We start from the raw sequence: 55,369 nt of genomic DNA, 5'->3' as shown, positions 1-55,369 counted from the left end.
GATGAGGTCGTTGCGCAGTTCGATCAATACGTGAAGCCGCCCCCGGCTGACCGCATGGCGATCAAGCGCATCCCCCGGCAGGTTGCCCGAGTAGGGCTGATTTACACCCACGCACAGATCCGGATCCCCCTGAAGGCTGGCGATCAGCGGGTCTGATAGACGGCGGTCGGACGCGAACAGAACGCCGACCTGCCACGGGCGCGGCGGGCGGTTCCTGAACTGTCGCGTGAAGGAGTGGACCGAACAGATCGCCCCGTCGGGACGCGAGGCCAGCAGGTCGCCGAGTGCCCGATGGTACGGTCTGTGGAACGCGTCGAGGCGGCGCGCGCGCTCGTCCACATCGACGGTCCGGTTGGCGGGGATGATCGTCCCATCATAGAGCCGCATGATCAGCGTCGGGTCGTCCTCGCCCCGGTTCGGGTCGATCACCAGACGGCTGAAGTCAGACAGGATCGCCGGGCTGTCCAACAATCTCGCCAGGTGCCGGGTCACGCCGGCGGCACCCACGTCCCACGCGATGTGCCGCGCCATCTCGGAGGCGGGCAGGCCCAGATCGCCGCCGTTCACCGAAGGAGGCACGCGATTGGTCGCGTGGTCGCAGGTCAAGATCCAGCCGCCCGGGGCGTCGGGTTCGATCAAATGAAATGAGGGTCCGTCCATCGACCCACCGGTTAGCGCGGTCCGCAGTCAGTGGAAAGCACGCGCGACCATCATCGTCCCGCACGAACCACCGACTGCGTCTTTGCCGACGGGGCGGCTTGCCTCGCATCCCCTATGAGGGCACAAGCGCGCGGACCGATAGCGCAAACGGGAACGCCTCATGAGACGCCACCGCAACGTGAAGATCGTCGCCACTCTTGGCCCGGCCTCAGACGATTACGACGTCGTCCGCAAGTTGTTCGAGGCGGGCGCCGATGTCTTTCGGCTCAACATGTCCCACGGGGGGCACGACGAAATCCGCGCGCGTCACAACATCATCCGCGACATCGAACGCGATACCGGCCGGCCGATCGCGATCCTGGCCGACTTGCAGGGGCCCAAGCTGCGCTGCGGAACCTTCGAGGACGATTTCGCCGAGATCGAGGACGGGCAGAAGTTCCGGTTCGACCTGGACGACGCGCCGGGCGACGAGACACGGGTCCAACTTCCCCACAAGGAGATCTTCGAGGCGCTCGAGGCGGGCGCGACGCTACTGGTGAACGACGGCAAGCTGCGGCTGCGGGTCGATGCCTGCGGGCCGGACTTCGCGGATTGCACGGTGATCACCGGCGGCACGATCTCGAACCGCAAGGGCGTGAATGTGCCGGACGTGGTGCTGCCCGTCGCGGCGCTCTCCGAAAAGGACCGCAAGGACCTGGAGTTCGTGTGCGAGCTGGGCGTCGACTGGCTGGCGCTCAGCTTCGTGCAGCGCCCCTCGGATGTCGAAGAGGCGCGAGAGCTGGCGCGTGGACGGGCCGCGATCCTCTCGAAGATCGAGAAGCCTGCGGCGGTGGATGCCTTCGACGCGATCCTCGCCGTCTCCGACGGGATCATGGTGGCGCGCGGCGATCTGGGTGTGGAATGCCCTGTGCAGGCCGTCCCACCGATCCAGAAGCGCCTGACCCGCAAGTGCCGCGCCGCCGCCAAGCCGGTCATCGTCGCGACGCAGATGCTGGAGTCGATGATCGAGAGCCCGATGCCCACCCGGGCCGAAGTCTCGGACGTCGCGACCGCCATCTACGAGGGCGCGGATGCGGTCATGCTGTCGGCCGAGTCGGCGGCGGGTCAATATCCGATCGAGGCGGTTCAGACGATGAACGCCGTGGCCGAACAGGTCGAGGGCGACACCACCTACCGCGAGATCATCGAAGCGAGCCGTCATGCCGAGCGCTCCACCACGGCGGACGGCATCGTCGCCGCCGCCCGCGAGATCGCCGAGACGGCAGACATCAAGGCGATCTGTGTTTTCTCGCATTCTGGCTCGACCGCGTTGAAAGTCAGCCGCGAACGCCCGCGCGTTCCGATCATAACCCTGACCCCGGTCACCGAGACCGCCCGTCGCATCGTCTTGTCCTGGGGCGTCCATTCGGTGCTGACCCAGCCGGTCGAGCGGTTCAAGTTCGCCGTCGTGTCCGCCGTCCGCGCCGCCAAGGCGTCGGGCTTTGCCGGGTCGGAGGATCAGGTCGTCGTCACGGCGGGGATCCCGTTCAACGTGGCGGGTTCCACCAACATCCTGCGGGTCGCGCCCTGCGACGAACGGTTGATCTTCGGCGCCGAGGGCGACTGACTTGGAGACGGCCGCTGCCGTCTGGGCCCGGATCGGGGCCTGGTGGGCGGCGCTGCCGGAGCTCCCCGATTTCGCCCTGCCGCCGGTTCCCGATCTTGCCTTGATCGTCGTGCTGGCGACGGTGGTGGGCGGGCTCGGCTTCGCGGCGCTGGCATCCGGTTGGGCGGAGGGACGGGTCTCGAAGTCGGGCCTTTTCGCCACGTTCGTCGGCGCCGGAATGGCCTTTTGGGTCTGGGAGGCGGAACGCAGCCTGACCTGGCGGATCGTGCCGGTCGCCTTCATCGAGATGATTGCGCGCGCGACGCGCTGATGGGCTGACGCCCCTCCCGTCGTCATCCGCTTGCCAAGGCGTGCGCGGGCCGCTATTGGGCGCGCTCGAACAGCCGCGACCTGGGCGATTGGGATGCCTGAGGTCGCGTGAAAGGAGACATGAAATGCCCAAGATGAAGACGAAGTCGTCTGCCAAGAAGCGGTTCAAGGTGACCGCCTCCGGGAAGGTCCTCGCCGGTCAGGCCGGCAAGCGCCACGGCATGATCAAGCGCACGAACAAGTTCATCCGCGATGCCCGCGGCATGACCACCCTGTCCAAGCCCGACGCCAAGATCGTCAAGGGCTTCATGCCCTACGACCGCTGATCAGGAGGATATGACATGAGCCGCGTTACCTCCGGGAAGGTCACCCATCGCCGTCACAAGAAGGTTCTGGATCAGGCCAAGGGCTATTACGGCCGCCGGTCCCGCGCCTTCCGTACCGCCACGCAGGCGGTGGACAAGGCCAACCAGTACGCCACCCGCGACCGCAAGAACCGCAAGCGCCAGTTCCGCTCGCTCTGGATCCAGCGCATCAACGCCGCCGTGCGCGCCCACGACGCCGAGATGACCTATTCGCGCTTCATCAACCTGCTCGCGAAGGCCGGTATCGAGGTGGACCGTAAGGTCCTCGCCGACCTCGCCGTGCACGAGCCGGAAGCGTTCGGCGCCATCGTCGAGCAGGCCAAGGCTGCCGCCTGAGCGTCTTTCGTTGCCAAGTCAGGGGCCGTCCCGACTGGGGCGGCCCTTTTTTCGTCTCGCGGGATTACGTCGGAGCGTTCGGCTATCCGGACGGGTGCTGGCCGGTAGACGGCTCTGCGGGACGAAGCGGACCTTTGTGACGATGTTGCCAATGGTCGCTATGCCGAATGTGGAGGATGCCTCCATGCCAAATACAATCCGAAGACTAATACGAATACATGAGGTAAGGCGACGTTGGGCATGTACAACATTGCGACCCAGTCAAGCCAATGATGAGCAAGGTTCCAATCGGATACGATTCCTAGGCTATGCTCCAACATTTCCGAACAATTTTTGATGCCCTCAAGGATTTTTAGGCGGCCCAAAAATGCTGTTTGGTAGCTTTTCCACAATGCGTCTATAACCCAAAATGGTATTGCGGACAGTGCTGCGGCGACGATTGCAACTCGACCAAATCGGCCAGCTTTTTCAATATACGCAGCTATGATCGCTGCAAGACCGACCGTCACCGACCAGCTCTTGAGAGTGAGAGACTGTTGATTGAAGCTCTCGTATGTCAAATAGAGGAGTTCGTACTCGTTCCAAACAAAGTCACAGATCATATGCAGGCTCCCGCCACCGTGGACATCAGCCAGAACATTAGGCGCTAATCCTACTAAAGAAAACGTCAATCTTCTATGCGCGAACAGCTACTTAAAAAAACCGCCCACGTACCATTGAGTATCTTCGGGAAGATCTGAAATGGACATTAGCTCAAGACGCGGCATCACTCAAAATGGGCTCGAAGCTGCCGCCCTCTCCCGTCCCTCTCCTGCCGCTCTCGTCCCCCGTGCGTCCCAGATGCAACGCACCTCGAATGCGTTTCCGTGGCGCCTTCGCGGCTCCCGCATTCCAAGGCACTCTCGCGCCGCTAGAGACGACGGAGCGACGTCATGTCCTTCTTGCGCGCCCTGATGACCCAGCTTGAGACCCCGCGCGAGGCGCGGCCCTTCGGAAGTGGGTGGCTTTCGGGCAGCCTGGCCCTCCTTGCCGCCCTCGCTGGCTTGCTCCTGGTGGTGATCCGGTGGTTACCGGAGACCTTCAGCTAGGCCGAGATCGCCGTTCTGCACGATGGCGGGCTGACCCTTCTGGCGCTGCGTGTCGTGCTGCTCTCGGCCTACGCACTGTCGCTTGTTTCGCTGATCCTGAGCCGCCAGCGGACGCTGGCCTGGACGGCGCTGGGCGTCTCGGTCGTCGCATCGCTGATGGCAACCGACGAGCCGCAAGGTGGCACGGCGGTGCCGTTCTATTTCGGCCTCGATTACTTCGTCCTGAACGTCCTCGTGGTCGGCTTCCTCTTCGTGCCGCTCGAACGTGTGTTCCCGGCCCGTGGCGACCAGACGGTCTTCCGGGCCGAATGGCAGGAGGACAGGTTCTACTACCTCGTCAGTTCAATGATGGTGCAGGTCTTCAACTTCGTCACGCTTGCCCCGTCGAACTGGGTGAACGCCAACGTGACCCTGGACAGCATCCGAGACACTATGGGGGGCTGCCGTTCTGGGTGCAGGTCGTCCTGATCATGCTGGCGACCGACTTCGTGCAATACTGGGTCCACCGCGCGTTCCACACCTTTCCTTTCCTGTGGAACTTCCACGCGATCCACCATTGGCATCACGGATCCGAGCGGGAGGCCATCGACATCAACTATGCCTCGCATTTCCCGATCTACGACTGGTTCTTCGGGACGCATCACCTCGCGGATAAGAGATGGCCCGAAACCTACGGCGTCGTCGGTGACACGGTTCCGCGCGGCTACTGGCGGCAATTCCTCTATCCCTTCTCCGCCCGCTGGCGGAAGACCCGCGCCCCACAAGCTCATTTGACCGAGCCGGCGGAATAGACTGCGTCGCGAAACCTCCTAGATCAGGCTTTCCGACCGTGCACTCTCGGGCGGCGGACCGTTCGTATCCACAGAGGGGATCTTCATGCGCCTGCTCGTCATCCTTCTGGCGCTTGCCGCCTGCTCGGCCTCCGGTCCGGCGCGGGAAGACGGAATGCTCGCCATCGGCGACAGTATCCTCGCCTGGAACGGGGATAACGGGATCCCGGACGTAGCTGCGGCCCGACTGGGATTGCCGCTTCGGGACGCAACGGTTTCCGGCGCGCGGCTGATCGAGGATCGGCCGTCCCGAACGGCGATCGGCCTCGACATCCAGCGCCAATGGGAGGCGAATGCCGGGCGATGGGCATGGGTCATCCTCGACGGCGGCGGGAACGACCTGCGGCCGGTCTGCCGCGAGGATGCGGCGATCCCGGCACGCGACCAGTTGATCGGACCCGATCTGACGGGCGTGATCCCGGACCTCATCGCACGGATCCGGGACACCGGCAGCCGGGCCGTCTTCGTCGGCTATTACGATGGCGCAGAGGCGAGCCCGACCGGGTTCACCCCGTGCCAGCCGCATTTCACGGTCATGAACGAGCGTCTCTCGCGCCTCGCCGCGCGTGATCCGGGGCTGATCTTTCTCGATGCGGGCAACGTGATCGATCCAGCCCGGACAGATCTTTACGACCGGGATCTGACGCATCCGTCTCCCGAGGGCAGCCGATTGATCGGAGAGGCGCTCGCCGCGCGCATCGCCGGGCAGTAGGGGTCCCGTCCCGTATGCCCGTCTAGGCTGCGGCAGCCTCTCTGTCGGCGTAGAGTGCGCGCTCGACCGCGTCGTACAAGTCCATGTAGCGTGGCTCCACGAAGGGCAGTGTCTGCGTCATGATCACCGCCGCCAGATCCGCCGTCCGGTCGCAGAACCAATGGGTGTTCAGGACCCCCGCCCAGGATAGCGTCCCAGCCCGCCGTTTGCCGTCGATATCCGACCGATTCAGCAGGCCCGCGAACCCATGACCTGCCGCACCCGGAAACGGGTCGAAGCTGTCGGTGATCGGGGGGGCGACCGTCTCCATGCGTTCGAAGGCGTGCCCTTCCATCTGGTCCGCAAAGAGCTGATCCACCGCCTCTTCGGACAGGATACGCGCGCCATCCAACTCGCCTCCGCGCAGCATCATACGCAACAGGCGCATGTAGTCGGGCGCCGTCGAGTACAGGCAATGCCCCATGCCATAGACCTCAGGCCCCGGAGGCGGGGCCAGATCGAAGGGACCGAAAGCGCCGTCCTCGCCTCGAATGCGGACGTCGGCGAGCCGGTCCTCCATGCCATCGGGCTCGAAGGCGGTGTCCGACATGCCAAGCGGCGCAAAGATCTCCTCTCGGCAAAAGGCGTCGATGCGGCGGCCGTCCACCGCTTCGACCAACAGGCCCAGCCAGTCGATCGACGGTCCATAGCCCCAGCGCTCGCCCGGATCGAACATGAGCGGATAGTTCATTGCCGCGCGCGTGCCTGCCAGGATCGACGGCGTCTCCGTGGCCTCGAGGTAGCGGGCCATTTCGCCATTCCAGAACTCGTATTCGAGACCCGACCGGTGCGTTGCCAGGTGCCTCACCGTCGCGGCCGTCCGGGGCGCACGCAGGCGCGGCGTATCCCCGTCCCAGCCATCCAGCACCTGTAATGTGTCCCAGTCCGGCAGGATCGAGGCGACCTCTGTGTCCATTGACAGTTTGCCACGGTCGATCAGCATCATCGCGGCCAGCGATCCGACCAGCTTTGTCATCGAAAAGATGCGGAACGCCGTATCCTCGTCGGCGGGTCGCCCTTCGGCCGCATCGCCGGCATGGGCCGACGCGAGGATCCCATCGCCGTTTGCCGCCACGATGACGGTGAAGGGCACGGCCGCGTCGGCCACGGCACGATCCGCGATCTCCTGAAGTCCGGTCATGTTCATTCCTCCCTGCCTGGAGCGTCGGGGCCGCGCCCTGCATGTGTCAAGCGTTCCTGTTGCGCGCCTCGTCGTGCCGCGATACCCCGCCCCGGCAACAGCCGGAGGGCCGGATGGACGATCTGCGCGAAAAGTACCTTGGCCGTATCAAGGAGGCTGGTGACGAGGCGGGCCTCGAGGCTGTCCGACTGGAGGCGGTGGGCAAGAAAGGCGAGGTCGCGCTCCTGATGCGGGGGTTGGGGAAGATGACGCCCGAGGAGCGTCAGGTCGAAGGCCCCCGGCTGAACGCGCTGAAGGACGAGATCAACGCAGCGATCGCTGCCCGCAAGGCCAGCCTGGAAGACGCCGCACTCGAAGCGCGTCTGGCCGAGGAATGGTTGGACGTCACGCTGCCCACACGGCCGCGGCGTCAAGGCACGATCCATCCGGTGAGCCAGGTGACGGAAGAGGTGACGGCGATCTTTGCCGATATGGGTTTCAGCGTCGCCGAAGGCCCGCAGATCGAGACCGACTGGTACAATTTCGACGCGCTCAACATTCCGGGCCACCATCCCGCGCGCGCGGAGATGGACACCTTCTACATGGCGCGTGCCGAGGGCGACGACCGGCCGCCCCATGTCCTGCGGACCCATACCTCGCCGGTGCAGATCCGCGCGATGGAAGAGCGGGGCGCTCCGCTCCGCGTCATCTGTCCGGGTCGCGTCTACCGTGCCGACTACGATCAGACGCACACCCCCATGTTCCACCAGGTCGAAGGCATGGCCATCGACCGCGTCATCTCGATGGCCAACCTGAAATGGTGTCTGGAAGAGTTCTGCCGCGCCTTCTTCGAGGTCGACGGGATCGAGCTGCGCTTTCGCGCTTCGCATTTCCCCTTCACCGAGCCGTCCGCCGAGGTGGACATCCGCTGCTCCTGGGAGGGGGGGACCCTAAGGCTGGGCGAGGGTGACGACTGGCTGGAGATCCTCGGTTCGGGCATGATGCATCCCAAGGTCCTTAAAGCTGGCGGGATCGACCCCTCGCAATGGCAGGGTTTCGCGTTCGGCATGGGCATCGACCGGATCGCGATGCTGAAATACGGCATTCCGGACCTGCGCGCCTTCTTCGATAGCGACCTGCGCTGGCTCAGGCACTACGGTTTCGGCGCGCTACAGGCCCCGACACGTCACGCCGGTTGACGGCTTAACGGCTTGGAAACGCGATTTGGGTAGTCGGGCGAGGTGATCTCCGTCCGGGTGACTGCCGATGTACAGAAAATTCATTCAGGACCTCGCAACGCCGCGTGACCTCAGCGCGTCGCTCGATCCGGTCTCGATGATGGGGCGGTGCCGCGGCGACTCGGTCACGATCGGCGCGATGGCATTGATCGTCGCGACCCAGCCGGACGGGGACGCCGCCGAAGAGGCGCTAAAGGAAATCGAACGCTGTGTCGCCTCGTTCGAGGTGTTGGCACAGAAGACCCTGATCGGCGCTCTCAAGACAAGGCTGTCCACATGTGAGCCCGATGCGTTCCGGACCGTGATCGCCTTCGCCGACGATCTGTCGAACGGGTCGGCGGACCGGGCATCGAAGTCTGCGCCAAGTGCCATCGCTTTGATCCGTAAGACCCGGTTCGCGGTCCTGCCTGCGATCTACAAGCTCATGAACCAGGTCCTGATCGACGAAGCGGCGGGCCGCGCCGAGAAGGTGGCCGAGTTGCGGGGCAGGGCGGAAATGCTCGACCGCACCTTCACTGAGATGGAGCGGATCGGTCGCATGATCAAACTGATCTCGCTGAATGCCTCCGTCGAAGCCGCGCGGGCCGGTGGCGATACCGGCCGGGCCTTCATGGTGATCGCCGACGAGGTCCGGCGTCTCGCCATGCGGTCGGCAGAGCTTATAGGCTCGACGAAGAAAGCGCTTGAGACCGAGGAGGACGCGCAATCCCCCGAGGACATCAGGCAAGCCGGATAGGCGCGCGTTGACCCGGCCGACTGCGGGATTTCAGAGCAGACGTTCTGGTAACTCCAAAGACCTGGGCCGTCCTCGTCGCCATGCCCTCACCGTGAACCGACCCTTGCGCGAACGCGGGTGATCCAGCGCCTTTCCCCTGCCAGTCATCCACGCTATCCCCCGCCCGCACCGACCAAGCGGCGCGGAGACCGTTCGATGAAGTTCACCCTGTCCTGGCTGAAGCGCCATCTCGAAACCGAGGCATCGGTCGATGAGATCGTCGAGACGCTGACCGACCTGGGTCTCGAAGTCGAAGACGTGGAGGATCGCGCCGCCCGTCTCGCCGACTTCACGATCGGCAAGGTGCTGGAAGCGGAAAAGCACCCGGATGCCGACCGACTGAAGGTCTGCAAGGTCGAGACGGACGACGGGGTCACCCAGATCATCTGCGGCGCGCCCAACGCCCGAGCCGGAATCACCGTCGTCGTCGCCAAGCCGGGCACCTACGTCCCCGGCATCGACACCACGATCCAGGTCGGCAAGATCCGCGGCATCGAAAGCCATGGCATGATGGCCTCCGAGCGCGAGATGGAGCTGTCGGACGAGCACGACGGCATCATTGAACTGCAATCCGGGGAAGTGGGCCAGCGCTTCGTCGACTGGCTGGCACAGAACGATCCCGCAAAGGTCGACCCGGTCATCGAGATCGCCATCACCCCGAACCGGGGCGACGCGTTGGGTGTTCGCGGGATTGCCCGCGACCTTGCAGCCCGTGGTCTCGGCAGGCTTCGTCCGCTCGATACGCCCAAAATCGAAGGCCGTTTTGACAGCCCCGTCGCGGTCACCATCGACGACGACACTCGGGACGGCTGCCCCGTCTTCTGTCTGCGCATGATCCGCGGTGTGAAGAATGGCCCGTCGCCGGACTGGCTTCAGGCCCAGCTTCGCGCGATCGGCCTGCGCCCGATCAGCTTTCTCGTCGACGTGACCAACTGGTTCACGCACGACCTGAACCGGCCGCTCCATGTCTTCGATGCAGATGTCGTGGCGGGGCATCTGCGCGTTCACCGCGCGGCAGGCGGCGAGACGATCACCGCGCTGGACGAGAAGGCCTACAGCCTGCCCGGCGGCGCGATCGCCATCTCGGATGCGAACGGCGTCGAAAGCATTGCCGGCATCATGGGGGGCGCCCATTCGGGAGTCACGGAGCAGACGGTCAACGTCCTGGTGGAAAGCGCCTACTGGGACCCGGTCCAGATCGCGACGACGGGCCGCGCGCTCAAGATCAATTCCGATGCCCGGTATCGGTTCGAACGCGGCGTCGATCCGGCCTTCACGCCGAACGGGCTGGACCACGCGGTGCGCATGATCCTCGACCATGCGGGTGGCGAACCGTCGCACATGGTGGTCGCTGGCGCAGTACCGGAGACCGCTCGCAGCTACGAATTGAACACCGATCGCGTCGAAAGCCTCGTCGGAATGTCCATTCCGGCTGACGAGCAACGCGCGACCCTGACCGCGCTGGGCTTCGAGGTCAGCGGAGAGGCCCCTTCGCTGAGCGCGGCCGTCCCGTCATGGCGCGGCGACGTGCAGGGCGAGGCCGATCTCGTCGAGGAGGTCGCGCGCATCGCGTCCCTGACGAAGTTGCAGGGCAAGCCGATGACGCGTCCGGCACAGGTGCTCCGCCCGGTGCTGACACCGATGCAGATGCGCGAGAGAACGGCACGGCGGACACTCGCCGCGCTCGGCTACGACGAATGTGTGACATACAGCTTCATCGATGCGGCTTCGGCAGCCTTGTTCGCGGACGAGATCGAACCGCTGCGGCTGGAGAACCCCATTTCCAGCGAGATGAGCCATATGCGCCCCGCGCTGTTGCCCGGTCTGTTGCAGGCCGCCGCACGCAATCAGGCTCGGGGTGTCGAGCAGATCGCGCTCTTCGAAGTCGGCGCGGCCTTCCATGGCGGAGAGCCGGGGGAACAGCACCTTCTTGCAACGGGCCTGCTGGTCGGTCCGGGGCCGCGGGATCTGCACGGCACACGGCGGGCGCCGGACGTGTTCGATGCGAAGGCGGATGCCGAAGCGGTGTTGGCCGCGCTCGGCGCCCCGGCAGGGGCGCAGGTCATGCGCGGCGCGGCGGATTGCTGGCATCCTGGCCGGTCCGGACGTATCGGGCTGGGGCCGAAGAAGACGCTCGCCGTCTTCGGAGAGGTGCATCCCCGCATCCTCAGGGCGCTGGATGTCAGGGGGCCAGCTGTGGGATTCACGATCTGGCCAGCGGAAATCCCCTTCCCAAAGGCGGCCGGCACCAATCGTGGTGCGCTGCAAATGTCCGACTTGCAGGCGGTGGAACGAGACTTCGCCTTCGTCCTCGACGCAGGGGTCGAAGCCCAAAAGGTCGTGATGGCGGCCCGGGGGGCGGACAAGACGCTGATCGACGACGTGCGCGTTTTCGACGAGTTCGTGGGCGGCAATCTGGGCGAGGGCCGCAAGAGCATCGCCATCAGCGTGCGCCTTCAGCCGCGCGAAGCGACGCTCACCGACAAGGAGATCGAGGCTGTTGCCGCCAAGGTCGTCGAGAAGGTCACGAAAGCCACAGGTGGAGAGCTTAGGGGCTGATCCCCTTGGGAGATGCAGGCGGCACCCCATATCCTAGGGTCCTGCCAAAAGCATCTCAGGTTTCATGATCCGTCCCCTCCTCCTGTCGCTCTTCGTCGCCGCAACACCTGTTCTTGCCGCTGAGACGCCAGCCACGGCGTCCAAGCTCGTCAGGCAATTGCTCGAAGACCAAGGTGAGATGCGCGATGCGATCCGGGGCATGTCGGATCCGCAGGGCGGCTTCCTGTTCGGAGACGATGAGGAGGATCATCGCGAGGATCTGGAGGCTGCGCTCGACCGGGCCTTGGACCTGATCGCGCCCGACACCCACGATCGCTACGCCGAACGGGTCCGCGAAATAGAGGACGGCCTGCTCGCCGCCGAGAAGACACGCGCGGATCTGCTGTTTCAGCGCCGGATTGCGACGGACGCGGAACTGGGCGTGCTCGACCGGCTGCTGATGCGCGAGACGGCGCGCGGCTCGGCGCAGGACGTAGCGACGCGGCTCAAGCAGGCCGAAGCCGATATCGCGGCGCTCAAATCCGCCCGGAGCCGCACCCTGTCCGCTTTCCGAGAGGATCTGGCCACACTGCACGGCATCGAACTCAGCGAGGCGGAGGCGAGGGCGTTGCTCTACCCCGTGAACGGTGGGGCGACGGTCGAGGCCATGGTGGTCGTCGGCACGCTGATCGAGGTCGAGCGGCAACTGCGCGCGCTTCTGGAGGAGGACCTCTCGCCGGAGGTGATGCAGGACTATTATGGCGTCGTCGCCGTCACCCGCCTGCTCTATTCCCGTATGCTCGTGCGCCATGAAGCGGCCTATGACGAGGTCTGGTTGCCGCGTCTTTCAGCCATCCGGGAGGATGCCCAGGCGCTCCTGTCCGAGACCGAGGGCCGCATCGCCGACGCTCAGGACGAGGGGAACCGGGAGGTCTACGAGGGCAATGCCCAAGTGCAGCGCCGCATTCTGGACGTGGTCGATGCCTACGAGGTGATGCTTCGGGACCGGCGCGACCGCATTGCCGACGCGCTGGCCGCATCTGCCGAGACCAGCGATGCGGCGATCAACACGCTGCGGACCATCGACAGCGCCGCCGGGGTCGCGAGCCTCGTGCGCGAGTCCATGGACAGCTTCGAAGCGATCACGGAGATCGAGGTGCCCGACTTCCTGCGTCTGGACGACGAGGCGATCTTCGAGCAGTTCCTCGACATCTCGCGCCAGCTTTCCGGCTGACGCGCGGCCCCGCGTTCAGCCGTAGTCGCGCCGATCCTCGATCACCAGACCGTCATTGGGGAGGCTGCTGACCCGCTCGATCTTGCCGCGCAGCTTGAGCACCGCGCTCACGCTTTCAGCCCAGGATCCTTCGTGGCCGCCATCGGCCTCGACCTGGACGATCATGACGTCCTGTTCTCCTTCGCGGTCGGCGACGACGCGGGCGCGGCGGATTTCCGGGTGCCGGGCGACCAGGTCGGCCACCTGTTCCGGGCGGACGAACATGCCCTTGATCTTGGTCGTCTGGTCCGCGCGGCCCATCCAGCCCTTGATCCGGGAGTTGGTGCGCCCGCAGGGGGATCGGCCGGACAGGATGGCCGACAGATCGCCGGTGGCGAAGCGGATCAGCGGATAGTCGGGGTTGAGCGACGTGACGACCACCTCGCCCACTTCGCCTTCCGGCACGGGATCGCCAGTGCCCGGACGAACGATTTCCACGATGACGCCCTCGTCGATGATCATCCCTTCCGGCGGGGCCGTGGGATCGCCAGGATTTGGCGCCTCGTAGGCGATGTTTCCAAGATCGGCCGTGGCGTAGGATTGCAGGCAGGTGATACCGCGATCCGCGTATTCCTGACGCAGCGAAGGAAAGAGCGCACCGCCGCCGACAGCGGCCCTGGTGAAGGACAGGCTCTCTCCCATCTCCTCGGCCCGGTCGAGGATCACCTTCAGGTAGTCGGGCGTCCCTGCATAGGCCGTCGAGCCCAGATCGGCGGCGGCGCGGACCTGCAGGTCGGTCTGGCCTGTTCCGGCGGGGATCACGACCGCACCGACGGCGCGCGCGCCGTTCTCGAAGATGTGGCCTGCCGGGGTCAGGTGGTAGCCGAAACAGTTCTGCACGATGTCGCTGGTGCCGATGCCGCAAGCATGCAGGAAGCGGCCCATGCGCCACCAGTCGCGCGACACGCCGCCCGGCTCGTAGATCGGGCCAGGCGACTGGAAGATCTGCGCGACGTTCGAGACCCGGATGCCGCCGAAGGGGCGCTGCGCCGCTTGCCATTCCCCCAGTTGCGACTTGCGCAGGACCGGCAGAGTCGAGAGCTCGGCCAGAGAGCCAAGCGATCCGGGGGCAAGGCAGCTTCCGGGCGCGGCCTCGACCTGGGCCAGTTGCTTCTTGAGCTCTGCAAGCTGCGCGGCCTCACGTTCGTCCTGCGACCGCGTTTCAAGATCGTCGTAATGGCTCATCCGTCCCCCAATGCTCTGCGGCGCCGTCGAAGAATTGTCCGTGCCAGACCGGGATGCCCAAGGCTTCCAGCGCGGCGATCTGATCCGCGTCGTCGCCAGAGACGCCCTCGGCCGGCTCGCGCAGGCCTACGCCGGCGATGCGTCCCGGATGACGGCGCGCGGCTTCCAGGTAGACTGCGCTGTCTTTCTGGCCGGTATCGCCCAGAAGGTAGACAGGCAGTTCAGGAACGGCTGCCAGTATCGTGTCGATGGCCGCGCCCTTGTGGCCCAGATGGCTCTGCCCGACGCCGTCTTCGGTCAGGCCGAGGTCGCGCAGGAACATCGGACCGCGCGGCAGGCCCGACCGCGCGAAAAGCAGGGTCTCCAGGAAGGCGTGCAGGTTCCACGGACTGGACGAGACATAGAAGACCGGTCCGCCTGGGGCGAGACGCTCCATCAGGCGGACGGCGTCGGGATAGACCTTTCGGGTCAGGGCCGACCCGGTGAAGGTCGTCCAGAGGTTCGTCGCGAGGTTGTGCGCGCCCGTCACGATCATCGTGTCGTCCACGTCCGATATCACGATGTGCCGGGCTTCGGCGCCGTAGAGCCGGACCGGGCAATCGGCTTCCGCGGCGGCGTCTCCGGTGCCCGCGATCTTCATCGTCACGTCAGCCCAGGCTCCGTCGGCGGGCTGGGCGGGAACCGTCATCGTGACGTAGCCCTCGGCATCGCTGGTCCCAACGACACCGGCCGCCTCGACCGTCACGCCGGAGACCTCGTCGGTAATGAAGAGGTTGGTCATCTGCCGCAGGTTCGTCCAACGCGACTGCTCGGGAACCGGTTCGGCCCTGCGCAGATGTGACAGGACGCGCGCGCGCAGCACCCAACCGTCCGGCGTCGCATAGCCGATATAGGGGTCGAGGACAGGCGCGCTGTCGTCGCGGTCGCCGATCTTTTCAAGCAGGCCTTCGACGCGCGCGCCGGCGCGCAGGGCAAGGGTCTTCAGCATGGGACCTCCGGAGCTTTCCGGCCCAACGGCCCATCGGGGGTTCCGGTTGCGATCATGGCTTGTGGCGTGCGGCCGCCGTCACGAGAGCCACCGCTTCCGGCGGCGATAGCTGCGGACGTCGCGGAACGACTTCCGGCCTTCTTCGGACATGCCGAGATAGAATTCCTTCACATCCGGGTTCTCGCGCAGGTCTGCCGCGGCCCCGTCCATCACGACGCGTCCGGATTCGAGGATGTAGCCGTAATGGGCGAAGCGCAGCGCGACGTTGGTGTTCTGTTCGGCCAGGAGGAAGGTCACGCCCTGTTCCTCGTTCAGGCGCTTCACGATGTCGAAGATCTGCTCGACCAATTGCGGGGCAAGTCCCATCGACGGCTCGTCCAGCAGGATCGTTTCGGGGCGGGACATCAACGCGCGGCCGATGGCGCACATCTGTTGTTCGCCGCCCGAGGTGTAGCCCGCCTGCGAGCTGCGACGCTCTTTCAGGCGAGGGAAATAGGAATAGACCATCTCCAGGTCGTCCTTGACGGATTTGCCGCCGTCGCGGCGGGTATAGGCGCCGGTCAGCAGGTTTTCCTCGACGGTCAGGTGCTCGAAGCAGTGGCGACCTTCCATGACCTGTATGACGCCGCGGCTGACCAGATCGGCGGGCGTCAGATCCTGGATCCGCTCTCCGTGGTAGAGGATCGACCCCTTGGTGACCTCGCCCCTCTCGCTTCGCAACAGGTTCGAGATCGCCTTCAGCGTCGTGGTCTTGCCCGCCCCGTTCCCGCCCAGCAACGCGGTGATGCCGCCCTTGGGTACGTTCAGGCTGACGCCCTTCAGCACGAGAATGACGTGGTTGTAGATGACCTCGATATTGTTGACGGCCAGCAGAGCCTCTTCGGTCGACGGCTCTTCGGTCGGGTCCGGTTGGGTCGCGGTATCGAGCATCTTGGTCCTCTCGTGCGGTCGGGGCGCGGGGGGTGGGTGCCCGAGGCGGCAGTGCCGCCCCGGCCGGGTCTTGTCGGCCTCAGCTGTCGGCGCAGCCGGGCGTGATGCCGTTCTCTTCGGCGTAAGCCATCGAATCTTCCTGGATCAGCGGATCGATGACTTCGCGGTCAGGCTCGATGAAGCCGGTCAGCGGCTCGAAGCGCTGCTCAGACGCGTTCCACTGCTGCACGAGCCCTTGGCCCGAGCCGCCGTGGTTCTGGCACGAAACGCTGAAGACGGGGCCGATATTCGGGTAACCCAGCTCTTCCATCCGCGCCTCGGTCATCTCCAGAGCGGCCATGCCGTCGCGCATCATCGCGGGCGTGATGTTCGCGGTGCCGTGGATCTCCTGCGCCTTGCGGATGGCCTCGGCCGCGAGCATCGCCGCGTACATGCCGCGGGTATAGAGCACGTTGCCCACGTTCGAGCCGTCGCCCGCCGCGAGACCGGCATCGACCACATGCTCCCGGATCTCGTCGAAGACCGGCGCATCGGGGTTGATGGTGTTCATGTTCAGCGACTTGTAGCCGTTCGCCGCATCGCCCGCGGGCGTCACGTCATGCTCGGCTCCGGCCCACCAGTTGCCGATGAAGTTCTCCATCGGAAAGCGGACGTTCGCGGCTTCCTGGACAGCGACCTGGTTCATCACGCCCCAGCCCCACATCAGCACGTAGTCGGGACGCTCGCGCCGGATCTGCAGCCACTGCGACTTCTGCTCCTGTCCGGGATGGTCCACCGCCAATTGCGTCAGGTCGAAGCCGTGCTTCTCGGCCAGGGCCTCCAGCGTGCGGATCGGCTCCTTGCCGTAGGCGGAGTTGTGGTAGACCAGCGCGATCGTCTTGCCCGACAGATCGCCGCCATTCTCGTCCAGCAGGTAGTTCACCGCCACCGAGGCCGCATCCCAGTAGTTGGCCGGGTAGTTGAAGACGTTGTTGAACACTTCGCCATTGCGCGCCGAGGTCCGGCCATAGCCCATCGTGTGAAGCGGGATGCCGTCGGCGGCCGCCTTCGGGATCAGCTGATAGGTGATGCCGGTGGAAAGCGGCTGGTAGACCAGCGCGCCTTCGCCCTTGGTGCTCTCGTAGCACTCGACGCCCTTTTCTGTGTTGTAGCCCGTCTCGCATTCGACGACGCGGACCATCTCTCCGCCGATGCCGCCGTCACGCTGATTCAGAAGCTCGAAGTAGTCCTGATAGCCGTCTGAGAACGGGATGCCGCCCGCGGCATAGGGGCCGGTGCGGTAGCTCAGGTCCGGGATGACGAGGTCCGCCGCGGCCGGACCCGCGAGCAGGGCCGTCACGGCGAGGGTGGTCAGGGTCTTCTTCATCGGTGGTTCCTCCCTTTGGTTGTCCGATGTGGGGGCCTCCCGCCCCCTGTGATGGCCGTCCGTCAGTGCGGGAAGGGCCACAATCTCAGCTTCTCCTTCGTCAGCCGCCAGAGCTGCGCCAATCCGTGCGGCTCGACCACGAGGAAGAAGACGATCAGCGCGCCCACGATCACGAGGTTCAGATGCGCCACGATGTCGGTGGGCCAGCCCAGGAGGTCCACGCCCAAAACCTTCAGCACGACGGGCAGCAGCACCAGGAATGCCGCGCCAGCGAAGCTGCCGAAGATGCTGCCCAGGCCCCCGATGATGATCATGAAGAGCACGAGGAACGATTTCTGGATGCCGAACGCCTCGCCCACCTCGACGGCGCCGAGATAGATCGTGAAGAACAGCGATCCGCTGACGCCGACGAAGAACGAACTGACAGCAAATGCGCTGAGCTTGGCGCGAAGCGGGTTCACCCCGATGATCTCGGCCGCGATGTCCATGTCGCGGATCGCCATCCATTGGCGCCCCAGAGAGCCGCGTGTCAGGTTGCGCGCGACCCAGGCCAGGATCACCACGAAGAACAGGCAGAACGTGTATTGCGCCCAGGCCTGCGTGTTCGGACCTGTGACGATGACGCCGAACAGCGTCCGCTCCGGCGCGTTGATCTGGCCCGAGGCCGAGTAGTTGTAGAACCACGAGACCTTGTTGAACATCCATACGAGGAAGAACTGCGCGGCCAGCGTGGCGACCGCCAGATAGAACCCCTTGATCCGCAAGCTGGGCAGTCCGAACAGGACGCCGACGGCCGCGGTGATGAAGCCCGACAGGATCGTGATCGTGATCATGTCCATCCAGGGGAAGGCGGTCATCAGCTTGTAGGCCGAATAGGCGCCCACCGCCATGAAACCGCCCGTGCCCAGGCTGACCTGACCGCAATAGCCCGTCAGGATGTTCAGCCCCAGCGCGGCGATGGCGTAGATCAGAAACGGCACCAGCAGCGCGTTGGCCCAATAGTCGGTGACGATGAAGGGCAACAGCAGCGCCGCGAGGGCCAACACGACGTAGTAGCCGCGCCGGTCGAACTTGATCGGGAAGGTCTGATTGTCTGCGCCGTAGGAGGTTTTGAAGTCTCCGGCTTCACGGTAGATCATTGGGCGGCCTCCCGAAGATGAGCGCCGATCCGGCGCAGGCAGAACAGGATCGCTCCGAGTGCGGTCAGGTAGATTGCGGATCCCAATCCGGCGAGCACGTCGCCCAAACCCGGTGACCAATCGCCTGGTTCGGCGACAGGGGTGGCAACCGTGCCGTCGGGATAGGTGTAGGTATACCCGCCCTCAGGGGAAAACGGCGGAAACCAGATCGTCAGCAGCATCAGCAGGGCGCCGAGGAAGCTCAAAATCTGAACGGCGAGCAGGAAACGATCCGCCATACTCTCAAACCCGCTCAATGATCTTCTCCCCGAACAGGCCCTGTGGTCGGAACACCAGGAAGAGCAGCGCCAGCACGTAGGCGAACCAGTTCTCGGTCGCGCCGCCCAGGAAGGGTTGCCCGATGGCGAACTCGAACAGCTTCTCGCCCACCCCGATGATCAGCCCGCCCACGATGGCGCCCGGAATCGAGGTGAAGCCGCCCAGCATCAGCACCGGCAGCGCCTTGAGCGCGATCAGCGAGAGCGAGAACTGCACCCCCGACTTGGCGCCCCACATGATGCCTGCGACCAGCGCCACGAAGCCCGCGATGGACCAGACCAGCACCCAGATGAAATTGAGCGATATGCCCACCGACAGTGCCGCCTGGTGGTCATCGGCCACGGCGCGCAAGGCACGGCCCTGCTTGGTATACTGGCTGAAGGCCACCAGCCCCAGCACCAGGAGCGCCGCGATCACGGTCGCCACGATGTCCAGGTTGTCGATGAAGAACCCGTAGCCGAATATCTCGAACGTCACCGAGTCGATGGTCTCGTTGATGCCTTGCGGCAGGCCCACGTCCAGCGTCTTGATCTCGGATCCCCACATCAGGTCGGCCACGCCTTCCAGGAAATAGGCCAGCCCGATCGTCGCCATGAACAGGATGATCGGCTCCTGGTTGACGAGATGGCGGAAGATGAAACGGTTCACCGCCCAGGCCAGCGCGATCATCACAACGACCGTCAGCGCGATGGCCAGGATCGCGGGCGCCTCCCACCCGAAATAGTGAATGTCCGTGCCGAAGATCGCGTTGATCAGATGGCTGAACGGCACCTGTCCGTTCTGGATACCCACCAGCGTCATCGCGGCAAAAAGCGCCATGACGCCCTGTGCGTAGTTGAAGATGCCCGAAGCTTTGAAGATCAGGACGAAGCCGAGGGCGACGAGTGAATACATCACGCCCGCCATCAGCCCGTTCAGGGCGACTTCTGTGGCGAAGAGAAGTTGGTCGGGCATCCTAGTCCTCCCGCGGGTTGCAGATTTGCATGTCGGCCGGCAACGCTGTCGTGGTGAAACCGTCGGCCCATCGGACGTCCACGAAGACTCCGGGATGGTCGTCAGCGGAACAGGACACCGCGAAGACCGCTTCATCGAAGGTCTCGACGATCCGTTGGCCAAGATTTGGCGGCAAGCCGGGCGCTCGCGCATCGACGGGGCGGAAAACTTCCGTGTCGAGACGCATCTGGATTTCGTCGAACAGCGCAGCGACATCCTCGGTCCAGGTTTCGGACTCGCTCTGGCCGGAGCTTGCGATGCAGTAGCCAAGCGGCTGGCCTTCGTATCGAAGCGTTCCGAGGCCCACGAGGACCGTCGCGTCGCTCGACACGTATCGACCACGCGCGTAGCTGCCCCAGCCGGCGAACGGATCGAGACTGCGGGTCGCGATCGCGGCAATACAACGATCCAACGCCTCGAAGAGCGCGGGCTTAGGCGTGGGCGTGGGGGTCTGCCCGGCGGCGGTCGTCGCCCAGAGAGCTGCGCCGAAGAGGAGATCAACTCTCAAGGTCGGTCTCCCGCGCGGTCAGAGAAATCTCGTCGGCGCCCGACAGGGTCATCTCGACCTCCATCCGAGGCTCTCGCCAAGTGGTGGACCGGAGGGTCAGCGACGTGCCTTCGGCCGACACGGTCTCGTACCGGGAGATGGTCTCGGGCCGGGAGGTCCAGAAAAGAAAGGCGTTTGCCGTCAGTGCGCTATTCGTTCGCGACTCGACGATACACCGGGTTGGTGCGCCGCTCACATGGCCGGTTTCGGCGGAACTGCCCGAAACCGAGAGCGTCCAGTCGAGGGTCGCGTCGGCATAGGGCGTGACGCCGAAGACGTTCTGATTGGACAGGGCGACCAGATCCGTGGGGTGGGTCAGGGCCACGGCCTCCATCGGACCCAGGCAATAGGTCCGGAAGGCCGTCCAGGTGGCATCCTCGGCCGAAGCCGACGATGCCGTCGCAATCAATAGGGCAAGGGTTTTTCCGGCGATCCGACGTCTCTGTCGAGGGCCGGCTGAGGGTCCCGATAGGCCGTGCTCCCGCCGTCGATGCCGGGGTTCGGACCTGTCGCCGCGGGGCAGGTACAGGCTGCCAGAAGCTCGTTCGCTTTCTCCGAGCGCTCCCCGGAAGGTATTGCTTCCAGGGCACTTTTCGCCGCGCGCAGGCCCCAGTCTATATCGCCGTCCACGAGCGGTGGACGGGTCGAGCCGGTCTCGGCCGTCTCGGCCCCCCTGGCATCGCGCGACTGGTGCGCCACCCGCTTGAAGGCGTCGAAGACCGCCTGCTTCTCGTTGATCCGAAGTTCGTCCAGATCCTCGGGGCGGAAGCCCTTCAGCCGCTGGATCGTGTAGTCGGGCAGGCCCCGATCCTCGCCCAGAATTTCGGCAAGGGTCTTCTTCAGCCAGGTCTCGTGATCGGACATATGCAGGTCTCCTTCCATTCGAAAGGACAACCGGGCGGGCGTTAACGGAGTTCCGGAAAGGGCCGTTTTGGCTGTGCACCCCCTGTGCACCCCCTGTGCACCCCCCGTCTGCACAATCGGCACCGGGGCGGCCGTTAACCTTTGCCGGGATCCCCGGGGCGTCAGTCATGCGACACCCCCAGATAGGCGTCGATGACGTCCTGGTTGGAGCGGACCTCGGCGGGCGTCCCGTCGCCGATCTTGCGGCCGTAATCCATCACGACGACGCGGTCCGACAGATCCATGACGACGCCCATGTCGTGCTCGATGAGCGCGATGGTCGTGCCGAACTCGTCGTTCACGTCGAGGATGAAGCGGGACATGTCCTCCTTCTCCTCGACGTTCATGCCGGCCATGGGTTCGTCCAGCAGCAGGAGGCTGGGCTCGGCGGCGAGCGCCCGGGCCAGTTCGACCCGCTTCTTGAGGCCGTAGGGCAGGCGGCCCACGGGCGTCTTGCGGATGTGCTGGATCTCGAGGAAGTCAATGACGCGCTCGACGGATTCCCGGTTGGCCTCTTCTTCCTTGGAGGCCTTCCCCCACCAGAAGGCCTGCTGGAAGATGTTGGCCTTCATCGCGTTGAGCCGTCCGGTCATCACGTTGTCGAGCACCGACATGCCCTCGAAGAGTGCGATGTTCTGGAAGGTGCGAGCGATGCCTTGGCGGGCGACCTGATAGGGCTTCATCTGCGGACGTGGGGCGCCGCGAAACCAGACCTCGCCCTCCTGCGGGACGTAGAAGCCGGAGATGACGTTGAGCATCGAGGACTTGCCCGCGCCGTTCGGCCCGATGATCGCGCGGATCTCGCCCTCGCGGATATCGAACGAGATATCCTTGATCGCCTCCACGCCCCCGAAGCGAAGCGTGATGTTGCGCAGGTCGAGGACGGTATCGCCGATGGTGCGACCGTCGGGGGTGGTGGTGGTGTCTAGCATGGCAGGGCTCCCAAAGGGACATGGGACGCCCTTCTATCGAATGAGCGCGCTCCAATCCTGACGACCATGGCCGATACGCAGGATTTCGATCCCGCCACGATCGGGATCCGTCGCCCGGTAGAAGATGACGTGGGACGCATGGGGAAAGGCGCGGAGTCCCGGCAGCAGGTGGTCCCGTCTGGGAGCGATGCCTGGATGCCGCCCCAGCATATCGAGAACATCGAGGATAGCGTCCTGGTAGCGGTCAGCCTGTTCGATGGACCATTTGCGCACGCCAAAGCGCCATATGTCCGCGAGGTCACCTTCGGCACGCTGGGTAAGCGTCCAGCGCTCACCCACGTTCGACATGCTCCGCGTGCAGACGCGCGCGGAAAGTCTCCCTGTCGAATGGCTTCGCCGGTCCGCTGTCGATCCCTTCCTGAACAAAAGCGCGGATTTCCGCGATCGCCTGACGGCGGGCGCGATCGCGCCTGATCAGGTCGCGGATATAGTCGCTCGCACCGGCATAGTCCGGGCCTTCCGCTTGCTCGTCGACAAAGGCCTTCATCTCGTCGGGCAGGGATACGTTCATCGTTGCCATTTGCGGCCTCCTTCCAAGTCAGGATGGCTTTGTTGGCAATCTTTGGCAAGCCGGTTGTCACTCCGCTGCCTCCACGACCTGCTCCAGGGTCTTCGCTTCCACCGGCACGACCTTCGCGTCGCGCAGGTCCAGCGTGGCGCGGATCTTGCCCTTGCGGCCGTCCTCGTAGGTGACCTCGGTCTCTGTGTAGATTTCGTCCTTGCCGGCATAGAGCGCGTCGATCAGGTCGGCGTACTTCTCCTCGATGGTGCGGCGCTTGACCTTCTGGGTGCGGGTCATCTCTTCGTCGTCCGCATCCAGCTGCTTGTGGAGCACGAGGAAGCGGTGGATCTGGCAGCCCGACAGCATCTCGTCGGCGGCCACGCTCTCGTTCACGGCCTCGACATGGGACTGGATCGTGTCGAGCACGCGGGGGTGCTGCGACAATTCCTGATAGGAGGCGTAGGCGATGTTGTTGCGCTCGGCCCAGTTGCCGACCGCCGTCAGGTCGATGTTGACGAAGGCCACGCAGCGGTCGCGGCCATTGCCGAAGACGACGGCCTCGTAGATCTCGGGGAAGAACTTCAGCTTGTTCTCGACATATTTGGGCGCGAACATCGCGCCCGAGGCCAGCTTGCCCACGTCCTTGGCGCGGTCGATGATGCGCAGGTGGCCGGTATCGGGCTCGATGAAGCCCGCATCGCCGGTCGCGACCCAGCCCTCGGGGTCCTTGGTCGATGCCGTGCTTTCGGGGTTCTGGTAGTATTCCTGGAAGGTGCCGGGCGAGCGGTAGAAGACCTCTCCGTTGTCGTCGATGCGGATCTCGACGCCCGGCGTGGGGGTGCCCACCGTGTCCGAGCGGACTTCGTGGTCTTTCTGCTGGGTGATGAAGACCGATGCCTCGGTCTGGCCGTAGAGCTGTTTGAGGTTGATCCCAATGGAGCGGTAGAAGTCGAAGAGCTCCGGCCCGATGGCCTCGCCGGCGGTGTAGCCCACACGGATGCGGCTGAGGCCCAGCGTGTTCTTGAGCGGCCCGTAGACCAGGAATTCCCCCAGGCGGTACTTGAGCCGGTCCATCGTGCCGACAGGCTCGCCATCCAGCAGGCGGGGGCCGACGCGCTTGGCGTGGCTCATGAAGTAGTCGAACATCCGTTTCTTTAGGGCGCTCGCATCCTCCATCCGGATCATGACGTTGGTGAGCTGGCCCTCGAAAACGCGGGGCGGGGCGAAGTAGTAGGTCGGCCCGATCTCGCGCAGGTCGTGCATGATCGTGTCGGCGGATTCCGGGCAGTTGACCGTGAAGCCGGTGACCATGGCCTGACCGATGGAGAAGATGAAATCGCCGACCCAGGCCATCGGCAGGTAGGCCAACACCTCGTCGGTCTGGCGCAGGCCGTCGAATTCGGACGATGCCTTGGAGGTGGCGACGATGTTGTCGTGGCTCAGCACCACGCCCTTGGGCTTGCCCGTGGTCCCGGACGTATAGAGCATCACGCAGGTCGTGGCGCCGGTCTGCTGGGCGCGGCGACGGTCCATTTCGGCGCGGTCGGCGCCGCGGCCACGCTCGCGCAGCGTCTCCATCGACGAGAGGTGGCCGTGGTCGTATTTCCGCAGGCCGCGTCCGTCGAGATAGATCATGTGGCGCAGGCCGGTGATGCGGTCCTGAACCTCCAGCACCTTGTCCACCTGCTCCTGGTCGCCGGCGATGACGAACTTGGCGTGGCAATGGCCCAGCACGTAGGCGATCTCTTCGCCGACGGCGTCCTGGTAGAGCGGCACGGGGATGCCACCGGCGCATTGCGCGGCGACCATGGCCATGTAGAGCTGCGGGCGGTTGCGGCCGATGACGGCGACGTGCTCTCCGATCTCCAGGCCGAGGTCGATCAGGCCCATTGCCATTTCTTCGATCTCGGCCTTGGCGTCGGACCAGCTCCATTCCTGCCAGATGCCGAATTCCTTCTCGCGATAGGCGGCGGACGCGCCGAAGTCGCGGGCGTTCCGGTCCAGGAACTGCGGAATCGTGGCGAGATCGCTCATGGCTCTCCTCCCAAAGGCCGTGGGCTATGGGGGTGTGTAGGCGGCGATCGTTGCAGGGGTTTTGCCGGATCCTAACGAATTGTTACCGAGAGGAGGGGCGCGGGGCCGCTTCCGGCGGGGGCGCGGCTGGTCTAACGTCGCCCGCATCGGGCGCGGGGAGGGCGGCGATGAAGACGGCCGAGCTGACGCGGGCGGGGCTGAACCTGATCGGGCAGGGGCTGTCGATCTACGATGCCGACCTGCGGCTGGCCGTCTCGAACCGCATGTTCGCCGCCATGTTCGACCTGCCGCCCCGGCTGGTGCGTCCCGGCGCGGCCTTCGCCGACACGATCCGGTTTCTCGCCGAGCGGGGCGAGTACGGCGAGGTGGACGATATCGACGCCGCCGTGGCCGAGCGCGTGGCCCAAGCGCGCACCTTCGAGCCGCATTACCTGGAACGGACGCGACCAAGCGGGCAGGTCGTCTCGGTCGAGGGATCTCCGCTGCCCGAAGGGGGCTGGGTGGCGGTCTATACCGACATCACCGCGATCAAGGCGCAGGAGCGGCTTTTGCGCGCGCGCTCGGAGGTGCTGTCGGATCAGGTGCTGGCCCATGCGGAGGAACTGGCCGCCGCCAACCGTCGTCTGGAGGCGGCGCGCGCCATCGCCGACATCGCCCGGACCGAGGCGACCGAGATGGCCGCGCGCATCCGGCTGACCACCGAGATGCTGCCCGCCCATATCGCGCGGGTCGGGCGAGACAGGCGCTACACCTTCTCGAACCGCAGGCTGGGCGATGTGCTGCCCGGTGCGGGGCCCGATATCGTGGGCCGTGCGATGGAGGACGTGCTGGCGCCGATCTGGCCCGCCGTTCGGCCCCACCTGGAACGCGCGCTGGGCGGGGACGAGGATGCCTTCGAGGTCACGCACGAGGCGTCCGGGCGGCGCCTGCGCGTCAGCTTCACCCCGGACCGGGACGGTGACGAGGTGGTGGGCGTCTACGCCCTGTCGATGGACGTCACCCAGGAGGCGCAGGCCCGTGCGGCGCTGGCGCAGGCGGCAGGCCGTCAGGTCGCGGCGCAACTGACCAGCGGCATGGCCCACGATTTCGGCAACCTGCTGACGGCGATCCTCGGCCTGTCGGACAAGCTGGGCCGGATGGAACTGCCCGGCGAGGCCGGAGAGGCGGTGGATGCCATCCGTCTGGCCGCGACGCGCGGCGCGGGTCTGCTGGACCGGATCGCGGGCCTGTCGGGGCCGCGCGACCTGACGCCCCGCGCCGTGGATCTGAGGGCGCTCCTGGCAGAGGTCGAGGCGCTGGCCGGGCCGTCGCTGACCCGGTCGGTCACGCTGTCGAGCCGGGTCAACGGGTTGGACGATCCGGTTCTGCTGGACCCGGACGCGTTGCGCGACGCTTTGCTCAACCTCGTGCTGAACGCCCGGGACGCGATGCCCGAGGGCGGTGCGATCACGCTGTCGGCGCGGCCGATCCGGGACACCTGGGTCGAGATCGAGGTCGCCGATACCGGGCCGGGGTTCTCCGAAGCGGCCTTGGCGCGGGGCGTGGAGCCGTTCTTCACCGAGAAGGGAGAAGACGGGACCGGGCTGGGCCTGTCCATGGTCTACGACGTGGTCAAGCTGGCGGGCGGGCGCATGGCCCTGTCGAACGGCAAGCGCGGGGGCGCCCGGATCGCGTTGCGGCTGCCGTTGCGCCAGCCGCCGCCCGGCCTGCCGCCAACGCTGGTCCTGCTGGTGGAGGACGCGGTCCACATCCGCGAGGCGGCGCGCGACCGGCTGGTCGCCTCGGGCCATTCGGTGCTGGAGGCTTCGGGCGTGGAGGAGGCGCGGGGGTTGCTGGATATCGACGGGCTTGGGCTGGTCCTGTCGGACATCATGCTGCGGACCGCCGAATCCGGGTTGGACCTGGCTCGGGAGGCGGCGGCACGGGGTCTGCCCGTCGCATTGATGACATCGCTGCCGCCGGACGCCCCGCTCTGGCGGGAAGCGGCGGCGGACTGGCCTGTGATCCGCAAGCCGTTCTCGGTCGAGAAGCTGTCGGCGGTGCTGCCATGACCGCGCGGGTCGCCATCCTCGACGATGACCCCGCCGTGCGCGAGGCGCTGTCGGAGGCGGTGCGCGGCGCGGGGATGGAGGTCGCGGCCTTCGGCCGGGCCGACGCCTTCGAGGCGGCCCTGCAGCGCAGGATGCCCGATATCTGCCTCGTCGATCTGTCACTGCCGGATCGCGATGGCCTGGCCGTGGTCTCGCGGCTCGCGCTGGAGGGCGGCGCGGCGATCATCATCGTCTCGGGCCGCGGCGGCGTGGCCGACCGGGTGGCGGGGCTGGAATTGGGCGCCGACGATTACGTCGTCAAACCCGTGGCCCCCGAAGAAATCGTCGCCCGCATCCGCGCCCGCCTGCGCAAGCCGTCTCCGGCGGCGCGAAACCGCGCCCGGTTCGCCGCGTGGGAGGTGGATTTCGACGCCCACAGCCTGACCGGCGGAGAGGGGGCCGCGACGTTCAGCCAGGCCGAGGGCGAAGTGCTGCGCCTGTTCCTCGACCGCCCGCGCCGCCTGATCACGCGGGCCGAGATGCAGGAGGCGCTGGGCGGCGCGGCGGGCGAGAGCTTCGACCGTGCGATGGATGTGCGCGTCAGCCGCCTGCGCGCCAAGCTGGGCGAGGATCCGAAGGACCCGCGGATCATCAAGACGATCTACGGCGCGGGCTATATCTTCCTGCCGGAGGTCGTCTGGCTGTGATCTTGCCGGAGTTGCCCCGCCCGGCCTGACGCCTCGTCCCAGCGAAGATGCACGGTCATTCGCGCCCGCATGCCTTGGTGCGAGAAATGGCCGGCACCGCCAAATGGCGCCGATATCACCGAGTATCCGCCGTATTCGAGCACAATTGTCGCCTTTCTCCGGTGATCTGCTCCGCCATCGGTATGACGACCCAATGGTCGGGACGGGAAATTGTGATGCGCACCGGTATCGCGCGAGTGAATTTATGGGAACGGGACACGGATCACATGATCAAACGCAGAAAAATCCAACTCGCGGCGATGCTGACGCTTTCGACCGCCCTCGCGGCCCCTGTGGCAGCAGAGATGGTCACACTCCAATCCAAGGACGGCGCCACGCATCTGCGCGGCGAACTCTTGTCGACGCAGGACGGGAACTACCTGCTGCGGACCGCACTGGGCGAGGTCACCATCAGTCAGGACCTCGCCTATTGCGAGGGCGATGGCTGTCCGAACCCCGCTCTGCAGGGCTTCCGGGTGGCCGGTTCCCGCGTTCTGGCGGATGAGCTTTTCCCGTCCCTTCTGGCCGCCTTCTCGGGCGAGCAGAGCGGTGGCCAGGTCCTGTCGCTCGACGCGAATTCCAAGGCCTATGCCCTGTTCTCGGGTGCGACGGAGGACGAGACCGTCTTCGTGACCGCGTCCGATACGCGGGCCGGTCTGGACGCGCTCTACGACAACGAGGCCACCTTCGCGCTGGCGTCGCGTCCGGCCCGGAACCGCGAGGCGCGCCGCTTCGCCGAAGCCGGTCGCGGCGAGCTGCGCGAGGAAGGCCAGGAGCATGTCATCGCGCTGGACGGGCTCGTGCTGGCGACGCATCCGGAGAACCCGGTGCGCGCGATCACCGAGATCAACGCGGCGCTGGCCTTCGGCGGCGTCATCACCGACTGGCGGGAACTCGGCGGCCGGCCCGGCCCGATCAACCTGTATGTCCGGGGCAACGACACCGGCACCCGCGAGGTGTTCGACGGTCTGCTGATGCGGCCCAACGGGCTGTCGCTGGCGGCGAATGTCCAGGTTATGGACACCGACGCCGAGGTGGCCAAGGCCGTCGCACGCGACCCGGCCGGTCTGGGCTTCACGTCCTTCGCCAACGTGGGCGAGGCGGCCTCGCTGGAGATCGAGGGTGTCTGCGGGATCCGGACGCCGGCTTCCGAATTTACCATCCAGACGGAGGAATACCCGCTCACCCGGCTTCTGTACCTCTACCAGGACAACCGCCGCCTGCCCGATACCGCGCGCGAGATGCTGCGCTTCATCGAGAGCGAGGCCGGTCAGGACATCGTCGAGAAGGTCGGCTTCGTGAACCAGGAGATCGGCGAGATCTCGATCAACGAGCAGGGCCTCCGGGTGGCGTCCTCGATCATGGCCAACGAGACGCCCGAGGACGTCTTCGCGATGCGCGAGATGGTCTCGCTGCTGCTGAACGCCGACCGTCTGACGACGACGTTCCGCTTCGAGACGGGCTCTTCGCGCCTGACCTCGCGGTCGCAACAGGACGTGATGCGTCTGGGGCGGATGCTCCAGAGCCCCGAATTCGCCAACAAGGAGCTGATCTTCGTCGGCTTCACCGACTCGGTCGGCAAGGCGGATCTGAACCAGGCCCTGTCGGTGCAGCGCGCCGAGACGGTCCGCAACGTGGTCTTGTCGCGCTTCCCCGACCTGCGGTCGCGGGTCCGGACACGGGCGGCCGGCTACGGCGAGGTATCGCCCCTGGGCTGCAACGAGACCGACAACGGACGCCGCATCAACCGCCGCGTCGAGGTCTGGGTGCAGGACATCGCGGCAGGGACCGACTCGTGAGCGGCCCGGACATGAACATTCGAACGCAGATCATGGCCGCCCGAAACCCGGCCGCGCCCCGCACAGGAGTGCTGACATGAACATGAAGTCCCTGGCCCTTGCCGCTTCGGTCGCGCTGACCCCCGTGGCGGCGGTCGCCGATCCAGCCGGGTGCGATCCGAACGAAGAACGGCTCGTCTTCTCGCATATCACGGCGATCAGCGGTCACCCGAAAGGAGAGGCGGCGGCCTCGTTCGCCGAGGTGGTCAACGAGCGCATGGACGGGCGCTATTGCGTCGAGGTCTTCGGCAATTCGGATCTCTACACGGATGGTCCGGAACTGTTCGAAGCCATGCTGGCCGGCGAGGTCCATTTCGCCGCGCCGTCGATGTCGAAGCTGTCGCCGTTCACGCCGCGCTTCCAGCTCTTCGAGATCCCGTTCCTGTTCGACGGTCCGCTTCACGCGATGGAGTTCTTCAACTCCGATGACGCGCGCCGGCATCTGCTGTCCGAACTGGAGGATGACGGGTTCTACGGCCTGAACTTCTGGTCGAACGGGATGCGTCAACTCTCGGCCGACGTGCCGCTGAGAGGACCTTACGACGGTGCGGGACGGACCTTCCGGGTGCAGGCCTCGACGCCGATCATCAACCGGCAGATCGAACTGATGGGGATCACGCCCAAGAAGCTCGCCTTCAAGGACGTCCACGATGCGCTCGCCTCGGGCGAGGTGCAGGGACAGCAGAATACGTGGTCGAACATCTACTCGAAGGAGTTCTATCTGCATCAGGCGGCCGTGACCGAGACGAACCACACCTATCTCGGCTACGTGTTCATGACGTCGACGCGCTTTCTGGACGGGCTCGATCCGCAGACCCGGCGGGAATTCGTCGAACTGGCGGATCTGGTCACGCATGAGCGCAACCGCTTCGCCTACGAACTCAACCAGATGGCGCGCGAAGAGATCCTGTACGATGACGGCATCGTCATCCGGCTCTCTCCGGACGAACTTCAGAAATGGCGCGACGCGTTCGCTCCGATCCTGATCGAGTTCCGCGACGTGGTCGGCTCCGAGCTTCTGGACGCCGCGATGCGCATCAACGCAGAGACCGATCCCTTCAACTGATCGGACCGGATCGAGCGAGAGGGCGGCGCCACGTGCGCCGCCTTTTTCATGCGCGGCCGAAGATGTGGTCGTGATGGGCGGGGGGGATGGATCCCGAGGCGCAGGTGGGTGGCATCCGTCTGGGAGCGGGGTTGCAAGAGGACACTGGGGGGCCGCGTCAACGGACGACCCGGGGGATGGGGATGCGTTTTCTGGCGGGATAGAGTGGGGGGCGACGTCCGCTTCGAGCCCAAAGCGATTGATGCTGCGTGGGGCACGAATGGCCGCTCCCAACGTTTCGCATACCTCTAGAGCTTCCCCCGACGACGTGCCGAAATCTGCTGGCAACCCAATCGAGTCAACGAAATGGGTTCACTCCGGTCTTCTGTGTGGGTGCGCCCTACCGGTCAGTCTGTGCCCCTACCTTCAATCCTTCCACCGCCTTGCCGATGGCCACGACGAACCGCTCCCGTTCCGCCGCCTCCATGCCTTCCATGGCCATCGCGTTGACTTCGCGCGCCGCCGCCTCGGCCGGCCCGCGTAGGTCGCGCGCACGTCTCGTGAGGTGGATGGTCTTCGCCCGTGCGTCCGCTTCGTGCGCGCGGCGCTCGATCAGCCCGTCGCGTTCCATGCGCGCCAGGGTGTTGGCCATCGTTGCTTGCTCGACGTCCAGCCGGTCGACGAGGTCGCGCTGGGTGAGGCCGTCCTCGTCCCACAGCTCCAAGAGCGTCATGAACTGCGCCGGGGCTAAGCCGAGGGGCCGGATGCGCTCGTGCAGGCGCTGCGCGAAAAGCCGCGCCATGTGGTTGGCGAGGTAGCCTGCTGAGCGGGTGCGGTCGAAACGGTCTCTCGTCATATACATTCCTTTACCACTTGCATAGCGCGCTATGCAATGCTATCTGGATACATAGCACGCTATTGGAAAGGATAGTGCTATGAAACGCTCCTCCCTCGTCATCCTCCACGCGGTCGCGGGATCGGTGGCCCTCCTCACCGTTTTTACGTTCTGGACCTCGGCCGTCGTCGCCGAGCTGGCCTTTGGGCATTCCGGCATCGCCGCCGTCCGAACAGGCATCCTCTACGCGCTTCCGATTCTTGTTGTCGCGCTCGCGGCTGCGGGTGGCAGCGGCAGCAGGCTGGCCGGGCGCTCCGCCGCGCCAATCATCCGAGGCAAGCAGCGCCGCATGAGACTCGCGGCGGCGAATGGCCTCTTGGTGCTCGTTCCCTCCGCGATCTTCCTCGCATGGAAGGCATGGCACGGCGCCTTCGATGCGGCCTTTACCACGGTGCAGGCGGTCGAGCTGGTCGCCGGGGCCATCAATATCGTCCTGCTTGGCCTCAACATGCGCGCGGGAATGCGGATGCGCGCGCGGCGGATCCGCGCCCATGCCTGCGGGTCGGGGGTGGTCGCATGAGGACCGCCTTTGGCTATCTTGCTGTGCTGTGGGCCTCGTTCTTCACCGGCACGATGATCTGCATCGGCATCGCCTTCGGCGGCTACTGGCGGAGCCTACCGCCGGACGCCTTCCTCGCCTGGTTTGCGGCGAACGAAGGTTTCATCGCGCGCGCCATCCAGGTGGTCGCCGGCCCGGCCGCCCTCGGCCTCCTCGCCTCGCTCTGGCTTGCCCGGCACGACCGGACGCGCCGTCCCGCATGGCTCTTGGCAGTGGCCTCCATGGCGGGGGTCGGGTTCGTCACCGCGGTATACCACCTGCCGACCAACGCTGCCTTCGCGAACGGCGCGGTGGCATCCGCCGCCGTGCCTGCGACCCTCGCGATGTGGCTCTGGCTCCATGCCCTACGCATTGCGCTCGGGGTGCTGGCGAGCGGCGCGGCACTGCACGCCGTAGAAAAAGGGCAGAGCGTTTCAGGCTGACGTCGCGGACGTATAGCTATCTGCAAAACCGGACCTCCAGCGGATGCCGATTAACGGCAGCTCCGTCACGCCACGCCCCCTCACCCTTTCTTCATCATCCCGTACCACGCCCAGTCGGGCAGGAACTGGCCTCCGACGCGGAAGAGCCAAGCGAAGGGGGTGGGGAAGCTGCGCTTGAAGTCGTCGGTCAGCATCAGCTCGAACATGTGCTGCGCGGCCTCTTCGGGCTCCATGAGTTGGGGCATGGAGAAGTCGTTCTTGTCCGTCAGGCGGGTGCGGATGAAGCCGGGATTGGCCACCTGGACCAGAACGCCGGTGCGGCGCAGGTCGGCATGCATCCCCTCGGCCAGCCACATGACGCCCGCCTTGGACGCGCCGTAGCCCGTCGCGCCGGGCAGGCCGCGGAAGCCCGAGAGCGAGCCGGTCAGCACGATGTGGCCCCGGTCGCGCTCGACCATCGGGCCGATCACGGCGCCCACCGCGCGGACGGCGCCGGTGAAGTTGACGTCGGCCATCGCCTCGACCTGCTCGGCATTCCACTCCTGCGCGGGCTGGGGCCAGTAGACCCCGGCGAGGAAGACCATGCCGTCGATCTCTCCGGCCTCGTTCGCGGCGCGTTCGACATCGGCGCGGTCCGAGACGTCGCAGGGCAGGACCTGTGCCCGGCCCGGCAGCGTGTCGGCAACCTCGCGCAGCTTGTCTTCGGAGCGGGCGGAGAGGATGACCTCCGCCCCCGCCGCCGAGAGCTTGCGGGCCAGCGCCGCACCCAGCCCGTCTGAAGCGCCGATCAGCCAATAGCGGGTGCCGCGGAAGTCACGCATGTCTCGTCTCCTGTCTTTCGTCGGAGATGGGGGCGAGGGCGAGCGCGGCAAGGGCGGCAGCCTTCAGCGCCAGCGGGAGGCCCGCATAGAGCAGCGTCAGAAGGGTCAGCGCGGCGTCCGGGCTTTCGCCGCCCGTGTTCAGGCCCGCCGCCTCGAGCGCCGGAAAGAGGGCGATGGCCGCGAAGGCGAGCGTCAGCTTGGTCACAAAGGCCCAGAGGCCGAACCCGTCCGCGCCGGACGGTGCGATGGTCGCCATGCGCCGCGCGAAGAGGGCGGGCAGAAGCGTCAGGTCCGCCCCCATCGCGGCACCGGACGCGACGCAGATCACCGCAAAGGCGGCCACGTCGCCCGCGCCGAGGGTCAGGGCGAAAGCGAAGGTCACGATGGCCAGCACCATCGCCGCCATAAGGGTGCGGCGCGGGCCCTGGGATTGCGCGATCCGCCCCCAGAGCGGGGCCGATGCCGCGGCCGAGACGAAGAACAGAAGGAGCAGCGGACCCTCCATGCCCGGCGCCTCGAGGCGGTCGATCACGAAGAACAGGAACAGCGTCGACGTCACGGCGACCGGCGTCGCGTTCAGGAGCGCCACGGCAAGCAGCCAGCGGGCCGGTCCGTCGCGCAGGATGGCGCGCAGCCCGGTCGAGGGGGCCTCTGTTCCGGTGGCGCGCCACTCGGGTGCCATCAAGGTAATGGCCACGAGGACGGCGATCACGAAGATCCCGGCATAGAGCGCGAAGGGCGCCCCCGTGAAGGCGAGCGCCGTGGGCAGGATCGCCGCCACGCAGACCCCGGCCAGCGCCCCCGTCTCGCGCCACGCGGCGAGCCGGACATGGGCCGAGCCGAGGTCTTCGGCCTTGGTCACGCCCTGGGCGTAGAAACAGATCGTCAGGAACGAGAAGGACGTGAAGAGACCCGCAAGCGAGAGCGCGAACCACCAGACCGGCGGCAGAAGCGGCGGAACGGCGAAGAGCGCCACCATCGACACCGCCATGATCGACCCGGCGCCCGCGACCATGGCGGCGCGGCGGGCGCGCGTCATCTCGGCCAGGCGACCCAGCAGCGGGTCCTGCACCACGTCGATGAGGCGCAGCGCAAAGAGCGCGACCGAAAGCTGCGCCAGCGTCACGCCGTAGCTGTCCACGTAGAAGCGCGGCGCGTGGATGTAGATCGGCAGCCCGGCGGCGGAGAGGATGGCGGCGAAGGCGGCGTATCGGGGAAGGCCGCTCAGCGGGAGACCTCTTGCGCGGGGGGCGTCGGCCGGGTCCGGAAGGGCGCGCCCTTCCACCAGAGCTTGAGCGCCTGCCAGTGGATCAGGCCCAACACCCGCCGCGACCCGAACGGCCGGCGCGCCATCGCGCGCAGCAACCCGCCCGTGGTCAGCGCGCGGCGCGGGCCGGCGAGCGTCGCTAGCAGGCGTCCGGCTTGGTGGCGGTAGTCGATCCAGATGCCGATATGGTCATCCCGGAAATCGAAGCGGAACGTGTAGCCCCCTTCGACGGGCTGAAAGGGCGAGACGTGGAGCGACTTGCGGGCGGTCAACCGCATCTCGGGCGTGATCGCGGCGAACCCGTCCGCATGGACGAGGTAGGAATGGCGGTCGCCGTAGGTGTTCGTCACTTCGGGGATGACCAGCCGCAGCACGCCGTCGGTATCGTGGCACAGCCAGAAGGAGACCGGGTTGAAGACATGTCCCAGCACGCGGGGCTGAGCGAGCAGGTCGATCCGTCCCCAATCGACGGGCGCATCCAGATCGTCGAGCACGCGGCGCACCCACGCCGTACCCGTGCCCTTTCCCGGAGGGCCGCCATGATCAGACGCCCAGAGCGAGACGGGCGCGCGGGCGTTCAGTCTCATGGGCCAGGGCAAGCGAGGTGTGGCTTCGGGTTCGAGCAGTACGTAGTCGACGCCGTAGGTAAAGGCGTTGCGGACGCCGGGCGCCTCTTCCCGACCGTGGAAGGTGCGGGCGGGAATATGCTGGGTCCGGCTCACGCGGCGGCGTCCACCGCGTCGCGACGCGCCATGGCGCGCGCCACCGCGACCGCGGAGGCGTAGCCGTCCTCGTGGAACCCGTTCCGCATCCAGGCCCCGCAATACCAGGTACCCCGTGTCCCGTTCCGGGCCTTGAGTTCCTCGACCGCCGAGAGCATCGGCAGATCATAGAGCGGATGCCGGAAGGTGGTCACGTCGTGGATCAGATCCTCGCGGATCGGGGTCTGCGGGTTGAGCGTGACGAAGAGCGGGTCGTCCTTGGGGATCGGCTGAAGCTCGTTCATCCAGTAGGTCAGTCCGATGCGCTCTGGCGGTGTGTCACCCTCGACGTAGTTCCAGCAGGCCCAGCACTTTCGGTTGCGGGGCATCTGCGCCGGGTCGGAATGGAGGACGGCCTCGTTCGGCTGCGTCCGGATACGGGACAGGATCGCCTGTTCCTCGGGGTCGGCATCGGCGAGCAGGCGCAGCGACACATCGGCATGGGTGGCCAGGATCACCTCGTCGAAGCTATCCCATTCGGCGCCGTCGAGCTTGACCTGAGCGCCGCCATGGGCGCGGGTGACCGCCTGGACGGGCGCCCCGGTGCGGATCTCGACGCCCAGGCGGCGCAGCTCGGCTTCCAGCCGGCGAACATATTCGATCGACCCGCCCTTCACCGTGAACCAGGCATGCTGGCCGCTATGGTGCAGCAGGTTGTGGTTGTCGAAGAAGCGGATCATCGCCTCGGCGGGGAAATCCATGATCTCGGACCGGGGGGTGGACCAGATCGCGCCGGAGATGGGGCCGAGATACCATTCGCGGAAGGCATGACCCAGGCCGAGGCTGTCGAGGAACTCGCGCAGGGACATCGAGCCGTCCTTGCGGGCCTCGGCCGCGTTGGCGTTGAACCGCATGATATCGCGGACCATGCCCATGAAGCGGGGGTGCAGCAGGTTGCGCCGCTGTGCGAACAATGTGTCGACGGTGCGCGTCGAGTATTCCAGCCGTCCGCCGCGCAGGGAGGCGGCGAAGGTCATGTCGCTGTCGGCGATCGGCACGTCGAGCCTGTCGAAGAGCGCGACGAGATGCGGATAGTTGACCTTGTTGAAGACGATGAAGCCCGTATCCACCGGCTGATCGCCGTTTTTCCCGGCAATCACGGTGCGGGCGTGACCGCCGAGCCGAGTCTCGGACTCGATCAGGGTGACGGCATGGTCGCGCGCCAGTTCAAGGGCTGCGGCCATGCCGCTGATCCCGCCTCCGATGACGGCGATGCGTCTGGGGGTCGGGCCGGTCCGTTCGAAGGGCACGTGATGGTCTCTCGTCTTGTTGGGAAGTCGTGAGCATTACGCGCTGTATCGCGCTTCGGATCAAGCGAAAGGCGTGACGCGACGTCGCAGCTTGGGACTGATCCGGTGTTGGACCTCAGTCGTGGGCGTGTGGAGGTTGATGAATGCGTGATACTGCCGGATATTGCGAAGGGTCGGACGTCGTGGAGTTACCACGTCCGTCCCATGGCCTGAACCCGGAGCGCCGCGTGTCCATCGACGTACAAGACGAGGGCTACTGGACCGCGCAACTCGTGGCCGTCGGCAGAAGCCGGGACCGCGGCGCGTTCGAGGCCCTGTTCCGTCAGTACGGACCGCGGGTGAAGGCGTTCCTGATGCGGGGCGGCATGCCGGAAGGCGCGGCTGAGGATGTGATGCAGGACGTGATGGTGACGGTCTGGAGAAAGGCGCACATGTTCGACCCCCAGCGGGCGAGCGTGGCGACGTGGCTGTTCGCCATCGCGCGGAACCGCCGGATCGACCTGATCCGCCGGGCCCGCAGGCCCGAGCCGGAGGATCTGCCCTGGGGTCCCGAACCGAACCCCGAGCAGGTCGACGCGCTGGCCTTGCAGGAGGACAGCCGCCGTCTGGCCGATGCCGTGGCGCAATTGCCGCCCAAGCAGCGCGATCTGGTCGAGAGGGCCTTCTACGGCGACCTGACACATACCGAAATCGCGGATGCGACCGGATTGCCTCTGGGGACGATCAAAAGCCGCATCCGGCTTGCAATCACGCGTCTCAGAAGCGCAATGGACACTGATAGGACCCGGCCTATGTCGATTGGCGGGGACGAAGGGACGAAACGATGACCGTGACACATCCGATCGGGGACGATCTGCTGCTGGGCTACGCGGCAGGACGTCTGCCGGCAGCAATGGATCTGATGGTGGCCAGCGCCGTGTCGCTGGACGATGACGCGCGCGCCCGCCTGGCCGGGTTCGAGGAGCTTGGCGGCGCCCTGGTGGAACGCTCCCGCGTGGCACCGCTCAGGGATGACAGCTTCGAGTGCGTGATGGAGCGGATCCAGTCCGCTCCGCCCGAAGAGACGGTCCGCTGGGACGAGAAGGCGCCCAGCGAGGGTGCGGTGCTGCCCAAGCCCCTGCGCGATGCGGCAGGCGGCGATCTCGACGATCTGCGCTGGAAATCTGTCGGCATGGGCGTCCGGCAGGTCGTCCTCGAATCCGGTGCGGACGGGACCGCGCGTCTCCTGTCGATCCCGGCGGGTCAGGCGATGCCGGACCATGGGCATTCGGGCACCGAGGTGACGCTGGTCCTCAAGGGCGCCTTCATCGACGGTGACGAACGGTTCGCCCGTGGCGACATCGAAGTCGCCGACGACCAGACCCAGCACATGCCCGTCGCCGATCTGGGCGAGGATTGCATCTGCCTCGTGGTCACGGATGCACCGCTCAAATTCCGCCAGCTTCTACCGCGGATTGCCCAGCGATTCCTCAACATCTGACGGTGGGCCGGCGGCTCACTCCGTCGGTGCCTCGGCCAGTGTGGCATTGTAGAGAGGAACGGTCGAGATCGACATCTTGGCCGATCCTTCCGTCAGTTCCTGCGCGTGGGCGAGGTAGATCAGGGTCTGGTTCGCCTCGTCGAAAATGCGCTTGATCCGCAGGGTCTTGAGGATGATGGACCGGCTTTCGCGGAAGACCTGCTCTCCGTCGGGGCTGCGGTCGATATCGCCGATGCGGATCGGGCCGGTCTGTCTGCAGGCGATGGACGCGTTCGACGGGTCCTCGAACCAATTGCCCTGGCTGAGGCGGTCGATGAGGCTGCGCTCGAAATAGGCGACGTGACAGGTCACGCCTTCGACCTCGGGGTCGGCGATGGCCTCGATGATGATGTCGTTCCCTACCCAGTCGACGCCGACCTCGCCGACCTGTTGGGCGGAGGCTGGTGTGGACAGGGCCAGCAGAGTGGCGACGATGATGCGTCTCATGGCGTTCCTTCCCCTCGTCGATGAACCGGTGCGGGCCCGACTGTGCCCTGCCCGGCGTCGCGCTATCCTTACAGTACAAACCGGGGAGAGACGACATGGAACGGATGACCGCGAAGGACTTCGATCAGGAGCTTCTGGACCTCTACGACTTCTACGCGCACGGAAAGATCTCGAAGCGCGAGTTCCTCGACCGGGCCGGCAAATGGGCCGTGGGCGGGGTGACGGCGGCGGCGCTCTTGGGACAGCTGTCCCCGAACTACGCGCTGGCGCAGCAGGTCGCCATGGACGACCCGGACATCTCTGGCGAGGACATCACTTACGCTTCGCCAAATGGTCACGGAGAGGTGAACGGCTACCTCGTGCGTCCGGCCGAAACCGATCCGGAGCGGCCGCCCGCCGCCGTGCTGGTCGTGCACGAGAACCGGGGCCTGAACCCCTATATCCGCGACGTCGCGCGCCGCGTCGCGAAGGCCGGATTCGTTGCGCTCGCGCCGGACGGCCTGACAAGCGTCGGCGGCTATCCCGGCAATGACGACGAAGGGCGCGAATTGCAGCGCCAGGTCGACGGCGAGCTTCTGATGAACGACTTCTTCGCGGGCTTCGAGTACCTCAAGGGACTGGACGGCACCAACGGCAAGGTCGGCGCGACGGGGTTCTGCTATGGCGGGGGCGTCGTGAACGCGATCGCGGTGGCCTATCCGGAGCTGGATGCGGGCGTTCCCTTCTATGGCCGGCAGGCGTCGGCCGAAGACGTGCCGCGCATCGAGGCCCCGCTGTCGTTCCAGTACGCCGCGCTGGACCAGCGGATCAATGCAGGCTGGCCCGCCATGCAGCGTGCCCTGGAAGAGAACGACAAGATCTACGAGGCGCATATCTATCCGGACGTGAACCACGGCTTTCACAACGACACGACGCCCCGCTACGACCCCGAAGCCGCCGCGCTCGCCCAGGAGCGGATGATCGCGTGGTTCCGCGTCTACCTCGCTTGATCCTCCGCGGTTCCGGACGATAGCCTGAGGCAAACGGAGGTCAGCCCATGAACACGCAGACCAGACCCTCAGGCCTCGTCCGGGGCGCGGACGCCGCCCGTGACGGCTACATGCCGGGCTTCGGCAACGATTTCGAGACCGAGGCGCTGCCGGGCGCGCTGCCGCAGGGCATGAACAGCCCCCAGAAATGCGAATACGGCCTTTACGGAGAGCAGCTTTCCGGCACGCCCTTCACCGCGCCCGGTCACCAGAACGAGCGGACGTGGTGCTATCGCATCCGCCCCTCCGTCCGGCATGTCAGCCGGTTCGAGACCATCGAGCTGCCATATTGGAAGACCGCGCCGGCCGTGGATCCGGACGTGGTCAGCATGGGCCAGTTCCGCTGGGACCCGGTTCCCCATGCGGACGGCCTGACCTGGCTGACCGGCATGCGGACCATGACCACCGCGGGCGACGTGAACACGCAGGTAGGCATGGCGGCGCATGTCTATGTCGTCACCGACTCGATGCGGGACGAATACTTCTATTCCGCCGACAGCGAGTTGCTGGTCGTCCCGCAGGAAGGGCGGTTGCGCTTTGCCACCGAGTTGGGTGTCATCGACCTGGAGCCGCAAGAGGTCGCGATCCTGCCGCGTGGCCTGGTCTACCGCGTCGAGGTCTTGGAAGGGCCCGCCCGCGGCTTCGTCTGCGAGAATTACGGGCAGAAGTTCGAGTTGCCGGGGCGCGGTCCGATCGGAGCCAATTGCATGGCCAACCGGCGCGATTTCAAGACGCCCGTCGCCGCCTTCGAGGATCGCGACGCGCCCAGTAGGGTCACCGTCAAGTGGTGCGGTCGCTTCCACCGCACGTCGATCGACCATTCCCCGCTGGACGTGGTGGCGTGGCACGGCAATTACGCGCCGTGCAAATACGATCTGCGAACCTATTGCCCCGTGGGCGCGATCCTGTTCGACCATCCGGACCCGAGCATCTTCACCGTGCTGACGGCACCGTCGGGCATAGAGGGGACGGCGAATATCGACTTCGTCCTGTTCCGCGACCGCTGGATGGTGGCCGAGGACACGTTCCGTCCGCCCTGGTACCACAAGAACATCATGTCCGAGCTGATGGGCAACATCCATGGCATCTACGACGCCAAGCCCGAGGGCTTCGTGCCGGGGGGCATGTCGTTGCACAACATGATGCTGCCCCACGGCCCCGACCGCGGGGCCTTCGAAGGCGCCTCGAACGCGGACCTGAAGCCGGTCAAGCTGGAGGATACGATGTCCTTCATGTTCGAGACGCGCTTTCCCCAGCATCTCACGCGGTTCGCCGCCCAGGAGGCGCCGCTGCAAGAGGATTATGTGGAGGTCTGGGCGGATCTGCCCAAGCTCTATGACGGAACGCCGGGCAAGAAGGGCTGAGGCGGCGGGTCAGACGATCTTGCCGGGGTTCATGATGCCAAGCGGGTCAAGCGCCGCCTTGATCGCCGCCATGACATCCACCGCCTCGCCGGCTTCGCGTCGCAGGAGGGCGCGCTTGCCCTGGCCGATCCCGTGCTCACCGGTGCAGGTGCCGTCCAGCGACCAGGCCAGTTCGGCCAGCCACTCGATATAGGCGTCGGCGCCGGCGCGTTCGGCCGCGTCCTCCGGGTCGACCAGCAGCAGGACGTGGAAGTTGCCGTCGCCGACATGGCCCAGCGCCGGCGCGAGCAGGTTCATCTCGCGCGCCTTCCGCTGGGCCGCTTCGATGGCTGGCCCGAGGTTTGAGATCGGCACGCAGACATCCGTCGAAAGACCCTTGGCCCCGGGACGCAGCGCGCAGGCCGCCCAATACGCGTCGTGGCGGGCCTGCCAAAGGCGCGTGCGGTCCTCGGCGCGCTCTTCCCAGCGGAAACCGGATCCGCCCGCCTCCCGGACCAGTGCCGCGACCGTCTCGACCTGCTCGGCGACGCCCGCGGGGCTGCCGTGGAATTCGAGCAGAAGAAGCGGCGCCTCCGGCAGGTCCAGCCCGGAATGGAGGTTGCACGCCCTCACCTGCAGGGCGTCGAGCAATTCGATCCGGGCGATCGGGATGCCGGACTGGATCACGGCGATGCAGGTCTCGACGGCCGCGCCCACGTCCGGAAAGGTGCAGGCGGCGGCACGGATCGCCTCGGGAATGCCGTGCAGGCGCAGGGTCAGCTCGGTGATCAGGCCCAGCGTGCCTTCGGCCCCCACCATCAGCCGCGTGAGGTCGTAGCCCGCCGACGATTTGCGCGCCCGCGTCCCCGTCCGCACCAGCCGTCCGTCCGGCAGCACGACCTGAAGCGCCAGCACCGCATCGCGCATCGTGCCGTAGCGGACCGCGTTCGTGCCCGAGGCCCGGGTCGAGGCCATGCCGCCCAGCGACGCGTCCGCGCCAGGGTCGATCGGAAAGAACAGGCCGGTGGCGCGGAGTTCCTCGTTGAGGCGGGTGCGGGTGACGCCCGGCTGCACGCGGCAATCCCCGTCCTGCGCGTTGATTTCCAGCACCTGGTCCATCCCGGACAGATCGGCACAGATGCCGCCGGCCGGCGCGTTGATGTGGCCTTCCAGCGAGGTGCCGGTGCCAAACGGAATGACCGGGACGCGGTGATCGGCGCAGATGCGGATTAGATCGGCAGCTTCGTCCGCCGTTTGCAGGTAGGCGACGGCATCGGCGGCCTGCGCCGGGAGCCAGGTCGCCGAGTTGGCGTGTTGCGTCCGGATCGCCTCGCCGGTCTGAAGGCGCGGGCCCAGCCTTTGCGCAAGGATATCGATGGCCGTGGCGATGCCGGTTTCGTTGCGGGGCAGGGAGGCGAGGGCGACCATGAGCCCCGGTCTAGCCGCGTTCGGACAACCGGGAAAGGCACCGGATCGGGGACCGGGCGTTCCGATGGGAAACGGCGTGGCGTCGCGTTCGGGACCACTTTGGTCGAAAGCCCCTTATGGCGGGGGCCGTCGACCGCCTATACCCCGGGGCCGAGGGGGACGCGATGGCGTTGGATGACGGAAAAGTCGGCAAGAGAGGCCGGGGTAGGCGCAAGGGCCGTGCCACGCCCAAGGGCCGCCAGTACGACGACGGCGCGCTCGCCGAGATCCGCGCGCTTCTGGGCGACCGGCCGCGCCGGCGGGACCTCCTGATCGAGCATCTGCACCTGATCCAGGATGCGCACGGACACCTCTCGGCCCGACACCTGCGTGCCCTTTCCGAGGAGATGGGGCTGAGCATGGCCGAAATCTGGGAGGTCGCAACCTTCTACGACCATTTCGATCCGATGCGCGAAGACGACCCGGTGCCGCCCGCCGTGACGATCCGGGTCTGCGACAGCCTTTCCTGCGAACTCGCAGGCGCGCAGGCACTGATAACAGCCCTGGAAGAGGGCGCCGATCCCGCCGGGATGCGCGTGCTGCGCGCACCCTGCATGGGGCGCTGCGACACCGCGCCGGTGGCTGAGGTCGGACATTTCCACGTGGACCACGCGAGTGCGGACGCGGTTCTGGATGCGGCCGCCTCTGGCCGGACGGCGCCGGTGATCCCCGATTACGAGGGCCTCGACGCCTACCGCGCCTTAGGCGGCTATGACGCGCTTCTGGATCTGCGCGCGGGCGGAGATTGGGAAGCGGTGCAGGCGAAGGTCGCCGAAAGCGGACTCCGCGGCCTTGGCGGTGCGGGGTTCCCGAGCGGGAAGAAGTGGGGCTTCGTCCGGTCCAATCCCGGCCCCCGCCTCATGGCGGTCAACGGCGACGAGGGGGAGCCGGGGACATTCAAGGACCGCTTCTATCTGGAGCGGGTGCCGCATCTCGCGCTCGAAGGGATGCTGATCGCCGCCTGGGCCGTCCAGGCGGAGCGGGTCTATTTCTACATGCGCGACGAATACCCCGCCGTGCTGGAGATCCTGCGCAGAGAGATCGCCGCATTGGAAAGGGCAGGCCTGATCGAGCCCGGCTATGTCGAGCTGCGGCGCGGGGCCGGCGCCTATATCTGTGGCGAAGAAAGCGCGATGATCGAGTCGATCGAGGGCAAGCGCGGGCTGCCCCGCCACCGCCCGCCCTATGTCGCGCAGGTCGGTCTGTTCGGACGCCCGACGCTCGTCCACAATGTCGAGACCCTGCACTGGGTCGCGCGGATCGTGCGCGAGGGGCCGGACGTGCTGTCGGCTCACGAAAGGAACGGCCGAACGGGGCTGCGCAGCTACTCCGTGTCGGGCCGCGTCCGAAGTCCGGGCGTCCATCTGCTCCCCTCGGGGTCGACCATCACCGACATCATCGAGGCGGCAGGTGGTATGGCCGAGGGGCATGTCTTCAAGGCCTACCAGCCCGGCGGTCCGTCCTCGGGTCTCTTGCCGGCGACCCTGGACGACGTTCCGCTGGACTTCGAAACCTTTCAGGAACATGGCAGCTTCATCGGCTCGGGCGCCGTCGTCGTCCTGTCCGACAAGGACAGCGCACGAGCGGCCGCGCTGAACATGCTGCGCTTCTTCGAAAGCGAGAGTTGCGGGCAATGCACGCCCTGCCGGGTCGGCTGCGAGAAGGCCGTCAAGCTGATGCAGGCGCCGCGCTGGGACACCGACCTGCTGGAGGATGTCTGTCAGGCGATGGCCGACGCGTCGATCTGCGGACTGGGACAGGCGGCACCGAATGCAATCCGGCTGACGATCCGGCATTTCACCGACGAGACCGCGTCGGCGCCACCCGCGGACAACGCCGCCACCGATCAGAGCCTGGAGGGCAAGTCATGATCGAGGCCTTCTTCCTGACCTGGCTGGGCGTGTTGGCCGCGCAGGCCTCGCCCGGCCCGAACCTCGTCGCGGTCGCCTCCGTCGCGCTGGCCGAAGGACGACGGTCCGCGCTGTATGTCGTGACAGGGGTCGCGTCCGGCATGCTGGTCTGGTCGCTCGCCACGGCGATGGGACTGGGCGCCCTGCTGACGGCCTTTCCCCTGTCGATGCTGCTGATGAAGCTGATCGGCGGCGGGTATCTGCTGTTCCTCGGCCTCAAGGCGGCGCGGGCCACGTGGCGCGGGCAGGCGGCGACGATCCGGCCCGACCATGCGCGCCTGTCGGACATCGCCGCATGGCGGCGCGGGCTGCTGGTCGTGCTGACCAACCCCAAGGCCGCGCTCATGTGGGCGGCCGTCGCGACATTCCTGTTCGGTCTGGGCCTTTCGCCCGTGCAGGTGCTGGCCTTCGGCCCGATCGGCGCGCTGTCGGGTCTGGCGGTCTACGGCACGTATGCGCTGCTATTCTCAACGGGGCTTGCCGTGCAGGGCTACGCCCGGTTCGCCCGATGGGTCGAAGGCGCCTTCGCCGCCATCTTCGGGGCCATGGGCACAAGCCTGATCTGGTCAGGCCTGCGGGAGGCGCGCGGATGAAGGACGTCCTCGATACGGTCACCTTCACGCTGGACGGCGCAGAGGTCTCGGTCCCTGCCGGGACGACCATCTGGGACGCTGCGAACGGGCGCGGCCTGACGATCCCCCATCTCTGCCACAAGCCCGCGCCGGGCTATCGCCCCGACGGCAATTGCCGGGCCTGCATGGTCGAAGTGGAGGGGGAGCGTGTCCTCGCTGCCTCCTGCATCCGCGAGGCCGTTGACGGCATGGTCGTGCATACGAATTCAGACCGGGCGGTGCGCGCGCGAAAGACGGTCATCGAGATGCTCATGGCCGACCAGCCCGAGCGTGAGGCGGCGCATGACCGGTCCTCTCACCTCTGGGCCACGGCCGAGGCGGCGGGCATCAGCGAAAGCCGCTTGCCCGCCATGGACGCCGAGGCGATCCCCCCGCTGGACCGGAGTCACCCGGCGATGGCGGTGAACCTGGACGCCTGCATCCAGTGCGGTCTCTGCGTGCGCGCCTGCCGAGAAGTGCAGGTCAACGACGTGATCGGGATGGCCGGCCGCGGGCACGATAGCTGGCCCATCTTCGACTTCGACGATCCGATGGGCGACAGCACCTGCGTCGCCTGCGGCGAATGCGTCCAGGCCTGTCCAACCGGCGCGCTCATGGAGGCGGCGCTTCTGGACGAGGCGCAGACCGGCGACGGGTCCGCCTTTGACGGCGAGACGAAGTCGATCTGCCCCTTCTGCGGGGTCGGCTGCCAGGTCAGCGTGAAGGTGAGGGACGGCCGCGTCGTCGCCGTGGACGGCATCGACGGCCCTGCGAATGAGGGGCGCCTCTGCGTCAAGGGCCGGTTCGGCTTCGACTACGTCCACCATCCGCACCGTCTGACCCGTCCCCTGATCCGCCGGGACGGCGCGCCAAAGGGCATGAACGTGGACCCGGCCGATCCCCTGACCCATTTCCGCGAGGTCAGCTGGGACGAGGCGCTAGAGGCTGCCGCGGCTGGCCTCCGCGGACGCGGGCGCGAGGTGGCGGGCTTCGGCAGCGCCAAGTGCACGAACGAGGAAGCGTATCTCTTCCAGAGGTTCATCCGCGAAGGCTTCGGCCACAACAACGTGGATCACTGCACGCGGCTTTGCCACGCCTCGTCGGTGGCGGCCCTGCTCGAGAATGTCGGCAGCGGCGCCGTGACCGCGACGTTCAACGAGATCGAGAATGCCGACGTCGCCATCGTCATCGGTGCCAACCCGGTCGAGAACCACCCCGTCGCCGCCACCTATTTCAAGCGGTTCGCCAAGCGCGGCGGCAGGTTGATCGTGATGGATCCGCGAGGTCAGGCCCTGAAGCGGCACGCGACGCACATGCTTCAGTTCCGGCCCGGCGCGGATGTGGCCCTGCTGAATGCGATCATGCATGTCATCGTCGATGAAGGGCTGGCCGATCGGCAGTATATCGAGGCGTTCACCGAGAACTGGGCCGAGCAAGAGGCGCATCTGGCCGGCTTCGCCCCCGAAACGGTCGAGGATCTGACCGGAATCGACGCCGAGACCATCCGGACCGTGGCGCGCGACTTCGCCGGGGGGACGGCGGGGATGATCTTCTGGGGCATGGGCGTCAGCCAGCATGTCCACGGAACCGACAATTCGCGCTGCCTGATCTCGCTGGCGCTGATGTGTGGCCATGTCGGTCGGCCGGGGACGGGGCTGCACCCGTTGCGGGGTCAGAACAATGTCCAGGGGGCCAGCGATGCGGGGCTCATCCCCATGTTCCTGCCCGACTATGCCAGCGTCACCGACGGAGCCGTTCGGGACCGGTATGCCGCCCTCTGGGGGTCGGAACTCGCAGCCGAGAGAGGGCTGACCGTCACCGAGATTATGGATGCGATCCACACCGAGGACATCCGTGCGATGTATGTCCTGGGCGAGAATCCCGCCATGTCGGACCCGGATCTGACCCATGCGCGGGCGGCGCTGTCCAAGTTGGACCACCTCGTGGTGCAGGACATCTTCCTGACCGAGACGGCGATGTATGCCGACGTGATCCTGCCGGCCGCCGCCTTCTACGAAAAGCGGGGGACGGTCACCAACACGAACCGGCAAGTGCAGATGGGGCGTCCCGCCATCGCGCCGCCCGGCGAGGCCCGGGAGGATTGGCGCATCACCCGCGACCTCGCGCGGGCCTGCGGGCTGGATTGGGACCATGACGGCCCCGCCGACGTCTTCGCCGAGATGGCGCAGGTCATGCCGAGTCTCGCCAACATCACATGGGAAAGGCTGGAGCGGGAGGGTGCGGTCACCTATCCCTCGTTCGCCCCGGACGATCCGGGCCAGCCGATCGTCTTCGGCGACGGGTTTCCGCGGGCCGAGGGCCGGGCGCGCTTCACCCCGGCGAGTGTCGTGCCGCCGGACGAACAGCCCGACGCGGAATACCCCATGATCCTGACCACCGGGCGCCAACTGGAACATTGGCACACGGGCTCCATGACCCGCCGCGCCCGCGTCCTGGACGCAGTGGAGCCGGAGGCGAACTGTTCGCTCCATCCGGCCACGCTCCGCAAGTTCAGGATCGCGCCCGGCGGCGATGTGCGGCTGACCACGAGGCGGGGCTCGGTCACGTTGATGGCGCGGGAAGACCGCGCGGTCGCCCCGGACATGGTGTTCCTGCCCTTCGCCTATGTCGAGGCCGCGGCGAACCTGCTGACCAATCCGGCCCTGGATTCCTTCGGGAAGATACCGGAATTCAAGTTCGCCGCTGTCCGGGTCGAGAACCCCGCGCAGGCCGCGGAGTAGGGCGCCGCTTTCTCCCTCATCCTGCCGGAAATATCCCGGGGAGCGCGAGGGGCCGGCCCCTCGCTCCGGTCGTCTGAGCCGGGTGCGTCCGCAAGCCGAAGTGCCGGGCACGCACGAATGTGCCGTGCAGGGATCGCGGTTTCCGATCCGCTCCGCCGTGCCACCGGGAGGGGCCGGTGACGCCGCCAAAACGACCGAAAACGTCGTGTTCCGCTATCCCCGTCGCGCGTCCGGGACGCTAGGGCTGCGACAGGACGCGCAGGAAAGATCGCCATGCCCAAGACAGATATCGAGATCGCCCGCGAGGCGGCGAAGAAGCCGATCCAGCAGATCGGCGACCGCCTCGGGATCCCCGCCGAGCATCTCCTGCCCTACGGCCATGACAAGGCCAAGATCGGCCAAGGCTTCATCGACGGCCTGAGGGATCGCGAGGACGGCAAGCTGATCCTGGTGACCGCGATCAATCCGACCCCCGCCGGAGAGGGGAAGACGACCACGACCGTGGGTCTGGGCGACGGGCTGAATGCGATCGGCAAGGACGCGATGGTCTGCATCCGTGAGGCATCTCTGGGGCCGAACTTCGGGATGAAGGGCGGGGCGGCCGGGGGGGGCTATGCGCAGATCGTGCCGATGGAGGACATGAACCTCCACTTCACCGGCGACTTTCATGCGATCACCTCGGCCCACTCGCTGCTGAGCGCGATGATCGACAACCACATCTACTGGGGCAACGAGCAGGAGATCGACATCCGCCGCATCCAGTGGCGGCGGGTCGTGGACATGAACGACCGGGCCCTGCGACAGGTCGTGTGCAGCCTGGGCGGGGTGGCCAACGGCTTCCCGCGTGAGGGGGGGTTCGACATCACCGTGGCGTCGGAGGTCATGGCATGCCTCTGCCTGGCCGACGATCTCTCTGATCTGGAGCGGCGGCTGGGGGACATGATCGTCGCCTACCGGCGCGACCGCTCCCCGGTCTTCTGTCGTGACATGAAGGCGGACGGGGCCATGACCGTTCTCCTGAAGGACGCGATGCAGCCGAACCTGGTCCAGACGCTCGAGAACAATCCGGCCTTCGTCCATGGCGGGCCGTTCGCCAACATCGCCCATGGCTGCAACTCGGTCATCGCGACGAAGACCGCACTGAAGCTGGCCGATTATGTCGTGACCGAGGCCGGGTTCGGCGCCGATCTCGGGGCGGAGAAGTTCTTCGACATCAAGTGCCGCAAAGCAGGCCTGACGCCATCCTGCGTGGTTCTTGTCGCAACCGTGCGGGCGATGAAGATGAACGGTGGCGTGGCCAAGGGTGATCTGGGCGCCACGGATGTGGAGGCCGTCCGGAAGGGCTGCGCCAATCTGGGGCGGCATATCGAGAACGTGAAATCCTTCGGCGTGCCGGTCGTCGTGGCAATCAATCACTTCTCTGGCGACGCCGAGGAAGAGGTCGCGGCGATCAGTGCGTATGTGGCCGAACAGGGCTCCGAGGCGATCGTTTCCCGGCACTGGGCCGGGGGGGGCAAGGGGGCCGAGGCGCTGGCGACCCGTGTGGCGGAAATCGCCGATGCCGGCGTGTCGAACTTCGCCCCGCTCTATGGGGATGACATGCCTCTCTTCGAGAAGATCGAGACCATCGCCAAGCGGATCTACCGCGCCGACGAGGTGCTCGCGGACAAGAAGATCCGCGACCAGCTCCGGCTGTGGGAGGATCAGGGCTACGGCGATCTGCCGGTCTGCATGGCCAAGACCCAGTATTCGTTCAGCACCGACCCGAACCTGCGGGGCGCGCCGATCGGTCACTCCGTCCCCGTGCGGGAGGTGCGGCTGAGTGCCGGAGCGGGGTTCATCGTGGTGGTCTGCGGGGAGATCATGACCATGCCGGGCCTGCCGCGCGTGCCGTCGGCCGAGGCGATCCGGCTCAACGATGCGGGGCAGATCGAGGGGCTCTTCTGAGGCGGAAACGGCGTGCACCCCCTGTGCACCCCCTGTACACCCCCCGTGCAGACAAACGACGCACGGGCGCGTTGCGCGCCGCCGCGGGCGGTCCGCTCGGATGCGGGGCGCGGAGGGCATCGAGCCCCCCGCGACCCGGGCCTCCGGCGGGAGTATTTGTGCCGAGAAGAAGCGGGGGGATGCCTCCGATCCGGAGGGGAGACGACATGACGACCGAAAGACCCGAATGGGAAACCCTGGCGGAGTGCCGCGCGGCGATCGACGCCATCGACGATGATCTGCTGTCGCTGCTGGCACGGCGGCAGGCCGTGGTGGAAAAGGTCAAGGTCATCAAGGCGAGGGACGGTCTGGCCGCCGCCCAGCCCTCGCGGGTCGCAGAGGTCCTCGACCGGGTCCGGGCGGGGGCGGATCGGCGGGGGGTGCATCCCGATCTCGCCGCGGACATATGGCGGGTGATGGTGGACCACTTCATCGCCGAGGAGGAGGCCGTCCTCGGCAAGGGCGGCCGCAACATCTGAGGGGGCGCGGGACATGGGCGCGGAGATCATCGACGGGAAGGCCTTTGCGGCAGGGATACGGGACCGCGTGGCCGAGGAGGTCGCACGCCTGAAGGCGGCGGGCGTGGCGCCCGGCCTTGCCGTCATCCTCGTGGGTGACGACCCGGCGAGCGAGGTCTATGTCGGCCACAAGCGCAAGGCGACCGTCGCGGCCGGAATGGCTTCGTTCGAGCATCGGCTGCCCGCGGACGTCTCCGAGGCGGACCTCTTCGCCCTGATCGACCGGCTGAACGCCGACCCGGAGGTGCATGGCATCCTGTGTCAGTTCCCGGTGCCCGCCCATCTGGACGAGCGGCGGACCGTGGCCCGGATCGACCCGGCCAAGGACGTCGACGGGTTGAGCGTCGCGAATGCCGGTCTGCTGGCCACGGGCGGCGATGCGCTGGTCAGCTGCACGCCGCTGGGTTGCCTGATGCTGCTGCGGGACAGGCTGGGGAACCTGGCTGGAATGGAGGCTGTGGTCGTCGGACGCTCGAACCTCTTCGGCAAGCCGATGGCGCAATTGTTGCTGCGCGAGAACTGCACCGTCACGATCGCGCATTCCCGCACGAAGGATCTGCCTGACGTCTGCCGGCGGGCGGACATCCTTGTCGCCGCCGTGGGCCGGGCGCGCATGGTGCGTGGCGATTGGGTCAAGCCGGGGGCGACGGTGATCGATGTCGGCATCACCCGCGAGGCTCATCCCGACAAGCCCGGCAAGACCCGGCTTGTGGGTGACGTGGCCTTCGACGAAGCGGAGGAGGTGGCGGCCGCGATCACGCCGGTGCCCGGTGGCGTCGGGCCGATGACGATCGCCTGCCTACTGGCCAACACAGTCACGGCGGCCTGCCGGATCCACGATCTGCCGGAGCCCGACGGCCTGACCGCCTGACGGCCCGCCCCGGCCCATGGCCGGGACGGGCGCTGGTCTCATTCGGACAGGCCGATCCGCGCGATGAAGTCGCGATGGCTCTGGACCATCTCGGCGGCTTCGGGGGTCTTGGAGGCCCAATCCTCCCAGGCGGCCTGTGCGGCGGCGCGGAAGGCGGCGCGATCCTCGGCCGACCAATCGTGGATGGTGACGCCCTTTTCCGGCAGGTCGCGCAGCGCCTCGCCGTTCTCGACCAGGGTCAGCATCATGAGATCCATCGCCATCGCCTTGTGCGCCGTCTCGATGATGGCACGATGGGCTTCGGGCATGGCCTCCCAGACCTCGGTACGGCAGGCGAGCTGGTCCGACGACATGGAATGGAAGCCCGGGAAGGTCGTGTGCTTGGCGATGTCGTAGATGCCGAGGCCCACATTCACCGCCAGCGAGGAGGCGTCGGCCCCGTCGATGATGCCCGTCTCGAGCGCGGTGAAGATCTCGGTGAAATCCATCACGATGGGCGAGGCACCGAGCGACGCGAAGATCTCGGTCTGCATTCCGGGGGGAGAGCGGAACTTGAAGTTCTCGAGATCTGCGATCCCGGTGAGCGGAGAGGTCGAATTGAGCGATTCCTGCCCGCCCACATGGGCGCCGATGAAGGTCATCCCTTCGGGGGCGTAGAGTTCGTTGATCCGCTCGCGGCCGCCGCCGAGATTGACCCAGGCCTGGTATTGCAGCGGCGTATCGTAGCCCCCCATCGTGTCGGCGACGAACTGGTAGGCAGCGTTCTTGCCGGTCTGGTAGCTGCCATTGGTCATGTCGCAATCGAGGATGCCGCTGGCCGCGGCGTCGAACGTCTCGGCCGAGGCGACGACGGCGGAGGAGTAGAACATCTCGATGGCGATGTCGCCGCCGGACATGCGGTCGACGGTCTCGACGAAGTCGGCGATCACCCGTCCCGTCGTCGAGTCCGGCGACTGATGGTTCTGGATCCGCAGCGTGGTGGTCTGGGCCTGGGCCAGACCGGCCGCAAGGATGGTCGCGGCGGTGACGCCGGTGAATTTCGTAAAGGCTTTCATGTCTTTCCTCCCTTTGCGCGGCCACACGGCCTGACGCTGCGGCAACGGTAAAGGGTGGGGCTCAGGTTGCAATGGGGACGCCGATCCGCACGGCAATAGACACAAATCGAAGGTATTCGGCGGGGCGGGATTCATACCCGGTTAAGGTTCGCGGTCCATTCAGACCGGGCCCAGAAGGGCGACCCACCGGGCGCTTGGCGCCCAACGGCAGAACGCTGTTTCCACTTGCTCGCAAAGCGGGCGCAGAACGGGAAAAGAACCACCATGTCCAGCATTCTGACCAACAACGGCGCGATGGTCGCGCTTCAGACGCTTCAGAACATCAACAAGAGCCTCGGCCAGACCCAGTCCGAGATCTCGACCGGCAAGTCCGTCGGCAGCGCCAAGGACAATGCCGCCGTCTGGGCCATCTCCAAGCAGATGGAATCCGACGTCCAGGGCTTCAAAGCCATCAAGGAAAGCCTCGCGCTCGGCGAGAGCACCGTGGCCGTGGCCCGCAACGCCTCGGAGACGGTCACCGACCTGCTGACGCAGATCAAGGGCAAGATCGTCGCCTCTCAGGAGGACAATGTCGATCGCTCGAAGATCCAGGCCGATATCGTCGCGCTTCGTGACCAGATCGGTGCGGTTGTCGGGGCTGCCCAGTTCAACGGTCTCAACCTGCTGTCGAACAAGGAGACCGATGCGGGCAGCGGCTCCGTCGACATCCTGGCTTCGCTCGACCGGTCGGCTTCCGGTGTGTCCTCCAGTTCGATCTCGGTCGGCAAGCAGGATCTCGGTGTCGAAGCGTCGTCGATCAACGGAACGCCGACAGCTCTCGCCACCGCCGCGAACAATGTCACGGGCGAAGGCGATGCCGCGGCATTCGCGATCGCGGGCAACGCGACGACGCGGAACGATGCCGTTTTCGAGATCGGCACGACTGCCGCTGACGGCGTCGAGGCCGGGCAGGGCTACGCAATCACCATCTCGGCCGGTGCCGGCGCATTTGGCGGTACGGCGCTCAACACGACGGACCTCAACGACATCAAGTACGTCGCCCGCGACGGCGACACCCGGGCTGATGTGGCTCAGGGCCTCGCCGACTCCTTCAATGAGTACATCAAGGAGAAGGGTTTCGAGGATACCGGCGTGCAGGCGACCGTTACGGATGCTGGTGAAGTGACCGTTGTCGGTGCGCTTGTCGCAGCGGACGGCTTCAGCATCGCCGTCAACTCCTATGGCTCCGACGATACGACCATCGGCGGCGGTCTGGAGAAGCTGAGCGGCATCGACGTCTCGAGCGAGGCAGGATCCGAGGCTGCGCTCGACCAGATCGAAGGTCTGATCCAGACCGCGATCGACTCGTCGGCCGCCTTCGGTTCCTCGCAAGGTCGGATCGAGACCCAGTCGGACTTCATCTCGAAGCTGTCGGACTCGTTGAAGTCGGGCATCGGGTCGCTGGTCGACGCCAACATGGAAGAGGCCTCGGCGCGTCTGCAGGCCCTGCAGGTGCAGCAGCAGCTGGCGACCCAGTCGTTGTCGATCGCCAACCAGGCGCCACAGTCGATCCTGGCCCTGTTCCGCTAAGGCCGAACTGACGCCGGACGGCGCGGGTGATCCCGCGCCGTCCGATCCCGAACTCCAGCAGACGGTCCATGATGTACCATTCCCGACCCGCCGCCGGCGCTTATGCCGCCATCGACGATGCGATCCTTTCCCCCAAGCGCGCGGAGGCACGGGTCATGACGGATCTGACGCGGCGCATGATCGCCGCATTCTCCGACGATGCGGTTCCTTTCAGCCGCCGGGCCGAAGTCATGCACGACAACCGCCGCCTTTGGAGCGCTATCGCCGCAGTCACGCTTCAGAACGACAACGAGATGCCGGATAGCCTGCGCGCCTCGCTGGCCGGGCTTGCCGGCTTCGTCGAGCGGCAGACCGCGGAACTTCTCGCCGGGCGTGGCGATATCCGGATCCTCATCGAGATCAACCGTCGCATCATTGGCGGGCTTTCGACCGAGGTATCCTGAATTGAGCGGGCTCCTTCTCAAGTTGCGCGCGGGGGAACGGGTTCTGGTCGCCGGGGCCCTTCTCGAAAGCGTCGGTCGACCATCACGGCTTCGCGTGATGACACCGGACACTCCGATCTTGCGTCTTCGGGATGCGATCGACCCTACCGAGGCGACCACGCCGGTCTCGCGCCTCGCGCATCTCGTCCAGATGGTCGTGGCCGGCATCCTGCCCGAGAGCGACGCGCGCGAAGAATGCCACACCGCGATCTCGGCTCTTGCATCCGCGTTCGTGGATCCCGGCGACAGGATCCTGGTGGAGCGGATCTCGGCGGATCTCTTCGCCGGGCGCTACTATCCGGCTCTGCGCCGCCTCGTCGATCTTCGCCAGCGGGAAGCGGCGATCCTGGCGCTGGCGAAGGCGTCATGACCTACCAGCCTGTCCTCCCGACCGGCGGTCTGCTCGGTTGGCGGTTCCTCGAGCGGACCTATGGCGATCAGAGGGCCGCCTATGAGGCGTCCGGTGCCGTCGAACGGGCGACGGACTATTTCCGCGAGAAGATCGGACAGATCACGACGGCAGAGGAACTTGTGGCTGACCGCCGCCTTCTTGAGACCGCGCTGGCGGCATTCGGGCTGTCCGAGGATGTGAATTCGAAGTTCTTCATTCGAAAAGTGCTCGCGGACGGGACATCCGATCAGGATGCGCTTGCCAACCGCCTGGCGGATCGCCGCTACCGGGAGTTCAGCCGCGCGTTCGGCTTCGGCGAACCCGGCGGCCCCAACACGACGGTTCCCGGCTTTGCGGACAGGATCACCGCCCGCTTCGCCGAGCGAAGCTTCGAGACGGCCGTCGGTGAGACGAGCAACTCCCTCCGCCTCGCTCTCAATGCCCGTCGCGAACTGCAGGCCATCGCGGAGGGAAGCGGATCCGAGACCGCCAAATGGTTCACGGTCCTCGGTACCCCACCGGTGCGCGAGGTGATCGAGGGCGCACTCGGGCTGCCGAAAGGGATCGGCGCGCTGGATCTGGACCGTCAGCTCGACGAGTTCCAGCGCCGGGCCGAAGCGACTTTCGGAACCTCGACGATCTCCGGGCTCGCGGAAGAAGAGACGCTTTCGCGCGCGATCGACCTCTATCTCGTCCGGGCCGGAAACGATCAGGGCGGACCGACGTCACCTGCGCTTGTCTTGCTGCGCGGGTTCTGAGCCGCGGGACGACGCAGGCATCTTTCCCTGCCGATGCCCGCCCGGCGGATGTCATGACGGACCATCGGGCAGATCAAGAATGGCCCTTCGGGTAGCCCGATTGAGCTAAAGGAAGCCTGTCTCGATTGATTTGCCCCGTGCGCTTTGGACTTGCCGGTCGGACATATGCCTTGCGTTCGGCAGAGCATCGCGAGACCGTCTCCCTTCTCCCTTCTCCCTTCTCCCTTCTCCCTTCTCCCTTCTCCCTTCTCCC

56 protein-coding genes (1 of these 56 cut by a window edge) are annotated in these 55,369 nt (G+C 66.4%); 32 read left to right on the top strand and 24 right to left on the bottom strand.

The annotated features are described in order from the left end of the window. On the bottom strand, positions 1-660 hold the 5' portion of the coding sequence (locus tag jaqu_RS14690) for an N-formylglutamate amidohydrolase (protein ID WP_043919751.1). Its footprint begins 84 nt before the window's first position; the window shows 660 of its 744 coding nt (coding positions 1-660); the start codon lies at positions 658-660; its stop codon lies beyond the left edge, outside the window. A 160-nt stretch (positions 661-820) separates the two neighbouring features. On the opposite strand from jaqu_RS14690, the gene pyk reads away from it, so the two are divergent. The 8 genes from pyk (at position 821) to jaqu_RS14660 (ending at position 5,906) form a co-directional block, all read left to right on the top strand. After that, positions 821-2,266: a pyruvate kinase gene (pyk, locus tag jaqu_RS14685; RefSeq protein ID WP_043919750.1), complete on the top strand. Its 1,446-nt coding sequence runs from the start codon at positions 821-823 to the stop codon at positions 2,264-2,266. A 1-nt stretch (position 2,267) separates the two neighbouring features. Next, entirely contained in the window at positions 2,268-2,576 is a 309-nt protein-coding gene (locus jaqu_RS14680; RefSeq protein WP_043919749.1) for a hypothetical protein, read from the top strand. 124 nt (positions 2,577-2,700) lie between these two features. Next, positions 2,701-2,901, top strand: coding sequence for a 50S ribosomal protein L35 (gene rpmI / locus jaqu_RS14675; protein ID WP_043919748.1), 201 nt, complete (start codon positions 2,701-2,703; stop codon positions 2,899-2,901). Between the two features lie 15 nt (positions 2,902-2,916). Beyond that, the gene (gene rplT / locus jaqu_RS14670; RefSeq protein WP_043919747.1) at positions 2,917-3,276 is read left to right on the top strand and encodes a 50S ribosomal protein L20; all 360 of its coding nucleotides are present in this window, start codon (positions 2,917-2,919) and stop codon (positions 3,274-3,276) included. A gap of 932 nt (positions 3,277-4,208) precedes the next feature. Then, entirely contained in the window at positions 4,209-4,364 is a 156-nt protein-coding gene (locus jaqu_RS22145; protein WP_236687868.1) for a hypothetical protein, read from the top strand. A 54-nt stretch (positions 4,365-4,418) separates the two neighbouring features. Continuing rightward, entirely contained in the window at positions 4,419-4,832 is a 414-nt protein-coding gene (locus tag jaqu_RS22140; protein ID WP_236687867.1) for a hypothetical protein, read from the top strand. After that, entirely contained in the window at positions 4,817-5,155 is a 339-nt protein-coding gene (locus jaqu_RS22135) for a sterol desaturase family protein (RefSeq protein ID WP_236687866.1), read from the top strand. The genes jaqu_RS22140 and jaqu_RS22135 overlap by 16 nt, the downstream gene beginning before the upstream one ends. Positions 5,156-5,240: 85 nt before the next feature. Beyond that, positions 5,241-5,906, top strand: coding sequence for an SGNH/GDSL hydrolase family protein (locus tag jaqu_RS14660; RefSeq protein ID WP_043919746.1), 666 nt, complete (start codon positions 5,241-5,243; stop codon positions 5,904-5,906). A gap of 22 nt (positions 5,907-5,928) precedes the next feature. Here the strand turns inward: jaqu_RS14660 and jaqu_RS14655 are convergent, their stop codons facing one another. Beyond that, complete coding sequence (locus jaqu_RS14655) at positions 5,929-7,086, bottom strand: serine hydrolase domain-containing protein (protein ID WP_161793878.1); 1,158 nt, start codon at positions 7,084-7,086, stop codon at positions 5,929-5,931. Between the two features lie 113 nt (positions 7,087-7,199). Here jaqu_RS14655 and pheS point away from each other — a divergent pair, with 113 nt between their 5' ends. From pheS to jaqu_RS14635, 4 genes are all read left to right on the top strand, one after another. Further along, positions 7,200-8,264, top strand: a complete 1,065-nt coding sequence (pheS, locus tag jaqu_RS14650; RefSeq protein ID WP_043919744.1) for a phenylalanine--tRNA ligase subunit alpha — start codon at positions 7,200-7,202, stop codon at positions 8,262-8,264. Positions 8,265-8,331: 67 nt separating this feature from the next. Next, positions 8,332-9,039 (top strand): methyl-accepting chemotaxis protein, encoded by a 708-nt coding sequence (locus tag jaqu_RS22315; protein WP_043919743.1) that lies wholly within the window; start codon positions 8,332-8,334, stop codon positions 9,037-9,039. A 195-nt stretch (positions 9,040-9,234) separates the two neighbouring features. Next, positions 9,235-11,637 (top strand): phenylalanine--tRNA ligase subunit beta, encoded by a 2,403-nt coding sequence (gene pheT, locus jaqu_RS14640; RefSeq protein WP_043919742.1) that lies wholly within the window; start codon positions 9,235-9,237, stop codon positions 11,635-11,637. 64 nt (positions 11,638-11,701) lie between these two features. Further along, complete coding sequence (locus jaqu_RS14635; RefSeq protein ID WP_043919741.1) at positions 11,702-12,850, top strand: hypothetical protein; 1,149 nt, start codon at positions 11,702-11,704, stop codon at positions 12,848-12,850. A gap of 15 nt (positions 12,851-12,865) precedes the next feature. On the opposite strand, the gene jaqu_RS14630 is transcribed toward jaqu_RS14635, so the two are convergent. The 14 genes from jaqu_RS14630 to jaqu_RS14565 form a co-directional block, all read right to left on the bottom strand. After that, the gene (locus tag jaqu_RS14630; RefSeq protein ID WP_043919740.1) at positions 12,866-14,074 is read right to left on the bottom strand and encodes a phenylacetate--CoA ligase family protein; all 1,209 of its coding nucleotides are present in this window, start codon (positions 14,072-14,074) and stop codon (positions 12,866-12,868) included. Then, the gene (locus jaqu_RS14625) at positions 14,052-15,062 is read right to left on the bottom strand and encodes a phosphatase domain-containing protein (RefSeq protein ID WP_043919739.1); all 1,011 of its coding nucleotides are present in this window, start codon (positions 15,060-15,062) and stop codon (positions 14,052-14,054) included. Before jaqu_RS14625 ends, jaqu_RS14630 begins: the two co-directional genes overlap by 23 nt. A 78-nt stretch (positions 15,063-15,140) precedes the next feature. After that, positions 15,141-15,992, bottom strand: coding sequence for an ABC transporter ATP-binding protein (locus jaqu_RS14620; protein WP_043919738.1), 852 nt, complete (start codon positions 15,990-15,992; stop codon positions 15,141-15,143). A gap of 79 nt (positions 15,993-16,071) precedes the next feature. Further along, the gene (locus jaqu_RS14615) at positions 16,072-17,358 is read right to left on the bottom strand and encodes an ABC transporter substrate-binding protein (protein ID WP_043919737.1); all 1,287 of its coding nucleotides are present in this window, start codon (positions 17,356-17,358) and stop codon (positions 16,072-16,074) included. Between the two features lie 62 nt (positions 17,359-17,420). Next, positions 17,421-18,497, bottom strand: coding sequence for a branched-chain amino acid ABC transporter permease (locus tag jaqu_RS14610; RefSeq protein ID WP_043919736.1), 1,077 nt, complete (start codon positions 18,495-18,497; stop codon positions 17,421-17,423). Next, a complete protein-coding gene (locus tag jaqu_RS14605; protein ID WP_043919735.1) occupies positions 18,494-18,775 on the bottom strand; it encodes a hypothetical protein in 282 nt (93 codons plus the stop codon). Before jaqu_RS14605 ends, jaqu_RS14610 begins: the two co-directional genes overlap by 4 nt. Positions 18,776-18,779: 4 nt before the next feature. Then, the gene (locus jaqu_RS14600; RefSeq protein WP_043919734.1) at positions 18,780-19,769 is read right to left on the bottom strand and encodes a branched-chain amino acid ABC transporter permease; all 990 of its coding nucleotides are present in this window, start codon (positions 19,767-19,769) and stop codon (positions 18,780-18,782) included. Between the two features lies 1 nt (position 19,770). Beyond that, positions 19,771-20,316: a hypothetical protein gene (locus jaqu_RS14595; protein WP_043919733.1), complete on the bottom strand. Its 546-nt coding sequence runs from the start codon at positions 20,314-20,316 to the stop codon at positions 19,771-19,773. Further along, complete coding sequence (locus jaqu_RS14590; RefSeq protein ID WP_043919732.1) at positions 20,306-20,764, bottom strand: hypothetical protein; 459 nt, start codon at positions 20,762-20,764, stop codon at positions 20,306-20,308. The genes jaqu_RS14595 and jaqu_RS14590 overlap by 11 nt, the downstream gene beginning before the upstream one ends. Beyond that, a complete protein-coding gene (locus tag jaqu_RS14585) occupies positions 20,761-21,219 on the bottom strand; it encodes a hypothetical protein (protein WP_043919731.1) in 459 nt (152 codons plus the stop codon). Before jaqu_RS14585 ends, jaqu_RS14590 begins: the two co-directional genes overlap by 4 nt. Before the next feature lie 161 nt (positions 21,220-21,380). Further along, complete coding sequence (locus jaqu_RS14580; protein ID WP_043919730.1) at positions 21,381-22,190, bottom strand: ABC transporter ATP-binding protein; 810 nt, start codon at positions 22,188-22,190, stop codon at positions 21,381-21,383. A 33-nt stretch (positions 22,191-22,223) separates the two neighbouring features. Further along, on the bottom strand, positions 22,224-22,538 hold the full coding sequence (locus tag jaqu_RS14575; RefSeq protein ID WP_043919729.1) for a type II toxin-antitoxin system RelE/ParE family toxin: 315 nt from the start codon (positions 22,536-22,538) through the stop codon (positions 22,224-22,226). Then, positions 22,522-22,770 carry a type II toxin-antitoxin system ParD family antitoxin gene (locus jaqu_RS14570; protein ID WP_043919728.1) on the bottom strand — a complete coding sequence of 83 codons (249 nt, stop codon included), beginning with the start codon at positions 22,768-22,770 and terminating at the stop codon, positions 22,522-22,524. Before jaqu_RS14570 ends, jaqu_RS14575 begins: the two co-directional genes overlap by 17 nt. Positions 22,771-22,827: 57 nt before the next feature. Further along, positions 22,828-24,786 (bottom strand): AMP-binding protein, encoded by a 1,959-nt coding sequence (locus jaqu_RS14565; protein ID WP_043919727.1) that lies wholly within the window; start codon positions 24,784-24,786, stop codon positions 22,828-22,830. Between the two features lie 167 nt (positions 24,787-24,953). On the opposite strand from jaqu_RS14565, the gene jaqu_RS14560 reads away from it, so the two are divergent. From jaqu_RS14560 to dctP (jaqu_RS14545), 4 genes are all read left to right on the top strand, one after another. Then, entirely contained in the window at positions 24,954-26,837 is a 1,884-nt protein-coding gene (locus tag jaqu_RS14560) for a hybrid sensor histidine kinase/response regulator (protein ID WP_043919726.1), read from the top strand. Then, positions 26,834-27,523 carry a response regulator transcription factor gene (locus jaqu_RS14555; RefSeq protein ID WP_043919725.1) on the top strand — a complete coding sequence of 230 codons (690 nt, stop codon included), beginning with the start codon at positions 26,834-26,836 and terminating at the stop codon, positions 27,521-27,523. The genes jaqu_RS14560 and jaqu_RS14555 overlap by 4 nt, the downstream gene beginning before the upstream one ends. Before the next feature lie 266 nt (positions 27,524-27,789). Continuing rightward, positions 27,790-29,361: a phosphate ABC transporter substrate-binding/OmpA family protein gene (locus tag jaqu_RS14550; RefSeq protein ID WP_043919764.1), complete on the top strand. Its 1,572-nt coding sequence runs from the start codon at positions 27,790-27,792 to the stop codon at positions 29,359-29,361. 76 nt (positions 29,362-29,437) lie between these two features. Continuing rightward, entirely contained in the window at positions 29,438-30,466 is a 1,029-nt protein-coding gene (dctP, locus tag jaqu_RS14545; RefSeq protein WP_052500990.1) for a TRAP transporter substrate-binding protein DctP, read from the top strand. A gap of 379 nt (positions 30,467-30,845) precedes the next feature. Here the strand turns inward: dctP (jaqu_RS14545) and jaqu_RS14540 are convergent, their stop codons facing one another. Continuing rightward, positions 30,846-31,301, bottom strand: coding sequence for a MarR family winged helix-turn-helix transcriptional regulator (locus jaqu_RS14540; protein WP_043919724.1), 456 nt, complete (start codon positions 31,299-31,301; stop codon positions 30,846-30,848). A gap of 79 nt (positions 31,302-31,380) precedes the next feature. Here jaqu_RS14540 and jaqu_RS14535 point away from each other — a divergent pair, with 79 nt between their 5' ends. Further along, complete coding sequence (locus tag jaqu_RS14535; protein WP_043919723.1) at positions 31,381-31,860, top strand: hypothetical protein; 480 nt, start codon at positions 31,381-31,383, stop codon at positions 31,858-31,860. After that, entirely contained in the window at positions 31,857-32,321 is a 465-nt protein-coding gene (locus jaqu_RS14530) for an anthrone oxygenase family protein (RefSeq protein ID WP_043919722.1), read from the top strand. The genes jaqu_RS14535 and jaqu_RS14530 overlap by 4 nt, the downstream gene beginning before the upstream one ends. 80 nt (positions 32,322-32,401) lie before the next feature. Here the strand turns inward: jaqu_RS14530 and jaqu_RS14525 are convergent, their stop codons facing one another. From jaqu_RS14525 to jaqu_RS14510, 4 genes are read right to left on the bottom strand one after another with little or no spacing between them, the layout of a single operon-like run. Further along, positions 32,402-33,142, bottom strand: a complete 741-nt coding sequence (locus jaqu_RS14525) for an SDR family NAD(P)-dependent oxidoreductase (protein ID WP_043919721.1) — start codon at positions 33,140-33,142, stop codon at positions 32,402-32,404. Then, on the bottom strand, positions 33,135-34,370 hold the full coding sequence (locus jaqu_RS14520) for an MFS transporter (RefSeq protein WP_043919762.1): 1,236 nt from the start codon (positions 34,368-34,370) through the stop codon (positions 33,135-33,137). Before jaqu_RS14520 ends, jaqu_RS14525 begins: the two co-directional genes overlap by 8 nt. Further along, on the bottom strand, positions 34,367-35,131 hold the full coding sequence (locus jaqu_RS14515) for a DUF1365 domain-containing protein (protein ID WP_043919720.1): 765 nt from the start codon (positions 35,129-35,131) through the stop codon (positions 34,367-34,369). The genes jaqu_RS14520 and jaqu_RS14515 overlap by 4 nt, the downstream gene beginning before the upstream one ends. Beyond that, entirely contained in the window at positions 35,128-36,420 is a 1,293-nt protein-coding gene (locus jaqu_RS14510) for an NAD(P)/FAD-dependent oxidoreductase (RefSeq protein ID WP_043919719.1), read from the bottom strand. The genes jaqu_RS14515 and jaqu_RS14510 overlap by 4 nt, the downstream gene beginning before the upstream one ends. Before the next feature lie 143 nt (positions 36,421-36,563). Between jaqu_RS14510 and jaqu_RS14505 the strand changes: the two genes are divergently transcribed. Further along, positions 36,564-37,247: a sigma-70 family RNA polymerase sigma factor gene (locus jaqu_RS14505; RefSeq protein WP_084629887.1), complete on the top strand. Its 684-nt coding sequence runs from the start codon at positions 36,564-36,566 to the stop codon at positions 37,245-37,247. Beyond that, on the top strand, positions 37,244-37,900 hold the full coding sequence (locus jaqu_RS14500; protein ID WP_043919717.1) for a ChrR family anti-sigma-E factor: 657 nt from the start codon (positions 37,244-37,246) through the stop codon (positions 37,898-37,900). Before jaqu_RS14505 ends, jaqu_RS14500 begins: the two co-directional genes overlap by 4 nt. Positions 37,901-37,915: 15 nt before the next feature. On the opposite strand, the gene jaqu_RS14495 is transcribed toward jaqu_RS14500, so the two are convergent. Next, complete coding sequence (locus tag jaqu_RS14495; RefSeq protein ID WP_043919716.1) at positions 37,916-38,386, bottom strand: CreA family protein; 471 nt, start codon at positions 38,384-38,386, stop codon at positions 37,916-37,918. 95 nt (positions 38,387-38,481) lie between these two features. Here jaqu_RS14495 and yghX point away from each other — a divergent pair, with 95 nt between their 5' ends. Next, positions 38,482-39,375, top strand: coding sequence for a YghX family hydrolase (gene yghX, locus jaqu_RS14490; protein WP_043919715.1), 894 nt, complete (start codon positions 38,482-38,484; stop codon positions 39,373-39,375). Between the two features lie 47 nt (positions 39,376-39,422). Continuing rightward, positions 39,423-40,778: a homogentisate 1,2-dioxygenase gene (gene hmgA, locus jaqu_RS14485; protein ID WP_043919714.1), complete on the top strand. Its 1,356-nt coding sequence runs from the start codon at positions 39,423-39,425 to the stop codon at positions 40,776-40,778. Positions 40,779-40,787: 9 nt separating this feature from the next. Here the strand turns inward: hmgA and jaqu_RS14480 are convergent, their stop codons facing one another. Then, positions 40,788-42,185 (bottom strand): FAD-binding oxidoreductase, encoded by a 1,398-nt coding sequence (locus jaqu_RS14480; protein ID WP_043919713.1) that lies wholly within the window; start codon positions 42,183-42,185, stop codon positions 40,788-40,790. Positions 42,186-42,349: 164 nt separating this feature from the next. On the opposite strand from jaqu_RS14480, the gene jaqu_RS14475 reads away from it, so the two are divergent. The 6 genes from jaqu_RS14475 to folD all read left to right on the top strand — a co-directional run bounded on the left by jaqu_RS14475 (position 42,350) and on the right by folD (position 50,861). Continuing rightward, positions 42,350-44,095, top strand: coding sequence for an NAD(P)H-dependent oxidoreductase subunit E (locus jaqu_RS14475; protein WP_043919761.1), 1,746 nt, complete (start codon positions 42,350-42,352; stop codon positions 44,093-44,095). After that, a complete protein-coding gene (locus jaqu_RS14470; RefSeq protein ID WP_043919712.1) occupies positions 44,092-44,727 on the top strand; it encodes a LysE family translocator in 636 nt (211 codons plus the stop codon). Before jaqu_RS14475 ends, jaqu_RS14470 begins: the two co-directional genes overlap by 4 nt. Beyond that, positions 44,724-47,486, top strand: coding sequence for a formate dehydrogenase subunit alpha (fdhF, locus tag jaqu_RS14465; protein ID WP_043919711.1), 2,763 nt, complete (start codon positions 44,724-44,726; stop codon positions 47,484-47,486). The genes jaqu_RS14470 and fdhF overlap by 4 nt, the downstream gene beginning before the upstream one ends. A gap of 273 nt (positions 47,487-47,759) precedes the next feature. Continuing rightward, positions 47,760-49,433, top strand: a complete 1,674-nt coding sequence (locus jaqu_RS14460; protein ID WP_043919710.1) for a formate--tetrahydrofolate ligase — start codon at positions 47,760-47,762, stop codon at positions 49,431-49,433. Between the two features lie 206 nt (positions 49,434-49,639). Then, positions 49,640-49,951, top strand: a complete 312-nt coding sequence (locus jaqu_RS14455; protein WP_043919760.1) for a chorismate mutase — start codon at positions 49,640-49,642, stop codon at positions 49,949-49,951. 13 nt (positions 49,952-49,964) lie between these two features. Next, positions 49,965-50,861 carry a bifunctional methylenetetrahydrofolate dehydrogenase/methenyltetrahydrofolate cyclohydrolase FolD gene (gene folD, locus jaqu_RS14450; protein ID WP_043919709.1) on the top strand — a complete coding sequence of 299 codons (897 nt, stop codon included), beginning with the start codon at positions 49,965-49,967 and terminating at the stop codon, positions 50,859-50,861. A 38-nt stretch (positions 50,862-50,899) separates the two neighbouring features. Here folD and dctP (jaqu_RS14445) read toward each other — a convergent pair whose 3' ends face one another. Then, the gene (dctP, locus tag jaqu_RS14445) at positions 50,900-51,916 is read right to left on the bottom strand and encodes a TRAP transporter substrate-binding protein DctP (protein WP_043919708.1); all 1,017 of its coding nucleotides are present in this window, start codon (positions 51,914-51,916) and stop codon (positions 50,900-50,902) included. Between the two features lie 264 nt (positions 51,917-52,180). On the opposite strand from dctP (jaqu_RS14445), the gene jaqu_RS14440 reads away from it, so the two are divergent. The 4 genes from jaqu_RS14440 (at position 52,181) to jaqu_RS14425 (ending at position 55,116) form a co-directional block, all read left to right on the top strand. Further along, positions 52,181-53,485, top strand: coding sequence for a flagellin (locus jaqu_RS14440; protein ID WP_043919707.1), 1,305 nt, complete (start codon positions 52,181-52,183; stop codon positions 53,483-53,485). A 68-nt stretch (positions 53,486-53,553) separates the two neighbouring features. Next, positions 53,554-53,928 (top strand): flagellar biosynthesis regulator FlaF, encoded by a 375-nt coding sequence (flaF, locus tag jaqu_RS14435; RefSeq protein ID WP_084629885.1) that lies wholly within the window; start codon positions 53,554-53,556, stop codon positions 53,926-53,928. Position 53,929: 1 nt separating this feature from the next. Continuing rightward, entirely contained in the window at positions 53,930-54,337 is a 408-nt protein-coding gene (locus tag jaqu_RS14430) for a flagellar biosynthesis repressor FlbT (RefSeq protein ID WP_043919705.1), read from the top strand. After that, on the top strand, positions 54,334-55,116 hold the full coding sequence (locus jaqu_RS14425; RefSeq protein WP_043919704.1) for a DUF1217 domain-containing protein: 783 nt from the start codon (positions 54,334-54,336) through the stop codon (positions 55,114-55,116). Before jaqu_RS14430 ends, jaqu_RS14425 begins: the two co-directional genes overlap by 4 nt. Positions 55,117-55,369: the final 253 nt, after the last annotated feature.

This window comes from Jannaschia aquimarina (assembly GCF_000877395.1).
GTDB lineage: Bacteria > Pseudomonadota > Alphaproteobacteria > Rhodobacterales > Rhodobacteraceae > Jannaschia > Jannaschia aquimarina.
Note: the sequence above shows the minus strand (reverse complement) of the source record. Positions and strands in the feature narration are given on the sequence as shown.

Excerpts from the sequence above, each read along its gene's own strand:
- yghX (WP_043919715.1), top strand. The coding sequence starts at position 38,482 with ATGGAACGGATGACCGCGAAGGACTTCGATCAGGAGCTTCTGGACCTC.
- jaqu_RS14480 (WP_043919713.1), bottom strand. The coding sequence starts at position 42,185 with ATGGTCGCCCTCGCCTCCCTGCCCCGCAACGAAACCGGCATCGCCACG.
- jaqu_RS14660 (WP_043919746.1), top strand. The coding sequence starts at position 5,241 with ATGCGCCTGCTCGTCATCCTTCTGGCGCTTGCCGCCTGCTCGGCCTCC.
- jaqu_RS14605 (WP_043919735.1), bottom strand. The coding sequence starts at position 18,775 with ATGGCGGATCGTTTCCTGCTCGCCGTTCAGATTTTGAGCTTCCTCGGC.
- jaqu_RS14470 (WP_043919712.1), top strand. The coding sequence starts at position 44,092 with ATGATCGAGGCCTTCTTCCTGACCTGGCTGGGCGTGTTGGCCGCGCAG.
- hmgA (WP_043919714.1), top strand. The coding sequence starts at position 39,423 with ATGAACACGCAGACCAGACCCTCAGGCCTCGTCCGGGGCGCGGACGCC.
- jaqu_RS14535 (WP_043919723.1), top strand. The coding sequence starts at position 31,381 with ATGAAACGCTCCTCCCTCGTCATCCTCCACGCGGTCGCGGGATCGGTG.
- jaqu_RS14460 (WP_043919710.1), top strand. The coding sequence starts at position 47,760 with ATGCCCAAGACAGATATCGAGATCGCCCGCGAGGCGGCGAAGAAGCCG.
- jaqu_RS14505 (WP_084629887.1), top strand. The coding sequence starts at position 36,564 with ATGCGTGATACTGCCGGATATTGCGAAGGGTCGGACGTCGTGGAGTTA.
- jaqu_RS14580 (WP_043919730.1), bottom strand. The coding sequence starts at position 22,190 with ATGCTAGACACCACCACCACCCCCGACGGTCGCACCATCGGCGATACC.
- jaqu_RS14635 (WP_043919741.1), top strand. The coding sequence starts at position 11,702 with ATGATCCGTCCCCTCCTCCTGTCGCTCTTCGTCGCCGCAACACCTGTT.
- folD (WP_043919709.1), top strand. The coding sequence starts at position 49,965 with ATGGGCGCGGAGATCATCGACGGGAAGGCCTTTGCGGCAGGGATACGG.
- jaqu_RS14455 (WP_043919760.1), top strand. The coding sequence starts at position 49,640 with ATGACGACCGAAAGACCCGAATGGGAAACCCTGGCGGAGTGCCGCGCG.
- jaqu_RS14575 (WP_043919729.1), bottom strand. The coding sequence starts at position 22,538 with ATGTCGAACGTGGGTGAGCGCTGGACGCTTACCCAGCGTGCCGAAGGT.
- jaqu_RS14620 (WP_043919738.1), bottom strand. The coding sequence starts at position 15,992 with ATGCTCGATACCGCGACCCAACCGGACCCGACCGAAGAGCCGTCGACC.
- flaF (WP_084629885.1), top strand. The coding sequence starts at position 53,554 with ATGATGTACCATTCCCGACCCGCCGCCGGCGCTTATGCCGCCATCGAC.
- jaqu_RS14570 (WP_043919728.1), bottom strand. The coding sequence starts at position 22,770 with ATGGCAACGATGAACGTATCCCTGCCCGACGAGATGAAGGCCTTTGTC.
- jaqu_RS14425 (WP_043919704.1), top strand. The coding sequence starts at position 54,334 with ATGACCTACCAGCCTGTCCTCCCGACCGGCGGTCTGCTCGGTTGGCGG.
- jaqu_RS14610 (WP_043919736.1), bottom strand. The coding sequence starts at position 18,497 with ATGATCTACCGTGAAGCCGGAGACTTCAAAACCTCCTACGGCGCAGAC.
- jaqu_RS14525 (WP_043919721.1), bottom strand. The coding sequence starts at position 33,142 with ATGCGTGACTTCCGCGGCACCCGCTATTGGCTGATCGGCGCTTCAGAC.
- jaqu_RS14555 (WP_043919725.1), top strand. The coding sequence starts at position 26,834 with ATGACCGCGCGGGTCGCCATCCTCGACGATGACCCCGCCGTGCGCGAG.
- jaqu_RS14625 (WP_043919739.1), bottom strand. The coding sequence starts at position 15,062 with ATGCTGAAGACCCTTGCCCTGCGCGCCGGCGCGCGCGTCGAAGGCCTG.
- jaqu_RS14615 (WP_043919737.1), bottom strand. The coding sequence starts at position 17,358 with ATGAAGAAGACCCTGACCACCCTCGCCGTGACGGCCCTGCTCGCGGGT.
- jaqu_RS14565 (WP_043919727.1), bottom strand. The coding sequence starts at position 24,786 with ATGAGCGATCTCGCCACGATTCCGCAGTTCCTGGACCGGAACGCCCGC.
- dctP (WP_043919708.1), bottom strand. The coding sequence starts at position 51,916 with ATGAAAGCCTTTACGAAATTCACCGGCGTCACCGCCGCGACCATCCTT.
- jaqu_RS14475 (WP_043919761.1), top strand. The coding sequence starts at position 42,350 with ATGGCGTTGGATGACGGAAAAGTCGGCAAGAGAGGCCGGGGTAGGCGC.
- pheS (WP_043919744.1), top strand. The coding sequence starts at position 7,200 with ATGGACGATCTGCGCGAAAAGTACCTTGGCCGTATCAAGGAGGCTGGT.
- pyk (WP_043919750.1), top strand. The coding sequence starts at position 821 with ATGAGACGCCACCGCAACGTGAAGATCGTCGCCACTCTTGGCCCGGCC.
- jaqu_RS22315 (WP_043919743.1), top strand. The coding sequence starts at position 8,332 with ATGTACAGAAAATTCATTCAGGACCTCGCAACGCCGCGTGACCTCAGC.
- jaqu_RS14530 (WP_043919722.1), top strand. The coding sequence starts at position 31,857 with ATGAGGACCGCCTTTGGCTATCTTGCTGTGCTGTGGGCCTCGTTCTTC.
- jaqu_RS14655 (WP_161793878.1), bottom strand. The coding sequence starts at position 7,086 with ATGACCGGACTTCAGGAGATCGCGGATCGTGCCGTGGCCGACGCGGCC.
- jaqu_RS14495 (WP_043919716.1), bottom strand. The coding sequence starts at position 38,386 with ATGAGACGCATCATCGTCGCCACTCTGCTGGCCCTGTCCACACCAGCC.
- rpmI (WP_043919748.1), top strand. The coding sequence starts at position 2,701 with ATGCCCAAGATGAAGACGAAGTCGTCTGCCAAGAAGCGGTTCAAGGTG.
- jaqu_RS14585 (WP_043919731.1), bottom strand. The coding sequence starts at position 21,219 with ATGTCCGATCACGAGACCTGGCTGAAGAAGACCCTTGCCGAAATTCTG.
- jaqu_RS14600 (WP_043919734.1), bottom strand. The coding sequence starts at position 19,769 with ATGCCCGACCAACTTCTCTTCGCCACAGAAGTCGCCCTGAACGGGCTG.
- jaqu_RS14500 (WP_043919717.1), top strand. The coding sequence starts at position 37,244 with ATGACCGTGACACATCCGATCGGGGACGATCTGCTGCTGGGCTACGCG.
- pheT (WP_043919742.1), top strand. The coding sequence starts at position 9,235 with ATGAAGTTCACCCTGTCCTGGCTGAAGCGCCATCTCGAAACCGAGGCA.
- jaqu_RS14630 (WP_043919740.1), bottom strand. The coding sequence starts at position 14,074 with ATGAGCCATTACGACGATCTTGAAACGCGGTCGCAGGACGAACGTGAG.
- jaqu_RS14550 (WP_043919764.1), top strand. The coding sequence starts at position 27,790 with ATGATCAAACGCAGAAAAATCCAACTCGCGGCGATGCTGACGCTTTCG.
- fdhF (WP_043919711.1), top strand. The coding sequence starts at position 44,724 with ATGAAGGACGTCCTCGATACGGTCACCTTCACGCTGGACGGCGCAGAG.
- rplT (WP_043919747.1), top strand. The coding sequence starts at position 2,917 with ATGAGCCGCGTTACCTCCGGGAAGGTCACCCATCGCCGTCACAAGAAG.
- jaqu_RS14440 (WP_043919707.1), top strand. The coding sequence starts at position 52,181 with ATGTCCAGCATTCTGACCAACAACGGCGCGATGGTCGCGCTTCAGACG.
- jaqu_RS14560 (WP_043919726.1), top strand. The coding sequence starts at position 24,954 with ATGAAGACGGCCGAGCTGACGCGGGCGGGGCTGAACCTGATCGGGCAG.
- jaqu_RS22145 (WP_236687868.1), top strand. The coding sequence starts at position 4,209 with ATGTCCTTCTTGCGCGCCCTGATGACCCAGCTTGAGACCCCGCGCGAG.
- dctP (WP_052500990.1), top strand. The coding sequence starts at position 29,438 with ATGAACATGAAGTCCCTGGCCCTTGCCGCTTCGGTCGCGCTGACCCCC.
- jaqu_RS14540 (WP_043919724.1), bottom strand. The coding sequence starts at position 31,301 with ATGACGAGAGACCGTTTCGACCGCACCCGCTCAGCAGGCTACCTCGCC.